The sequence below is a fragment of the Azospirillum sp. P4_B5 genome (assembly GCF_056402275.1).
This window is the reverse complement of record NZ_JBFUHT010000049.1, coordinates 1-44,719: the sequence shown is the minus strand read 5'-3', so window position 1 is coordinate 44,719 and position 44,719 is coordinate 1. Positions and strand designations below refer to the sequence as shown.

Sequence of the window (44,719 nt, the reverse complement as noted above, 5' to 3'; positions counted from 1 at the left end):
CGGTGGAGGCCGCCCGCGCCGACCTCGCCGCCGGCATCCGGCTGGCCGACCTGCTGGCCGCCGCCGGGCTGGCCGAGTCCAAGGGCGCGGCGCGGCGGCTGATCCGCGACGGCGGAGCGCGGGTGAACGGCACCCCGGTCACCGACGAGACCGTCCTTCTGACCCTGGCGGACCTCGATGGTGAGGGGGTTCTCCGCCTGTCCGCCGGGCGCAAGCGCCACGCGCTCGTCCGGGTTCGGTGAGCAAGGCCGGAGCCGGGCGCTCTCAGCGGCCTCCGGCTTCGGCCACCACCTGCTTCAGGTGATGGGACGACACCGGCTTGTGCAGGATGGCGAAGCCGCTGCGCTGGGCCTCGACGATGCGTTCGGGGGCGGTGTCGCCGGTCAGGATGATGCTGGGAATCGACGCCCCGCAATGGGCGTGGATGGCGCGCAGGGCTTCCGGCCCGGTCTTGCCGTTGCGCAGCCGGTAGTCGGCCAGGATCACGTCCGGCCGCCGCCCGGCCTCGTCGAGCAGGCGGATCGCCTCGTCCCCCGCGGTGGCGGCGATGACCTCGTAGCCCCAGCCCTCCAGCATGGCGCGCAGCCCCATCAGGATGATCACCTCGTCGTCGATGATCAGGACGAGCCTGCACCCGCCGCCCTCCGTCCGGCCGACCGCGGGAACCGTCGTCACCGCGGGACGCGGCGGTTCGGCGGCGGGAACGGTGACCAGGAAGGTCGATCCGCTGCCCGGCCGCGATCGCAGGGCCACGGAATGGCCGAGCAGAGCGCACAGCCGCCGCACGATGGCGAGGCCGAGGCCCAGCCCCTTCTCGCGGTCGCGCTCCGGGTTGCCGAGCTGGGTGAACTCCTCGAAGATGTCCTCCTGGCGGTCCGGCGGGATGCCGGCGCCGCTGTCGCACACGGCGATGTGGAAGCGGCGGCGCGACCGCCGCACGCCCAGCAGCACCCCGCCCCGCCCGGTGTAGCGCAGCGCGTTGTCCAGCAGGTTGCGGACGACCCGCTCCAGCAGCATGGGATCGCTGCGCGCGTGGAGCGTGGTCGGAACGACGCGCAGGGTCAGGCCGCGCCGCGCCGCCTCCGGCGCGTATTCGGCGGCGAGGCGCTCGAAGAGGGGCTGGATCGCCACGGTGGAGGTCACCGGCTCGACCACCCCGGCGTCGAGCTTGGAGATGTCCAGCAACCCGTCGAGCAGGCGCTTCAGCGCCTCCAGCGCCTGCTGCATGGTCTTCAGCGTGCCGTGGCCCGGACCACCCGGTGTCTGCTCGCTGAGCGCGGAGGTGAGGAAGAACAGCGACTGCACCGGCTGGCGCAGGTCGTGGCTGGCCGCAGCGAGGAAGCGCGACTTCGCCCGGTTGGCCCGCTCCGCCTGGTCCTTGGCGCGGCGCAGCGCCGATTCGGTGCGCTTGCGCTCGGTGATGTCGCGCAGGATGGCGGTGAAGAAGCGGTCGCCGCCGTCGCTCCAGGCCGACAGCGACAATTCCAGCGGCACCGCCAACCCGTCGCGGCGCCGCCCCTCCACTTCCCGCGCGACGCCGTCGGCCAGCTTGTCCGGGCTGAGGGTTTCCGGAACGAAGCCGCTTGGGATCAACCGGCGCACGTCGGCTCCAACCGCGTCGGCGGGGCAATGGCCGAAGATGCGCTCCGCGCCGCGGTTGTAGGTGTGCACCGTGCCATTGGCATCCACCAGAAGGATCGCGTCGGCGGCGGTTTCCAACAGGGATCGGTGGCGCTCCACGGCCCGCCGGATCGCCCGTTCATCCTCTTTGCGACGGGTCACGTCCTGGGCGTAGACGGCCAGCCGGTCGCCGGTGGCGAACAGGCGCAGGGCGTACCAGTCGCCGCCGCTCCGGTCGTTGCCACCCCGTTCCTTGCCACCGGCCAGCCGGATTTCGAATTCCTCCGGCTCGCGCCGGTCCAGCGCGTCGCGCAGGCGCGCGGCGAAGGGTTCGGCCACGCCGGGCGGCAGCAGGGCGACGAAGACATGCCCCAGGAGATCCCCGCCGTCGCCGAACAGGCGCGCCGCCTTTTCGTTGGCGAAGGTCACCCGCCCCTCATGGTCCAGTTCCACCACCGCGTCGGTGGAGGCCGCGAGGATGGCCGCCATGCGGTGTTCGGCGGCATGGGCGGCGTCGCGGGCCAGTTCCCGCGCCTGAAGCTCCTGCGCCATGGAATCGAAGGCGCGGCCCAAGGCACCGATCTCCGAGCGGTCGCCCGGCCGTCCGATCCGCGCGTCCCGGTCCCCGGCGCTCCAGCGCTCCACCACCCGCTTCAGACGGGCCACGGGGCGCAGCACGAACAGGCGCGCGCCGATCCAGGCCGCGGTCAGGGACAGCGCCGCCGCCAGCGCCAGCAGGAGGGCGCTCCGCTCGGCCGCGGCGGTGACGGGGCGCAACGCCTCCGTCCGGTCCAGCCCGACCGCCAGAAACAGATCGCGGACCTTCTGGTCCACCGGGGCGTAGGCCAATATCCGCGGCTCGCCATCCAGGCCGGCAACCTCCGCCACGCCGTCGGACGGCGCGCGCAGCAGAGCCATCAGCGGTTCCGGGAGCGGCTTGCCCACCCGCTGGTCTTCACTGCCGGGAAAGCGGCCCAGCACGGTGCCGTTGCGGTCGGCGAGCACCAGCATGGCGTTCGGCGGCAGCGGCTTTTCCGCCAGATACTCGCGCAGCCATCCGGCGTCGAGCGCGATGGACACCACCCCCGCCATGCGGCCCGTCCCGTCGGCGTAGGGGGCGGCAAAGGGCAACACGGGGCGCCCGTCCAGCCGCCGCACCGCATAATCCCCGACGACGAAGCCCTGCCCGTACAGCGCCATGCGGATGTGCGGCAGCCCCGCCACCATCAGGCCGTTCAACTTGGCGTCGCTGGCGCAACGGACCGAGCCGTCGAGATCGGTCAGGGCGATGCCCTTCACCCGCGGCAGCCGGCCGCGCAGGCGGTTCAGGGTGGAGGAACATTGCTGCGGGTCGACGGCCAGACGCGGCGCCAACTCGGCCACCGTCACCAGCACGCCGCGCATGCCCTCCACGACCCGCTGCTGCTCGTCCTGGATCAGCGTCAGCAGGCGTCGGGCCTCCGCCTCGGCTTGGCGTTCACCCGCCTCGATGGCAGTCAGGCTGGCGTGGCCAAGGATGCCGATGGCCGGCAGGCTGGCGAGGAGAACGAGCAGGACAAGGCGTGTGAGAATGCTCATCGGCGGCCTGGGAACAGCTCGGCGGAAGGGAACGGCACAATCCTGCACTTCCCAAGGGACGGACGGCACCCCGGGTCCGATGCACGCCGTCATATCCGCGGCAGCGGTGTCCCGCTACCCCGCCGGCCACATCCTTACCTTTGCGTTTACCAAATGGAAGGACCGCGCTCAACCGACTATTTCGCATACGAATTATAATGGGGCCGGATGGAGGCCCTCGCGCCAAAAAGAAACGGGCCGCTTCCCATCTGGGAAACGGCCCGTTCGGCATGGTGCTGCCGGTGTTGCGTTGCTGGTATCAGCCGCGGGTGCTGCCCGAAGCCCGGTCGCCGGTGGCGACCGTATCGCTGGCCGGCTTCTGCGTGCCGGCGCTGGCGCTGTGGCTGGAGGAGCAGTCCGCGCTGGCGACCCCCGCCGTCAGGAGGGCGGCGAGACCGAACAGAACGGCTACCGGCTTGGCTCCATGAGACATTGAATCACCTCCTTTCAAAACTGTTGAACACCGCAACAGCATGTGAGGACGATCCGGCGCGAGTCAACGCCTTATACCGCCCGTACAGGGTGCGGCGCGCAACGGAGACCGCCTCAGTTCGCGGTCTCCAGCGCCTCCCGCATGGTGCGGAACAACTCCGCCTTGTCCTCGAAGCCGATGCCGGGAATCTCCGGCAGGCGGACGCGCCCGTCCTCGACCGCGATGCTGTCGGCGAAGCCGCAGAAGGGCTTGAACACGTCCGGGTAGGACTCGTTGCCGCCCAGATGCAGGCCGGCGGCGATGTTCAGCGACATCTGGTGGCCGCCGTGCGGCACGACGCGGCGGCTCGACCAGCCGTTCTCCGCCAGCATGTCCAGCGTGCGCATGTACTCGACGAGGCCGTAGCTGAGCGCGCAGTCGAATTGCAGCCAGTCGCGGTCCGGGCGCATGCCGCCGTGGCGGATCAGATTGCGGGCGTCCTGGTGGCTGAACAGATTCTCGCCGGTCGCCATGGGACGGTCATAGTGGTTTGCCAGCTCGGCCTGGAGCGCGTAGTCGAGCGGGTCGCCGGCCTCCTCGTACCAGAAGAGATTGTAGGGCTTCAGCGCCTCGGCGTAGGCGATGGCGGTCTTCAGGTCGAAGCGGCCGTTGGCGTCGACGCAGAGGTTCCGGCCGTCGCCGACCACCTCCAGCACCGCCTCGATGCGGCGAAGGTCGTCCTCCAGCGAGGTGGCGCCGATCTTCATCTTCACGACCTTGTAGCCGCGGTCGCGGTAGCTGCGCATCTCGTCCTGCAGCGCCTCCACCCCCTTGCCGGGGTAGTAGTAGCCACCCGCGGCGTAGACCCAGACCGACTCGTCGGCCACGCCGCCGCGGTAGCGGTCGGCGAGCAGGCGGTAGAGCGGCTTGCCGGCGATCTTCGCCACGGCGTCCCACACCGCCATGTCGATGGTGCCCACCGCGACCGAGCGCTCGCCGTGGCCGCCCGGCTTCTCGTTGGTCATCAGCCGAGCCCAGATCTTGAACGGGTCGAGGTTGCCGCTCACCTCGTCGATCAGGCTGTCGGGGGGGGCCGAGGTCAGGCGGGGGATGAAGCGCTCCCGCATCAGGCCGCCGGCGCCGTAGCGTCCGTTGGAGTTGAAGCCGTAGCCGATCACCGGCTTGCCGTCGCGCACCACGTCGGTGATGACCGCCACGGTGGAGCAGGTCATTTGGCTGAAGTCGATGTAGGCGTTGGCGATGTCGGACTTGATGCCGACGGTCTTTTCCCGGATCTCCACGATGCGCATGGCGCTGCTTCCCTTCGGCTTTTCCGATGCCCTGGGCCGCAGGATAGGGATGGACGGGACCGCCGGGCCAATGCCAGTTTCAAATCGCATGATGCGCGTCCGGCATGGGCTGATGAGTCGCCGATGGAACTGAACTGGCTCGAGGATTTCCTCGCCCTGGCGGAGTGCGGCAACTTCTCCCGCGCGGCGGAGGGGCGCAACCTGACCCAGCCGGCCTTCAGCCGCCGCATCCGCGCGCTGGAGGACTGGACCGGCACGCCGCTGTTCGACCGCAGCACCCAGCCGGTCGGGCTGACCGAGGCCGGGCGCCGCTTCCGCCCCTTCGCCGACGAGACGGTGCGCCGCCTCCTGCAAGGGCGGGAGGAGGCGCGGCTGGCCGGCGGGGCGGCGGCCACGGCGCTGCGCTTCGCGGCGACCCACGCGCTGTCGCTGACCTTCTTCCCGACTTGGCTGAGCCGGCTGGAGGGGCAGGCGCGGCTGGGCGCCATCCATCTGCTGTCCGACAGCATGCAGGCCTGCGAGCAGGTGATGACGCAGGGACAGGCGCAGTTCCTGCTGTGCCACGCCCACGCGGCGGCCCCCTCCCGGCTGGAGGCCGGGGCCTTCCGCTCGGCCGCGGTGGGGAGCGACCGTCTGGTCCCGGTCTGCGCGCCGGGCGAGGCGGGCGCGCCACGCTACGCCCTGGCCGGCGGCGGGGCCGCCCTGCCCCATCTCGCCTACAGCCCGGAATCCGGCATGGGACGCATCGTCACGGCGGCGCGCGGCGGCTTTCCAACGCCTCTGGCACTCGATACCGTCTTCACCTCGCACCTTGCCGCGGTGCTGCGCACGCTGGCCCGCGACGGGCGCGGCGTGGCGTGGCTGCCGGACAGCCTGATCGCCGAGGATCTGGCGCAGGGACGGCTGGTGCCGGCCGGTGGGGCGGGCTGGGAGATCCCGGTGGAGGTGCGTCTCTACCGCCCGCGCGCCCGTCAGAGCCCGGCGGCCGAGGCTTTCTGGACGCTGGTGGCGGAACAGGCGACCCAGCATGGGAGGGAACGGGAATGAGCGAAGCGGATTACAGGCTTTACGGGGCGCCCGGCTGGGGGTCCGTCCTGACGGAAGCGATGCTGGTCCAGTGCGGTGTTCCCTTCGTCTTCGAGGACGTTGAGGGCTTCGACGCGCCGGGCGAGGCACGGCAGAGGCTGCTGGCGCTGAACCCGCTGGGGCAGATCCCCACCCTGGTCCTGCCGGACGGGACGGTGATGACGGAGAGCGCGGCCATCGCGCTGCTGTTGGCCGAACGGCACCCGGACGCCGGACTGGCCCCACCGCCGGACGCACCGGAGCGCCCGGCCTTCCTGCGGCTGCTGGTCTGGCTGGTGGCGAACGTCTACCCGACCTTCACCTACGGCGATTATCCGGAGCGCTGGGTGACGGAGGCTCCGGAGACGCTCGGCGCGGCGATGGTGGAGCAGCGCAAGACGCTGTGGCTTTGGCTGGAATCACAGCTGGGCGATGGCCCATGGGTGTTGGGGGAGCGCTTCAGCGCGCTCGACCTCTACGTCGGGGCGATGGTGCATTGGCGGCCCCGCCGCGCCTGGTTCGCGGAACATTGCCCGAAGCTGTCGGGCGTGGCGGGGCGGGTGCAGGCCCTGCCGAACCTGGCACCGGTCTGGAGCCGGAACTTCACGCCGGCGTCCTGAAGCGGGAAGCACCGAGTTCATACAGCACGGGGGCGGCCGCKGGGCCGCCCCCGCTCAACAATCAGCACTCGTGACTTAAGACTCGCAGATCAACGCTCGTTGATGGCGCGATACACGATGTAGGCCGGGGTCGCGCGCAGCCAGGCGGTGAGGAACTCGCGGACGGCCTGGAGGGCGGAGGACGGGGCGCGGTCGCTGCCGATGTGGCTGTAGGTCGAGCTGTTCATGATGGTCTCCAATCGTTGGGAGGCGTTATCGGGGGCGTTGTTCGTTGAGACCAATATGCTCTGGTATACCCAATACCACACGCGCGCTTCTTGCAGGGCAGACCCGAAAAAATGCAACGCTTTCAATGCTTTAACTATCACGCATTCAGCGTATTGAACTGTTCGCGCAGCGGACGTCGAATTCTTGCCGCATCGCGGGAAGCGGTGGTCTAGCCAAAGCCGCCCCACAACCCCACTTCTCGTGTCATGCCGCGCGACGACAGCCAGCCCCGCTTTCCCGCCGTCCCGTCCGACCACTGGGACGGGCGCCGCTTCTTCAACCCGCACGCCGACACGGACAAGGGACCGCGCGAGCTGTGGCGGCTCTACAAGGCGCGCGGTCCGCGGTGGACGCCGCCGGACCCGGAACCTCCCCGCCCTTTCCGCGCCGTCACTCCGGCGCGGGGCGAGGTGGCGGTGACCTTCATCGGGCAGGCGACCTTCCTGATCCAGATTGGCGGGGCGGCTTTCCTGACCGACCCCGTCTATTCCGACCATGCCGGCCCCTTCGGGCGGCTGGGGCCGAAGCGGGTGCGCCCGCCCGCGGTGCGGATGGAGGATTTGCCGGCCATCGACGCGGTGCTGCTCAGCCACAACCACTACGACCACCTCGACGCCCCGACGCTCCGCCATCTGGCGCGGCGGCGCGGCGTGCCGCAGGTGATGACGGGGCTGGGCAACGGCCCGATGATGCGCCGGGCCGGCTTCGACGCGGTGCACGAGCTGGATTGGTGGGACAGCCTGCCCGGCCCGCACGGCACCCGCATCACCTTCGTCCCGGCGCAGCACTGGTCCTCCCGCACCCCCTTCGACCGGCGCCGGACGCTGTGGGGCGGCTTCGTCGTCGAGACGCCGGAGACCGCCATCTATTTCGCGGGCGACAGTGGCTATTCCCCGCACTTCCGGGAGATCGGGCGGCGGTTCGGCGCCATCGATGTCGCCCTGCTGCCGATCGGCGCTTACGAGCCGCGCTGGTTCATGGCCGCCCAGCACATGAACCCGGCCGACGCCGTGCGGGCGCACCGCGACCTGGGGGCGCGGCACAGCGTCGCCATGCATTTCGGCACCTTTCAGCTGACCGCGGAGGGCATCGACGCCCCCATCCGGGCGCTGCACCAAGCGTTGGCCGAGCATGCGGTCGAACCCGCCCATTTCGCCGTCCCCGGCTTCGGCGAACCCCTGCGCTTCCGCCGCCCTTCGGCCTAGGGGCGAAGGGGAGGATTCGCCCGGCGGCCTATGGCGCAAGCGTCATGGACGGGACCGCGCGGATCGGAGTAACGCCTTGAGGGACAGCACCCACCACACAGGCGGAGCCGGGCGTAAATGCAGTTGGAAATCAGTGCCTTCGTCAGTTCCCTCGGCAGCGAATCGGACCACGGCCCCGACGCGCTGGAGCGGGTGCGGGACAGCATGCGGTCCCTGGCCGACACGCTCGCCGCGCTGAACCTGGGCATCGTTCTGGAAGTACGCGACGTACAGCGTCTGCAGACCGTCGCCCGCATCGTCCAGGCCAACGCGCCGAACCGGTAATCGCCCGGTTATCGCCGCAGCGGGCAGGCCCGGCGGGCCAGCCGGGCGTTCAGGTCGCCGGTTTCCACCACCGGCTCGCCCTGGCTGCGCATGACGAAGCCGAAGGTGTCCATCACGCGGTCCAGGACGATCTCCTGGTCGTCCGGGCGGCGGCTGACCATCACCACGGCGTAGGCGGCGGAGCGGGCCACCGCCGGCTCCCCGCGCAGGCCGCGCACGCCCCAGCCGGCCAGCGCGCCCTTGCAGCGGAACAGCTCCACCGACAGGCCGGCGCCCCCGGTCGCCCCGGCCACCACATAGCCGGCGGCCACCGCCAGTGGGGCCAGCAGCCCGTCCCAGTCCAGACAGTCCTCCCGCGACACCCACATGCCGCCGACCGAGCAGGGGGCGGCGCCGATGGCCTCGCCCAGCCCGGCGCGGAAGGCGCGCAGCACCTCGACCGCATCCGCCGCGGGCATCGGCTCCACCCGGTTGCCGTCCGGCATCAGCATCAGGCGCCCCGCCCACTCGGTGGAGGGGGGAAGTTGTTCGGTGAGGCGGGCGAGGAGGGCTTCGCGCGCCTGGGCGAAGGGAACGACCTTGGACATGGGGGACGGGGACCAGCGGCAGAGGACGGGGATAGGGACGGGAACCGGGGCCGGAAGGAAGCGAAAGCCGCTCAGTCGGTAGAGCAGCGGACTGTTAATCCGCGTGTCGCTGGTTCGAGTCCAGCATCCGGAGCCATATTGCGGGTGTAGCTCAGTTGGTTAGAGCGCCGGCCTGTCACGCCGGAGGCCGCGGGTTCAAGTCCCGTCACTCGCGCCACCTTCCCTCCTTGGTGGCCTTCTTCTCCCTTTCCCTCATCGCATCACGGTGACCGTGGCAGCCTCCGTCCGGCTGATCACCACCTCGTCGCCGGGCTTCACCGTTTCCAGCCCCTGCACCTCCGGCGGGACCGGAACCGTGCGCGTCCGTCCCTGCGGCCCGCGCAGCGTGACCGTCCGCCGGCCGAGGTCGATGGCCTCGACGACCTCCGTCACCTGGGTCGTGGTGATCGCCGACGCGCGCGGCATCTCGCCGACCGCGGCGCGGTCCGTGCTGCTCCTTTGGATGGCGCCCGGTCCGCCGCCCGGCGGCTGGGTGACGATGTTGGTCAGGCGGGCATACTCGATCTGCACGGTGTCGCCGACCTTGATGCGGTCGAAGTTCCGCACTTCGCTTCCGGCGGTCACCGCCTCCTCCCGTCCGTCCGGGAATTGCAGGATCACCGTCCGGGCCGCCTTGTCGATACCGCGGACCTTGGCGGCGGAGCGGACGTTCTCGACCATGGACAGCCGGGGCGTGGGCTCGACGCTCGCCGGGGCCGTGGCGGCCGACGGCGGCGCGGTTTCAGACGCCGGCGCGCAGCCCGCCAGGACCGCGCCGGTCAGGAACACCGCGAGGACGGCACGGGTTTGGTGCTTCATGGGATTGCCTCCACCTCTTCTGGGACCGACTCCCGGGCGTATGTCCGGTTCGCTTTGGTCCGGTTCGGGCGCAGGAACGGCACGGTCGCACGGATGTTCCATATCCCGACCCTGGCCGACCCCGGTGGCCGGGGCAACTTACCGTAAGTTCGCCCCTTCGACCCGTCCGATGGATGGGAGCCGTCCCCCGGAGGGATCAGAATTTGAACACCGCCTCCATCCCGACGAAGTGGATCGTCTTCGCGGGGCCGGTGTCCTGAAGGAAGGAGCCGGGACGGAACAGCGAGTAGGACAGCAGCCCCTCGACCGTGCGCCCGGCAGCGTAGGACAGAACGAGTTCCCCCTGCGTGCCGATGGTGCGCGAACGTGATTCGGCGCCGGAGCGGAGCAGGTTCCCGGACAGGTCGTAGACGCCGTCCTCCAGGCTCATCCGCCAATAGGCGATGGCCGAGGCGGACAGGCTGAATTCATCCGACAGCGCCAGATCCACGGAGGGATGCAGGTTCATCAGGTTCAGCGGCCCGACCGGGGTCAGTTCCCCGAAATACTTCGCGCGGGGGAAGAGGGGGTTGAAGGTGCCCAGTCGCCCGTCGCCGGGATCGCGGTCGCCGCTGGCGATGTTCGCCTTCAGCCCGAGCCGCGGGCGCAGCGGGACGCCGTCCCAGCGGTGGCCGGTGTCGCTGGCGACCGACCATGCGGCGATGGTGTCGCCGTCGATTCGGCCCGTCTGGAGCATGCCCTCCCAGTTCCAGTCCCATCCGTCGGCCTTTCCGAACAGGCGGGTGCCGAAGGTATGTCGCTCCTCCCGCCCCTGCCCGCCCTCGAAGGATGCCGCCCGGTTGCCGTAGCCGATGTAGTAGGCGTCCAATCCCGTGCCCCAGCCCGACCCCGCGCCATGCGTGGCGTACAGCCCCCAGGCGGAGCGCCCGCCGTCGCGCCGGTCGTCGAACAAGTCCGGCGCCGCGCGGACTGGGCGGCCGAGGAAGCCATCCACCCGCCAAGGGCCGGATTGCACGATGCCCGTCACCGCGTCGAAGGCGCGCGGCACGTTGGCGCCGTAGCGCAGGCTGATCAGCCGCTCCGACCCGTAGGCGAGCATCTGCCGCCCCGCCCGCAGCGTGCCCTGCGCGCTCCCCAGCGGGACGGACAGGTCGGCGAAACCCTGCAGCAGGTCGGCGCGGTCCACGTCCGGCGCCCCCTCCGGCCCGAGCTTGCCCGCCGTGCCGGCCATGATCAGCTGACCGAAGACGCGCAGGGCCGGGCCGACGCGCAGGTCGGCGTAGGGCAGCAGGCGCCACAGGCCGTAGGCGTCGTTTCTCGGCTCGTCCTGCCCCCAGCCGCTGTTGCGCACCGCCTCGCCGCGCAGCCGCGCCTCCAGCCCGGTGGACAGGGAGACCGTGCCGCCGGGGGTGAGCGGGATCGCCTTGAAGCGCTCCCAGAAAGCGCCGCTGCCCGCCGCGGGGTCGAGGAGGTAGCGGTAATCCTCGTCGTAGCGGCTGTTGGTCAGCGGCGGGGGCGTCTCCACAAGGGTCTCCGCAGAGGCCGGGGCGGACTGGAGCAGCAGAGCCGCGACCAGCGCCCCGCGCCACCGCCTCACGAGGCCGGCCCCGCGCCATGCTCCAGCGCCAGGAAATGCGACACACGCGGCGGCCCGTCGCCCCGGTGGAAGGCCAGCGCCTCCTTCTGCACGTCCGCGTCGGCGTTGGACACCCGGCGGTGCTGGCGCTGGTGCTCCGCCCAGGATTCGACGAAGAACCATTCCAGCACCCGCTCCGGATCGCCGGAATCCTGGCTGACGCCCCAGGCGTAGGCGCCGTCCCGCCGGCGCGCCTCCGACAGGCGGCGCAGCGCGGCGTGGAAGGCATGCTGGTCGGCAGCGGCCACCCGGTACTCGATGGTGATCAGCACCGGACCGCGGTCGTTGCGCACCGGCTCGGCGGTCAGCGGTTCCGGCCAGTGGTTGGACGGGGTGAGGTCGGCCTCGCCCTCCGGCAGCGGCACCGCGCGGGACAGCACCGCGACGGCCAGCAGCCCGGCGGCGCTAACCCACAGGGTGGCCGGCACGCCGATCGCGTCGGCCAGCGCGCCCCAACCGAGGCTTCCCGCCGTCAGGGCGCCGTTGAACACGGTCAGGTAAAGCGCCAGCCCACGCCCGCGCACCCAGTTGGGCAGGATGGCCTGGGTGGTGGCGCTCAGCGTCGTCAGCACGGCGATCCAGGCCGCCCCGGCGCCCAGCAGGACCGGCAGGGCCAGCCAGCGCGGCGGGGCCAGGGCCAGGATGCCCATGACCACGGCGGTGACCAGCGCTGCCGCCAGCATCAGGCCGTCCGCGCCCAGACGCTCGCGGACGCGCGGCAGGACGGTTGCCCCGCCGATGGCCCCCGCCCCCACGGCGCCGAGCAGCAGGCCGTAGAAGCCCGGCCCGCCGCCCAGCATCGGCCCGGCGACGATGGGCAGCAAGGCCCACAGGGCGCTGGCGCAGGCGAAGAACAGGCCGGCGCGCAGGAAGACGCGGTGCAGCTCGTTGCTGGCGCGGGCGTAGCGCAGCCCGGCGCGCAGCGCGCCGCCGAACTGCTCCGACAGATCGTCGCGGGCGTCGGGGGTGCGCCGCCACCACAGCAGGGCGGCGATGACGATGATGTAGGAACTCACATCCACCGCGTAGGTGGCAGAGGCCCCGGCGGCGGCCAGGATCGCGCCGCCCGCCGCCGGACCGATGGCGCGGGCGATGTTGATGCCCAGGCTGTTCAGCGCCACCGCACCCTTCAGCTCGCCGCGCGGCACCAGCTCCGGCACGATGGACTGCCAGACCGGCGCCATCAGCGCCGCCCCGACCCCACCGAGGAAGGTCAGCCCGGCGATGGAGGCCACGCTGGCGACGCCCAGCCACGCCTGAACCATCAGCGCGGCGCTGACGCAGGCGAGCAGGCACTGGATGACGATCAGCATCCGCCGCCGGTCCATGATGTCCGACAGCACCCCCGCCGGAATCGCCAGCAGGAAGATCGGCAGCGAGCCCGCCGCCTGGATCAGCGCGACGGTGGACGGCGATCCTGACAGGTCGAGCACCAGCCACGCGCTCGCCACGTCGCGCATGAAGGTGCCGACGTTGCCCAGCACCGCCGCCACCCACAGCACGGCGAACAGGCGGTTGCTCAGCGGCGCGAAGGCGCCTGCGGGCTTTTGTGCCGGCGGCTTCGTGCCGGGGCTCGGGACGGTCTCGGCGGTCATGCGGACCCTCCCCGGCGGCGGGAGTCGCGGTGGGTGAGCACCGCCGCCGCGGCGAAGCCGCCGACGATCGCCAGATGCTCCAGGAAGGTGGCGGTCTGCCGCGCGCGGTCCGCCCCCTCATAGGTCCAGAAGGCGTGGGCGAGCAGCGTGGCGACCACCGTGAAGCCGGCAAGAATTCCGGCGCCGAGCCAGCACCAGCGCCGCGTCAGAAACAGCGCCGACCCGCCGAGCTGGGTGACGATCACCGCCACCGCGACGAGGACCGGCAGGCCGAGCCCCAGCCCCGCGGCCTCCGCCACGGCGCCGTTGAAATCGGTCAGCTTGACCAGCCCGCTGACCACGAAGGGCGCCGCCAGCGCGAGGCGGGCGAGCCAGGCGGTCCCCGGCCAGTCGAGCAAGGCGGCGACCGGCGCAGCGGCGGCGTCCTTGCGCGTGGAGAGGGTGTCGGCCATCGTTGCGCTCCCCCTCAGACCGCCCAGCAGCCGCAGCCGAACACGCCCCAGAAGCTGCGCGCGTCGGACGAGGGCACGTCGGCGCCCAGCGCCGCCGCGTGGTCGTGGCCGTGCACCGCGCAGCCGGACTGGCAGCCGCACTCCGCCGCCTGCCGCTGCACCGTCTTGGGATCGCGGTAATAGCCGCCGACCGTGGCGACCGGCGACCAGTCGGGCATTGGCTTGGGCAGCGGCGGGGCGAGTTTGTCGTAATCGCCCTCGCCATGCACCACGGCGCCGCCCAGCAGGGTCAGGACCGAGCGGATGTGGGGAATGCGGTCCTCCGGCACGGCCATGTAGTCGTCGCTGAGCAGCGCCGCGTCGGCGAGCTGCCCGGCCTCGATCCGGCCCTTCTTGCCCTGCTCGTTGGAGAACCAGGTGTTGGCCTCCGTCCACAGGCGCAACGCCGTTTCGCGGTCCAGCCGGTTGGCCATCGGGTAGAGCGACAGCCCGCCCACCGTCTTGCCGGTGACCAGCCAGGACAGCGAGACCCAGGGGTTGTAGCTGGCGACGCGGGTGGCGTCCGTCCCGGCGCCCACCGGCACCCCGGCGGCCATCATCTTCGCGATGGGCGGCGTGGCCTCGGCGGCCTTGGCGCCGTAGCGCTCCACGAAATACTCGCCCTGATAGGCCATGCGGTGCTGCACGGCGATGCCGCCGCCAAGCACCGCGATGCGGTCGATGTTGCGCTCGCTGATCGTCTCGGCGTGGTCGAAGAACCAGTTCAGCCCCTGCAACGGGATGTCGCGGTTGACCTTCTCGAAGACGTCGAGCGCCCGGCCGATGGTCTCGTCGTAGGTGGCGTGCAGCCGCCACGGCCAGCGCCGTTCGCCGAGCAGGCGCACCACCGGCTCCAGGTCCGTCTCCATGTTCGGCGGCATCTCGGGCCGGGCGACGCGGAAGTCCTCGAAGTCGGCGGCCGAATAGACCAGCATCTCCCCCGCCCCGTTCAGGCGGTAGCGGTCGTCGCCGTCACCCGGCTTCACCGTGTCGGACCAGGTGGCGAAGTCCTGCAACTCCTCCTTCGGCTTCTGGGTGAACAGATTGTAGGCGATGCGCAGCGTCATCTCGCCGTCGGCGTGCAGCTTCTCGATGATCGCGTAATCGTCGGGATAGTTCTGGAAGCCGCCGCCGGCGTCGATCACACTGGTGACGCCCAGACTGTTCAGCTCGCGCATGAAATGGCGGGTGGAGTTGACCTGATACTCCTCCGGCAGCTTCGGCCCCTTGGCGAGGGTGGAGTAGAGGATCATCGCGTTGGGCAGGGCGAGCAGCAGGCCGGTCGGGTTGCCGGCGGAATCGCGCTGGATCTCGCCGCCCGGCGGGTTGGGCGTGTCCTTGCCGTAGCCTACCGCCCGCAGCGCGGCACCGTTCAGCAGCGCGCGGTCGTAGAGGTGCAGGATGAAGACCGGCGTGTCGGGGGCGGCGGCGTTCAGCTCCTCCACCGTCGGCAGGCGCTTCTCGGCGAACTGGTGCTCGGTGAAGCCGCCGACGACGCGCACCCATTGCGGGGCCGGGGTGCGGGCCACCTGGGCGCGCAGCATCGCCATGGCGTCGGCCAGCGTCGGCACGCCGTCCCAGCGCAGCTCCATGTTGTAGTTCAGGCCGCCGCGGATGACGTGGATGTGGCTGTCGATCAGGCCGGGGATCAGGCGGCGCCCCTTGGCGTCGATCACCGCGGCGTCGGGAGATGCTGCGGCGCGCACCTCGGCCTCCCGCCCCACGGCGAGGAAGCGCCCGTCGCGGATCGCCACGGCGTCGGCCTGCGGGTTGGCGCGGTCGAGCGTCGTGATGCGGGCGTTGACGATCAGAAGGTCGGAAGACGGCATGGCGGCATTCCCAAGGCGGGTGAGCTGGGGCGAGGCGAGCAGGGTGGCGGCGGCGCTTCCGGCGATGGCGCCGCGGCGACCGATCCCGGGGCGGCCGATTCCGGTGCGGCTGGTCATGCCCGGCCCCGCGGGGGTGCGTCCGTGGACGGGGCCGGCGGGGTCGCGGCATCGGGAGCGGCGGCGCTGCCGGCCTGCGGCCCCAGGATGTGGCGGGCGCAGTCGTTCTGGATGAAAGCCAGCACCGGCTGCCCGGCGATCAGCCGCTTGACCACCGGCACCGCCTGCTCGCCGACCAGCATGCCGAGCAGGCCGATCAAGGCGATGGTGGGCGGCGCCGGGGAGCGGACGCCGAGAAACGCGTAGAGGACGCCGACCAGGATGCCGGCGCCGAGGGAAAGCAGATAGGGCATCATGGCGTGCCTGTTCTTCGTCCGGATGGGCGGAAAAAGGCGGACCGGCCCCGGGAAGGGTCGGGACCGGTCCGCCGCGGCGCGGGGCATCAGGCGCCGCAAGCCGAGCGCTGCGGATCAGGCGGCGGCGCTGTGGCCGCCTTCCGACGCGCCGAACATCGTCTTGGCGTAGATGATGCCCAGGCCATAGGCGCCGCCATACTTCTTGGCGATGCCGGTGGTCATCTCGTAGGTCTCGGTGCGCGCCCAGTCGCGCTGCAGTTCCAGCATGTACTGGAGCGAGGTCATCGGGCGGACGCCGGCCTGGACCATGCGGTCCATGGCGCGCTGGTGCGCCTCGACCGAGACGTCGCCGCAGGCGTCGGCGATGACGTAGACCTCGAAGCCCTGGTCCAGCGCCGACAGGGTCGGGCCGACGATGCAGACCGAGGTCCACAGGCCGCAGAAGACCAGCCGGGTCTTGCCCAGGCCGTTCACCCGCTTGATGACGTTGGCGTCCTCCCAGGTGTTCATGGAGGTGCGGTCGGTGACCTCCGCCTCCGGAAAGGCTTCCCTGATCTCGGAGAAGATCGGGCCGGAGAAGCTCTTCTCCGCGACCGTGGTCAGGATGGTCGAGACGCCGAAGCCGGCGGCGGCGTGGGCGACCAGCGCGGTGTTGGTGCGCAGCGTCGTGGCGTCGATCGAATGGGTCGCGAAGGCCATCTGCGACTGATGATCGATCATGATCAGCGCGTGGTCCTTCGGCGATACGAGCAGTTTGCCGGGAGTCGCGGTGGCGGTGATGGTCATGTCTCTATCCCCTTTGTTCTTGGCGCCGGTACCCTGGGCAGGCCCTGCGGCGATGCCCGTGGCCCGGCGGTGCGTCGAAGCATCGGCCAGGGACGGAGGGCGGCGACATTGAACTTGCGTTTGCCGGCCCTATACCTTGGTATATCAGGCCAAGGCGTCTCTCGCCGCCGGTGCCGGTCAGGGTAAAGGGACAGGGCAAAGGGACAGGGGTTGGGGGAAGACGTGACCCGACGGCCGGGCGAGCGACGGTGATGCGCACGAGGGATGTCCCCGGAGACCAGCGGTTTCTTCTGGCGACCCTGCCCCCAAGGGCGGGGCAGACGCGGCTGGCCATCGGCACGGTGGCGGGGCTTCTGGTCGCTCTGGCCATTGCCGCACCCTTCGCCCGCCTGACGCTGGACGGAACGGCGGTTCTGCTGCCCGCCTACGCCACCGCGGTCCTGCTGACCGAGCTGATGACCGCCGTCCTGCTGTTCGCGCTCTACGCCACGCAGCGAACGCCGGCCCTGCTGGCGCTGGCCGTCGGCTATCTGGTCACGGCGCTGCTGATCGTTCCCTGGGCGCTGACCTTCCCCGGTGTCTTCGCGCCGACCGGGCTGCTCGGCGCCGGCTTGCAGAGCACGGCCATCGTGGCCGCCGGGCGCCGCATCGGCCTGCCGCTGTTCATCCTGGCCTACGCGCTGCTGAAGGCCGTGGAGGCCGGCCCGCGCGAGGCGCACCGCCCGGCCCTGCCCGCCATCGCGGGCGGCGCGGCGCTGGCGGCGGCGCTGGCCGGGGGCGTGACGGCCTTCGCGCTGGCCAACGACGCCGTTCTTCCCCGGCTGATGGTCGACACCATGCGGGAAACGCCGCTGTGGCGGGTCGTGCCGGTGACGGCGCTGGCGCTCTGCGCCGCCGCACTGGCTGTCCTGTGGCGGCAGCGGCGCTCCGTCCTGGACCTCTGGCTGATGGTCGTCCTGGCCGCCTGGGCCATCGAGACCTGCCTGCTGAGCTTCATCAGCGGCGGGCGCTTCAGCGCCGGCTGGTGGTCGGGACGGCTGTTCGGGCTGGCCGCCTCCAGCATCGTCCTGCTGGTCCTGCTGGCGGAGATGACGACGCTCTACGGGCGGCTCGTCCGCTCGGTGGCGGCGGAGCGGCGGGTGCGCGACGCGCGTCTGGCCAGCCTGGAGGCCCTCTCCGCCTCCATCGCGCACGAGGTCAACCAGCCGTTGGCGAGCATGGTCACCAACGCGGGCGCCGGACTGCGCTGGCTCGACCGCCCGTCGCCCAATCTGGTGGAGGCGCGGGCGGCGCTGAAACGGATCTCCGACGACGGCCACCGCGCCGCACGGGTGATCGCCTGCATTCGCGATTCCTTCCGCAAGGCGCCGCCCCAGCGCCGCCGGCTGGACATCAACGGCGTGATCCGGAGCGCGCTGGACCGCACGGAGGGCGAACGGCGCCTGAACCGCATCGCCGTGCGCACCGACCTTCAGCAGAGCCTGCCGCCGGTCAACGGCAGCCCGGTGCAGCTCGAACAGGTGCTTCTGAACCTGATCGCCAACGCCGACGACGCGATGGGCGCGGTCACCGACCGTCCGCGCGTGCTGAGCATCCGCTCGCGCCGCCGCGGGCTCGCGGACGTCATCGTGTCGGTGGAGGACACCGGCACCGGTCTGCAACCGGCCCAGGAGGAGCGGTTGTTCGAACCCTTCTTCACCACCAAGGAGCATGGAATCGGAATGGGGCTGACCATCTGCCAGTCGATCGTGGAGGCCCATGGCGGCCGGCTGTGGGTGGCCGCCAACCAGCCCCACGGCGCCGTCTTCCGCTTCACCCTGCCCGCCGACGACGAGCCGGAGCGGCCGGAGGCCGGCGCCGCCCTGGAGCGGACGCGATGACCGACCGCTCCGCCGCCGCTGGTGAAACGCCCTTCGTCGCCATCATCGACGACGATCCGTCGATCCGGGAATCGCTGGTCAGCCTGCTGCGCTCGGTCGGGCTGACCGCCCTGCCCTTCGCCTCGGCGCAGGACTTCCTGCAGCACCGCTGGCCCGACGCGCCGGGCTGCCTGGTGCTGGACGTGCGGTTGCCCGGCCAGAGCGGGCTGGAGTTCCAGCGCGAACTGACCGGGGCGGGCATCCATCTGCCGGTCGTCTTCATCACCGGCCACGGCGACATTCCCATGTCGGTGACGGCGATGAAGGCCGGCGCCGTCGAGTTCCTGGCCAAGCCCTTCCGCGATCAGGACCTGATCGACGCCGTCCACACCGGCATCGAGCGCGACCGCGACCGCCGCCGCGCCGTCGATGCCCTGTCCGATCTTCAGGAACGCTTCCGCAGCCTGACCCCGCGCGAGCGGGAGGTGATGCGGCTCGTCGCCGCCGGACAGCTCAATAAGCAGATCGCCGCCGAGTTGCAGCTCAGCGAGATCACCGTGAAGGTCCACCGTGCCAGCGTGATGCGCAAGATGCAGGCGCGGTCCCTGCCCGATCTGGTGCGCATCGCCGACAAGGTGACCCCTGCCGGCGACGCCTGACCGGTCCTTGCTTACGCCCCCTTGATGAAGGCCAGCACGTCGGCGTTGAATCGGTCCTGGTGGGTGGCGGTCAAGCCGTGCGGCGCCCCCTCGTAGACCGTCAGCGTCGCCTGCGGCGCGATCTCCACGGCGCGGCGGGCCGCCGCGTCGATGGGCACGATCTGGTCGTCGTCGCCGTGGATCAACAGCGTCGGGAGCGCCATCTTCCTCAGATCCTCGGTGAAGTCGGTTTCCGAGAATTGCTGGATGCAGTCGTAGGCGCCCTTGATCCCGGCCATCATGCCCTGCAGCCAGAAGGATTGCCGCATCCCCTCCGACACCTTCGCCCCGTCGCGGTTGAAGCCGTAGAAGGGCATGGTCAGGTCGAGGAAGAACTGCGACCGGTCGTCGTAGGTGCCCTTGCGGATGCCGTCGAAGACCTCCATCGGCAGGCCGCCGGGGTTGGCCGCGGTCTTCAGCATGATCGGCGGCACCGCGCCGACCAGCACGGCCTTGGCGACGCGCCCGGTGCCGTGGCGCCCGATGTAGCGGGCGACCTCGCCGCCGCCCGTCGAATGGCCGATCATCACCGCGTCGCGCACGTCCAGCGCGTCGAGCAGCTCGGCCAGATCGTCGGCGTACTGGTCCATGTGGTTGCCGGTCCAGGTCTGGTCCGACCGGCCGTGGCTGCGCCGATCATGGGCGATGACCCGGTAGCCCTGCTGGCCGAAGAACAGCATCTGCCCGTCCCAGGCGTCGGCGCTGAGCGGCCACCCGTGCGAGAAGACCACCGGCTGTCCGCTGCCCCAGTCCTTGTAGAAGATGCGGGTGCCGTCCTTGGTCGAGATCGTGCTCAAAACCCCCTCCATTCTTTCGGGCGCGCAAAAGATCCGCGGCGCAGGAGGAAGGCGGACACTGGCCTTTCCATGGGCAGCGCGGAACGTCGTCGGCGTCACAACAGTGCCGAAAGCGGCCCGGCCTGGAAACTATACGGAGGTATCGGTGGGCCGCCCGTGCGTATGGGAGGAGGCCGGGAGGTCAGCGCCCCTGAATCGCGGGAAAGGACGGAGAGAACGGAAAGGCACGCGAACCGGCACCGCCGCAGTTCTCTCGAGAGTGGAAATATTTCGTTTTTTCAATCAGTTCCGGTGCTATCAGCGGGCATTTGGCGTCCTTTGCGTCTTCCGAACAGCCGCGTCATCGTTTATCTTCGGCCAGCGGTGGGCACAAAGCCTATCCATCTGGGAAATGAGTGGGCGGTTTCTTGGGGGAGCAGAGCTTGCGAATGCTTGTCGCCGTAGCTGATGAACTGCGCCGGCAAAGCCGCAGCGTCATCATACGTCTTATGCTGTTTGGACTAGTTCTGGTCTTTGTCGGTGCCTGTGCGCGCATCTGGGTCCTATCCTCCTTCTTGGAGGACAAGATCAACAACCTGACCTCGTCCCAACAGCAATCGACCGCGTCCTACGTCGCCCACGACATTGACGAGAAGATCAAGGCCCGGCTCGACCTCCTGCGCCGGGCCGCCGGAAGCCTGCCGTTGGCGAGCCTCGACGATCCCGCAGCCCTGCGGGATTGGCTGAAGACGCATCACGAGATCGCGCCCCTCTTCTCGCGCGGCTTGATGGTCGTCCGGCCGGACGGGCACGGAGTCTTCACCGATTATCCGGAACGGCACCGCCCGCCCGATTTCGACGTTTCGGATCGCGACTGGTTCCGGTCGGCGCTGGACACCCGCGAACCGGTGATCGGGAGGCCCGCCCGCTCCGCCATCGACGACGAGCCGATGATGGTCATGGCGACGGCGGTCACCGACGCCGCCGGAACACCGGTCGCGGTCCTGGCCGGCGCCACCGCCCTGTCATCGCCCGGCTTCCTCAATCTGGTGCAGGGAAACCGCATCGGGCGCAGCGGCGGCTTCCTGCTGGTTTCCCCCCGCGACAAGCTGTTCGTATCGGCCAGCGATCACGACATGATCCTGACCGCGACCCCGCCGGAGGGGGTGAATCCGCTGCACGACCGGGCCATGGCCGGTTTCCGCGGCACCGGCATCACCGTCAACGCGGCGGGGGTGGAGGAATTGTCGGCCATCGCGGCGGTCCCGACGGCGGGTTGGTTCCTGGTCGCCCGGCTGCCCACGGCGGAGGCGTTCGAGGGGGTTCGCGACCTGCAGACCTTCATCGCCACCAACAGCCTGATGATCGCCGCCTTCGCCGTGACCGTGCTGTTCTTCGGCATGCGCCGTTTCTTCCGCCCGCTGACCGAGGCGGCGCGGCGGATGCATCAGATGGCCGACGGACATGTCGAGCTGTCGCCCCTGCCGGTCCACCGCATGGACGAGGTCGGGGAACTGGCGCAGGGCTTCAACTATCTGCTGGGCAAGCTGCGGGAGCAGGAGGCCGCCCTTCGGGCGAGCGAGGCGCGGATGGCGCATATGGCCCATCACGACGCGCTCACCGGCCTGCCCAACCGCGCCATGTTCCTCCAGCGGCTGCAACAGGCCGTCGACCGGGCGGAGCGCGGCGGCATGCTGTTCGCCTTGCTCTACATCGACCTCGACGGCTTCAAGCCGATCAACGACACCCACGGCCACAGCCGGGGCGACGAGGTCCTGCGCGTGGTGGCGCGGCGCCTGTCCGGCCTGCTGCGCCGGTCCGACCTGATCGCCCGCATCGGCGGCGACGAGTTCGCCATCATCCTGGAGGTGGAGGTCACCCGCGCCGGGGCGGAAACGGTTGCCGACAAGTGCCGGGCGGCGCTGGAGGAGCCCATTCTGATCGACGGGCTGCGGCTGCCACTCGCCCTGTCGATCGGCGTCGCGGTCTACCCGCAGGACGGTCGCGATTCCCAGCAGCTCATCGTCCACGCCGATCAGGCCATGTACGCGGTCAAGAGGGGCACCGCCCGAGTCCCGGCCCTGTAGGCACTCCCGCTCAATGGCAGCCTGAACCGCCGCCGGAGGGGCCGCAGCCCGTGCACCCGCCGCCGCAGCCGGGACCCTTCGGCGCGGCGCGGCCCAGCAGGCGGGCACGCAGCCCGGCCGGAAGGATCACGCGCCACACCGTCCACGCCGCGGCCAGCGCCACCACCACCGCGACCAGCAGATTCTGCCACATGGCTATGCCCTCCCCTTACAGCAGCGCCCCTCACAGCAACGCAGACGCGACGCGGTAGGTGACGAAGCTCGCCCCATAGGCCAGCGTGATCATGTAGACGAACATCACCACCGGCCAGAACCAGCCGTTGGTCTCCCGCTTGACCACCGACAGGGTGGCGACGCATTGCGGGGCGAAGACGTACCAGGCGAGCAGCGACAGGGCGGTCGGCAGGCTCCAGGAAGCGGCCAGCGCGCCGGCCAGCGAGGATTGCAGCGCGTCGCCGCTGTCGCTCAGCGCGTAGATGGTGCCCAGCACGCCGACCGCCACCTCGCGCGCCGCGATGCCCGGCACCAGCGCCACGGCGATCTGCCAGGTGAAGCCGATGGGCGCCAGCAGCGGCTCCAGCGCGTGGCCGATCATGCCGGCGATGGAATACTGGATGGCCGGTTCGGTCGCTCCCACCGGCGCGGCGGGGAAGCTCGCCAGGAACCACATGACGATCATCAGCGCGAAGATCGTCGTGCCGGCCCGCGCCAGGAAGACCTTGGCCCGCTCGAACAGGCCCAGCGCGATGTCGCGCGGGTTGGGCAGACGGTAGGCCGGAAGCTCCATCAGCAACGGCTCGCGCGCGCCCTTGAAGACGGTCTTCTTGAGCACGAAGGCGACGGCCAACGCCGACAGGATGCCGGCGGCGTAGAGCGCGAACATCACCAGCCCCGGCAGCCCGACCAGCCCGCCCACCAACTCCCGGTCCGGCACGAAGGCCGCGATCAGCAGCGTGTAGACCGGCAGCCGGGCAGAGCAGGTCATCAGCGGGGCAATCATGATGGTCGCCAGCCGGTCGGCCCGGTTCTCGATGGTGCGCGCCGCCATGACGCCGGGCACCGCGCAGGCGAAGCTGGACAGCAGCGGGATGAAGGCCCGCCCGTGCAGCCCCACCCCGCCCATCAGCCGGTCCAGCAGGAAGGCGGCGCGGGCGAGGTAGCCGGTCGCCTCCAGCACCAGGATGAAGAAGAACAGCACGAGGATCTGCGGCAGGAAGATGACCACGCTGCCCACCCCGGCGATGATCCCGTCGGTCAGCAGGCTGCGCAAAGCGCCGTCCGGCAGGGTGGCGGCCACCCAGTCCTTCAGTCCGCTGACCGCGCCGTCGATCAGGTTCATCGGCGCCTCGGCCCAGGCGAACACTGCCTGGAACATCAGGAACAGCACGAGGAACAGGAAGGCCAGCCCGAACACCGGGTGCAGCAGCACGGCGTCGACCCGCCGTGTCGCCAGCGGCGGCAGGCCGGCGTCGGCCACGCAGCCGGCCAGCAGCCCCTCGACCTCCTGGTGATAGGCCCGCAGGTCGCGCGAAGAGGGCTCGCTCCAACCGCAGGGGGCCGGGTTCTCCGCCGCATCGGACGCCAAGGCCATGGCGCCGTCGATCTGCTCCAGCAGCGGCTGGACGCCGCCGCGGCGGATGGCGACGGTCGGCACCACCGGCACGCCGAGGGCGGCGGACAGGGCCGCCGCGTCGATGCGGCAGCCGCGCTTCTCCGCCGCGTCCATCATGTTCAGCGCCAGGATGATCGGGCGGCCCAGCCGCTTCAGCTCCACCACCAGCCGCAGGTTCAGGCGCAGGTTGGTGGCGTCGGCGACGCAGACCAGCAGGTCGGGGCTGTCCTCGTGCGAGAAGCGGCCCAGCACGACGTCGCGCGTCACCTCCTCGTCGGGGGAGCGGGCGCGCAGGCTGTAGGTGCCCGGCAGGTCGATCACCTGGACGCGGCGGCCGAGCGGGCTGACGAAATGCCCGATCTTCCGTTCCACGGTGACGCCGGGATAGTTCGCCACCTTCTGGCGGGAGCCGGTGAGCGCGTTGAACAGGGCGGTCTTGCCGCAGTTCGGGTTGCCGACCAGCGCGATGCGCGGCGGCAGGGCGGAGTCCAGGACCGACATGGCCGGATGTCCTTGCAGGAAGTCGCTATGAAGAACGGAGATGGCGCCGCGCGTCAGGCGGCGGGCGCCACCAGCACGGCGCGCGCCTCGGCGCGGCGGAGCGCCAGCGTGTGCTCGTTCACGCGGATGGCGATGGGATCGCGGCCCGGAAAGGCTTCGTGCAGGACCTCGACGTGGGAACCCTCGACCAGCCCCATCTCGATCATCCGCCGCTCCAGCTCCCCTTCGGGAAGGGTGGTGACGACCCCCCGCTCATCGACGCCGGTCACGCGGGCGCGCTCGCCCTTCTTCAACTCGCCCAAATGCCGTCCGCCGGGCGACTGGCCCGTTTCGGGGGTGGGATGACCGTTCATGGCTGCACCTGATCGCACCGGGAGGTGGGGGGCGCGTCCGTGTCCGCCCCTCTTCGTCGCGGATGATCCTGCGAAGCGTTCGCATCCGTCCAGCCGGCTAAATGTCGCAGGAGCCTTGTAAAATGAGCGTAACGACCACACCGCGATTAGGGCTTTGCGGGGGCCGCCGCGCCCTTCGCGTCGCCTTTGGCGGCGGGAGCCGGCGCCTTGGCGGAGCGGTCGAGGTTGGCCTGCGCCGTCTTCGCCGCCCCGCTGTTCGGCGTGTTGCGGACGATCTGGCTCCAATCCTCCCGCGCACCCGGCAGATTGCCGGCCTGCGCCTTGATGTTGGCGCGCAGCAACAGGGCGTCGGGATCGCCGGGGCGCAGCTCCAGCGCGCGGTCGATGTCGGCCATGGCCTGCCGGTCGTTGGCCAGCGCCTTGTGGGCGGCGGCGCGGTAGAGATAGGCCTCGGGCCGCCGCGGGTCCTTGGCCAGCGCCGCGTCCAGGTCGGCCACGGCGTCCCAGAAGCGCTCCGTCTCGGCCCGTGCGATGGCGCGGTCGATCAGCAGGTCCACGTCGTCCGGCTGGAGCGCCAGGGCGCGGCTGTAGGCCCGCTCCGCCCGCACATTGTCACCGGCGCGCAGCCACGCCCAGCCCGCCCGCCCGAGGATCGAGGCCCCGGCCTTCGGGTCGTCCTTGCCCAGCACGGGGACCAGCTCCTCCAGCCGCGCCCCGGCGGTGGTGAAGTCACCCTTGTGGAACAGCGCCAGCGCCTGGCACAGCCGGGCATGGTCGCCGCCGCCGCGGTTCAGCCAGGTCTGCGCGCTCTCCAGCGCTTCGGCCGGGCGCTTCTCGGCGAGCGTCAGGCAGGCCTGGAACTCCCGGTTGTGATCGACGGCGGGAGCGGAGAAGGCCGGACCGGCGGAGAAGAGCGCCAGCGCGGCCGTGATGAGGTAAGCGTTGCGTCGGTTCATGGCGGCCTTACACTCCGTCATTGCCGCTTCCGACGCAAGGACCCCGCAAGACATGGCTTCACCCCGTCTGTTCGTCTTCGGCCTGGGCTTCACCGCCCGCGTGTTCGCCGACCGGCTGAAGGCCGAGGGCTGGCGGATCGCCGCCACCTGCCGCGGCGAGGACAAGCGCGCCGCCCTGGAGGCGCAGGGCATCGAGGCGTTCCTGTTCGACCGGGGCCGCCCGCTGGAGGACGCCCGCGCCGCGTTGGCCGGCACCACCCACCTGCTGGTCAGCGTGCCGCCCGACGAGCGGGGCGACCCGGTGCTCGACCAGCACGCCCTGGATCTGGCGGACCTGCGCACGCTCGACTGGGCCGGCTACCTCTCGACCACCGGAGTCTATGGCGACACCAAGGGCGACTGGGTGGGCGAGGCGGCGTGGCTGCGCCCGACCGGCGAGCGGCAGAAGCGCCGCGTCGAGGCGGAGCGCGGCTGGCTGAACCTTTACCGGCAGTACGGCGTGCCGATGCATCTCTTCCGGCTGGCCGGCATCTACGGGCCGGGGCGCAGCGCGCTGGACAACGTGCGCGACGGCACCGCCCGACGGGTGGACAAGCCCGGGCAGGTGTTCAGCCGCATCCATGTCGAGGACATCGCGGCGACGCTGCGCGCCTCGATGGACAAGCCGACGCTGGGCGCGGTCTACAACGTCGCCGACGACCTGCCCTCCCCCTCCCACGAGGTGGTGAGCTACGCCTGCGGCCTGCTGGGGGTGGAGCCGCCGCCGCTGGTGCCCTTCGAGGAGGCCGGACTGTCGCCGATGGCCGCCAGCTTCTACGCCGACTGCCGCCGGGTGAAGAACGACCGCATCAAGCGCCAGCTCGGCGTGGCGCTGGCCTACCCCGACTACCGCGCCGGCCTGGACGCTCAGTTCGCGGCGGAGAGTGGGCGGTAGAGTCGCGGCGGCGCGAATCGCGTGTCCTCCCGCCCCGGCCGCATTCCCCCTACGGCGGCACCCCGCGGGGGCGTCACGGGCCTCCGGATGGGCTGGAATCGTCCTTTCCGGCGACCGTCCGGCCACGCCGAACGAATTTGGTTCGGCAAAACCGACGTTGTGGTATCATGCGCCCCCGTTCCGGCCCGCTGGATTGTGGCCGGACCGGCATGGGTACGCCTGCGAATCGCAAAAAACACGACCTGCCGAGACGACGACCAGCATGAACATCATCATCGAACGCGCCGCCCTTCTCCGGTCCCTTGGTCATGTGCAGAGCGTGGTGGAGCGCAGGAACACCATCCCCATTCTGTCCAACGTGCTGTTGCGGGCGAGCGACGGCGAGCTGTCGCTGGCCGCCACCGACATGGACCTGGAGATCGTGGAAACGGTCCCGGCCACGGTGACCCGCGCGGGCGGGACCACCGCCCCGGCCCACACGCTGTACGACATCGTGCGCAAGCTGCCCGACGGCAGCCAGGTGGAGCTGGACATCGGCGGCGACGGCACGATCCTGACGCTGCGCGCGGGCCGGTCGCAGTTCAAGCTGTCCTGCCTGCCGATCGACGATTTCCCGCAGCTCTCCGGCGGCGACCTGCCGCACCGCTTCGACCTGACGGCCGGCGATCTGCGGGCGCTGGTCGACCGCACCCGCTTCGCCATCTCGACCGAAGAGACCCGCTATTACCTCAACGGCATCTATCTGCACGCCGCCAAGGCCAAGGCCGGCGGGTCCGAGTTGCCGGTGCTGCGCGCCGTGGCGACCGACGGCCACCGTCTGGCGCGGGTCGAGATGCCGCTGCCGGAGGGGGCCGCCGGCATCCCCGGCGTCATCGTTCCGCGCAAGACCGTGAACGAGATCCGCAAGCTGATCGACGAGGCCGCCGACCGCATCGAGCTGTCGCTGTCGGACAACAAGATCCGCTTCGCCTTCGACTCGGTGGTCGTGACCTCCAAGCTGATCGACGGCACCTTCCCGGATTACGAGCGGGTCATCCCGGTCGGCAACGACAAGACGATGGAGGTGGACGCCAAGCTGTTCGCCGCCGCCGTGGACCGCGTCGCCACCATCTCCACCGAGAAGAGCCGGGCGGTGAAGCTGTCGCTGACCCGCGGCACGCTGACCCTGTCCGCTACCAGCCCCGAGGCCGGCAGCGCCACCGAAGAGCTGGAAGTCAATTACCAGGAAGGCCCCCTGGAAATCGGCTTCAACTCTCGCTATCTGCTTGATATCACGCAGCAGATCGAGGGCGAGGGCGCGCGCTTCTCGCTGGCCGACGCCGCGTCGCCGACCATCGTGCGCGACGTTGCCGACCCCACGGCCCTTTACGTGTTGATGCCGATGCGTGTGTGACCGGTCCGGACGGATCGGCGCTTTTCGGACCGGTGCGCTCCGGACCCCGTGTTTGACGGGGTGCGGCGGCCCGGTCCTCGCATCCCGGATTGGACGCTTTGCTCGACGCCAGACAGACTTCGCCCTATCCCGTCCCTGTGATGGACACTCCGGCCGCTTTGGCGGTGACGCGCCTGACCCTGACCCGCTTCCGCGGTTATGACAGCGCGCGCCTGGAACCCGACCACCGACCGGTGGTGCTGACCGGGCCGAACGGCGCCGGCAAGACGAACCTGCTCGAAGCCGTCAGTTTCCTCGCCCCCGGACGTGGCCTGCGCGGCGCCAAGCTGTCGGAGGTCGAGCGGATCGGCGGCAGCGCTGGCAATGGCGCGGGCGCCGGCTGGGCGGTCGCCGCCGTGCTGGACACCCCCACCGGCCCGGTGGAGATCGGCACCGGCCGCGAACTCAGTGCCCAAGCGGCGTCCGGAGCCGAGCGCGACCGCCGCGTCGTCCGGGTGGACGGCCACCCCGCCAAGGGCCAGACCGTGCTGGCCGAGCATGTCGCCGTCGTCTGGCTGACCCCGCAAATGGACCGGCTGTTCCTGGAGGGCTCCAGCGGGCGCCGCCGCTTCCTCGACCGTCTCGTCTTCGGATTCGACCCAGCCCACGCCGGCCGGCTCAGCCGCTACGAGCACGCCCTGCGCGAGCGCGCCCGCCTGCTGCGCGAGGGGCATCGCGGCTGGAACGGCGACGAGGGCTGGCTGAGCGGGCTGGAGGACCAGATGGCGACCACCGGAGTCGCCGTGGCCGCCGCCCGCCGCGACGTTGTGCAGCGGCTGCGCGCCGCCTGCGGGCGGGCCGTCGGCCCCTTCCCCGGCGCCGACCTGACGGTGCAGGGCACGGTGGAACGCTGGCTCGACGACGGTCCGGCGCTGGCCGCCGAGGACGCGCTGCGCCGCTCGCTGCGCGACAGCCGGCGGGCCGATTCGGACGGCGGCGGCGCCACGCTGGGACCGCACAAGAGCGACCTCGCGGTGCGCCACGCCCAGAAGGACATGCCGGCGGCGCTCTGCTCCACCGGGGAGCAGAAGGCGCTGCTGATCGCCATCATGCTGGCCAACGCCCGGCTTCTGGCGGCGGAGCGCGGGGCCGCCCCGCTGCTGCTGCTGGACGAGGTGGCCGCCCATCTCGACCCGCAGCGGCGCGAAGCGCTGTTCGACGAGATCCTGGCGCTGGGCGCCCAGGCCTGGATGACCGGCACCGACGATTCGGTCTTCGGGCCGCTGGGCGGTGCGGCCAAACGCTTCCACATCGAGGATGCGACCGTGACCCCGGCCTAGCGATTGAAAATGGGCGCTCGAAAAAGGGCTCAAAAGCCCAGAAAATCACCCACCGAAGTACGGTATTCCGCCGAAACCCAACGCAGTCTGCTATAGTCGAGCCATGGCACAGGAAGCACTGAAGAACGACCTCCCGCAGCAGGATTACGGCGCGGAATCGATCACCGTCTTGCGCGGGCTGGACGCCGTGCGCAAGCGTCCGGGCATGTACATCGGCGACACCGATGACGGCTCCGGACTGCACCACATGGTCTATGAGGTCGTGGACAACGCGATCGACGAGGCGCTGGCCGGCTACTGCGACGCGGTCGTGGTGCAGCTCAACGCCGACGGGTCGGTCACGGTGCGCGACAACGGCCGCGGCATCCCCACCGACATCCACTCCGAAGAGGGTGTGTCGGCGGCGGAGGTCGTGATGACCCAGCTCCACGCCGGCGGCAAGTTCAACCAGAACTCCTACAAGGTGTCGGGCGGCCTGCACGGCGTGGGCGTGTCGGTGGTGAACGCCCTGTCGGAAACGCTGGAGCTGCGCATCTGGCGCAACGGCCGCGAATGGTTCATGCTCTTCCGCCATGGCGTCGCCGATGCCCGTCTGGCCGACGTCGGCCCGGCTCCGATGGTGGACGACGGCAACGGCGGGCAGAAGCCGCTCTCCGGCACCGAGGTCACCTTCCTGCCGTCCAAGGACACCTTCACCAACACCGAATTCGACTTCGCGACTCTGGAACACCGGCTGCGCGAGCTGGCCTTCCTGAACTCCGGCGTGCGGCTGGTGCTGACCGACGCCCGCGGGGTGGAGCCGAGGGTGCAGGACCTGCATTACGAAGGCGGGCTGGAAGCCTTCGTGAACTGGCTCGACCGCTCCAAGGTGCCGCTGCACAAGCCGGCGATCTCGATCAAGGCGGAGCGTCCGACCGAGCATGGCGGGCTGGTCAGCGTGGAATGCTCGCTCCAGTGGAACGACAGCTACCACGAGACGACTCTCTGCTTCACCAACAACATCCCGCAGAAGGACGGCGGCACCCACCTCGCCGGCTTCCGCGCGGCGCTGACGCGGGCAATCAACAACTACGCCAACGAGTCGGGCATCGCGAAGAAGGAGAAGGTCAACCTCTCCGGCGACGACGCGCGCGAGGGGCTGACCTGCGTGCTGTCGGTGAAGGTGCCCGACCCGAAATTCTCCAGCCAGACCAAGGACAAGCTGGTTTCCTCCGAAGTCCGCCCGGTGGTCGAGGCGGTGGTGGGCGAATGCCTCGCCCAGTATTTCGAGGAGCATCCGGCGGACGCCAAGCGCGTCGTCCAGAAGGTGGTCGAGGCCGCCGCCGCCCGTGAGGCCGCCCGCAAGGCGCGCGAGCTGACCCGGCGCAAGGGTGCGCTCGACATCGCGTCCCTGCCCGGCAAGCTGGCCGACTGCCAGGAGCGCGATCCGGCGCTGTCCGAACTCTTCATCGTGGAGGGCGATTCGGCGGGCGGTTCGGCCAAGCAGGGCCGGTCGCGCCAGTTCCAGGCCATCCTGCCGCTGCGCGGCAAGATCCTGAACGTGGAGCGGGCGCGCTTCGACAAGATGCTGTCCTCGGCGGAGATCGGCACGCTGATCGCGGCGCTGGGCACCGGCATCGGGCGCGACGAGTTCAACCCGGACAAGACGCGCTACCACAAGATCATCATCATGACCGACGCGGATGTGGACGGCAGCCACATCCGCACGCTCCTGCTGACCTTCTTCTTCCGGCAGATGCCGGAGCTGATCGAGCGCGGCTACCTCTACATCGCCCAGCCGCCGCTCTACCGCATCAAGCGCGGCAACGCGAAGGAGCGGTACCTGAAGGACGACCGGGCGCTGGAGGAGTATCTGATCGAGGCGGCGCTGGGCGACCTGTCCGTGCGCCCCGCCGACGGCTCCCTGCTGAACGGCGAGCCGCTACGCGAGATGGTCGAGCAGGCGCGCGGCGCCCGCCTGCACATCGAGACGCTTGCCCGCAAGGCCGGCAACCTGTCGGTGGTGGAATCGGCGGCGGTGAGCGGCGCCCTGTCGGTCGCGCTGTCGCAGGACACCGCCCAGGCGCAGCAGGCGGCCGAGACGGTGGCCGCCCGGCTGAACGCGCTGGACGTGGAAGGCGGTTGGCGCGGCGAGAGCCTGCTCCAGGGCGGCTATGCGCTGGTGCGGACGCGCCGCGGCGTGACCCACCGCCACCATCTGGACGCCGACCTGCTGAAGAGCGCCGAGGCCCGCAAACTGGACGCCATCGCGGCGGACCTGAAGCGCGTCTACGCCGAGCCGGGCCGCGCCTTCGAGAAGCAGAAGGAGAGCCGCAGCCTGACCGGCCCCGTCGCCCTGTTCGACACGGTGATGGAGTTGGGCCGCCGCGGCGTGACGATCCAGCGCTACAAGGGCCTTGGCGAGATGAACCCCGACCAGCTCTGGGAAACCACGCTGGACCCGGCCAAGCGTTCGCTGTTGCAGGTGAAGGTCAACCACGCCGACCAAGCGGAAGAGGTCTTCTCCACCCTGATGGGCGACATCGTGGAGCCGCGCCGCGAGTTCATCCAGGAGAACGCCCTGAAGGTCGCCAACCTGGATGTGTAAGTAATTCCTGTTGGTGGGGGCGTTGGTGCATGGAGGCATTGGCGGACCAATTGGCCGGGGCGGACGTGCCGTGAGGAAGGGCGGCCTCTTCGTTCTGATTGCTGTGCCTGCCATGCCCTTCAAGCACAATGGTGCCCGTCGCCACCGCATCCCCAAGATGACGGGCCGGTGCGTCTGGTCCTCGACAGCACGGGCCGGAAGGTCTACGGCGCGGGCGCGTGGCTGGCCGACAAGCACGGCGCTCGCGGTCCGCGATCATGGCGCAAGCTGCACCTGTGCGTCGATGCGACCTCCTCGACCATCATCGGCGCGGTGTTGACAACCACCGAGGCCGGCGACGCCTCGCCGGTCGGCCCCTTGCTTGAGCAGACCCATGGCCCCGTCACCACGGTGCTGGTGGACGGCGCCGACGACGGCGAACCGATTTACCAAACCATCGCGCCGCGCGATCCCGGAGTGGTGGCGGAATGACCACCACCACTCCGGGATCGAGCGGCACGGAAACGAGCGTCCCCCGCTATCCCAACGACGCGCACTACCCTGAACCGACCCAACCTCCATCGCGCGAAATTTCCTGAGATTTGAAACAGCGTGCGGTTGGGGCCCTATAACTTCTATAGTCATCAGCACGCTCGGACACCGATAGGCGTCGGAACCCCATGCCGAAACACAGGCTGGCAGTTCGCGATCATGCCAAATCCATGGCGCGCTCCTTATTCGGGATAGGTTTCGACGTCCTCCGGCGCCACCTTGTTGAAGAGAATAAATACCAGAGGGTTGCCGGGGTCGGACATTGCATCGCTGCGCTGCCCCGTTACCTCTCCGGTCACACCGCTTCTATACTCCGCAACCACTTCGCCGAAGCTGTTGCGCTGGATGGCCACCGGCTGTCCAGGTTCGACCTTGTCGTTGAGCTTGACCAGATGCTGGATGATCCCTCCCGCAGTGGCCAGGATCGGGAACGCACTGTTGCCGATGAAGACAGCCACGTCCTTGCCTGTACGCCCCATTGGTCCGGCAACGATGCCGTGATGCTTGAGGACATTCATCGTGCCCTCCACGAACAGGGGGATCATCGTGAGGTCCAGCACGCGCGCGGCGCCGATCTCCGGCGTGAAGGACGGGATACCCAAGTCCATGAACGCGTTGTGCAGGACACCAGGATAGACATGGTTGTCGAAGATCTGGCCGACGGGATAGAGTTCCACCATCGCCTTGACCTCGGGCACATCCATGCCGGCAATATTGAATGCGGCAACCTCGAATCCGGTTGTTCCGGTGTGAAAGTCGATCGCGAAGTCGGCATTCGGCAGCAGCAAGCGGTTGAACAGAAGGCCGGCGTGTCGGCTGGGTGCGGTGGCGCCATCTTCGTTTCCGGGCCATTCCCGGTTCATATCAATCAGGTCGATGCCTCTGCCCTGATTGGGCCATCTGCGCTGCATGCTTTCCAGGGCCGGGCGGGACACATCCGCAACCGCCATCACCGTGCCCGACATTTGCGCCGGATCGAGTTGGTCCATTACGGTCTGCACCGTGTGTATGGAGCTCATTTCGTCACCATGCACACCGCTGACCAGGACACCGCGCTTGCCCGGCTTTGCTCCCCTGGCGACCGTCACGGAGACATACCAATGCTGTCCGGTGGGCATCTCGACACCTTGGAAATACAGAAGGTGCTTCTGCCCGGGCGCCAGATCGTTGACGTCGAGCTTGCTGACGACTTTCCTCCCGTCGATGACATCACCGACATAGACCGTCCCTTGTGATGCCGGAACGGCAGAAGAGGCAAAGTTATCCTGCGCATTGACAATACTGGCATTTGTGGCGAGAGCAGCCGACATGCCGGCCGTGGCTATGGGCGCGAGCATGAAGTCTCGACGGTTGAGGACTTCCTTGGGCGTGTTCGGCATGGTCGGAAATCCTTGCTTGGAAAGCTATTTCCTGATCGAAGGCACGATCCGTCTTGCACACGAAAATAAGAGTTATGTGAATGTAGAAAAGCGGGAAATGTCCGCCTCAGCTCCAAAATGACTCACTGATGAAATTCCCCACTAAGATCCGCAAATGGCGCTCCGCAAAATGGCCGACGTGGATCGACCGATACAGTTCCACTTCTCTCCTTGTCACGCGATACACGATCCAAGTGATCGGCATGCTACCGACAAAATTCAGCCTATACACCGTCACCGACGCATTCTGCATCATCGGCGGCGGGAATTTCATTGTACGTTCTCTTTCTTGTTTTTACGACGGGTGGAACTGGTCGGTTGCAGCACACAACGCACCTGACCGGGACAGTCCGCAAAGCGCGACGGCCCGGTTGGTGGCCTTCTTTCCTGTAGTGGCCCCAAATGGCGCGCTGGAAAGGTGTCCTTGGCGACACGCTGCGCTTCCACTCCGATCAGGCGCAGGCCACCGAGGTCGCCGTTGGCGTCGCGGCCCTCAACCGTATGCTCGACCTCGGACGCCCTGAATCCGTTCGCGTTGCCTGAGCGCCAACGGGGGTGGGGCGATCTCTTGCTCCGCTCACCTCGCTGCAACACACCGTTGGTAGCGCCAAAGCCGGTCATTTCAGGAGGAGGAGACCAATCCCGGTGCCGATCAAAGCGCCCGCCCACACCAGATCGAAATTCACCCAGCCACGGCGCAGGATACCGAGCCCGACGGTCTCGAAGACCACCAGCCCCACGATCGCGATTACCACCAGCATGGCCGCCATATGCACCAGGACGACAGCCAGCCCGGCAGCCGCCGACCCGAGTGCGGCAATCATGCCCGTCATCTCGGCTCCCGGTCCACACAGCGACAGCGCCATCAGTTGGGCCGGCGCGAGCATGCCCAGCAGCAGGGGCAGGATCATCAGCCCGGCCCCGTGCACCGATGCCATCAGGAACGACCACAGCGCCAGCCCGGCAAAACCTGTGCGCATGCCGACCCGCACCCGATGCCGGTAGCCACGCACCAGCCGATAGCCACCAAGGCCGATCAGCACCGTCACCGTGGCCGGCTTCAGGAGATCTGGCGCGATGACCAGTTGGACCATGGTAAAGCTGATCACCACCATCAGCACTGACAGCGCGTGGCCCAGCGCGATGGGTGGCAGCGCCTTGACCACCGCCCCGCGGCGGCCTTCCTGAAGTCCGAGAGCTACGGCGAAGAGCCACCCCATGGCCGGGTTGACTCCGTGGAAGGCGCCGAGGCCGATCAGCGCCAGCCACTGCCACGCATCGCTCATGGATAGCAATACGAGTCCGAGGACGCGTCGCCGCCTTCCAGCCGGATCTGGTGTCCGCGGAAACCGTCGTCGAACCGCAGGAAGAACCGCTCGTCGATGCTCAGGCCACCCTCCGGGGAGGCGTCGAGCTTGATCATCCAACTCTTGATGCCCTCGGGATAGAACTGCTCATCCCAGCTCCGGTACAGCGAGTTGGTGAAGTAGACCCGTTTGCCGTCACGGCTGACCTCGACCATCTGCGGGCCGCCGTTCAGGTCTCCTTCAGCACTTGGATGTCGGCTGCGCCCGACGATCCCGCCCAACCGGACCGAGCCGGTCAGTTTGGGTCGGAAGGGGTCAGAGACGTCGTAGCGTTGCATCTCTCCGGTGCCCCAGCACGACACGTACAGCCAACGGTCGTCCAGCGACAGGTCGATGTCGGTGACCAGCGGCGGCACCGCCTTGAAGCCTTTGAGAATGGGCGGCAGTTGATCCGGATCGGCCGGTTCAGCCGGGATGTCGATGACCTTCCGCATTGCCCACTGTCCGCCGTCGCGATGCCACAGCCAGATCGACGAGGAGAGATCCTTCAGATTGACCACAGCGTTCATGAAGCCATGCGCCTTGGTCGGATCGTGCGCCGGGCGCAACTCCAGTGCCAGCTGATACTCCGGACCCAAATCGATGGTCTGCCGGTGCCGGCGGCGGTGCAGGTCCCAGAAGTGGACTCGTCGACCATACTTCGCACCCAACAGAAGGTCCGGGTCGAGGCCGTCCTCGATCATGTCGGGCGTACCCCATTCGCTGGTGATCATCGTATCCTGGCCGAGATGCCACCAGACGTCGTAAGAGAGGAACTGCGGGCCGCGGTCGATCTCCCATTGGCCGAGCACGTCGAACGTCTCATGGTCGATAAGGAACACACCGCCCGGCCCACCGCCATTGCCCCCGCCGTTGCCGAGCGCGCTGACATAGATGCCCTCGGGACCGCAGTGCAGCGTGTGGGGGCGGGAATAGTTGGCGCGGGAGGCCAGTTGTTCCGGCTCGATCACCTTGACGATCTTTGGATGGGCTGGGTCCGCCTTGGTGTCCACGATGTGAATGCGCGAGGACCGCAGCCCCGGTACGATGAGGTAGCGGCGCTCGACGTGCGGATGAGGCGCGTAAGGGCACAAAGCGGAACTGCAGGCGTTCCAGCCGAAATGATGCAACTCATCACCGACATTTGGCATGTCGAGGCGGCTGATGATCCGGCCGTACCCCGAAGAGCCGGGATCGACGTCGACGACACCGAGGGCATCCGGGCGGGCGGCGGTGTCCGTGTTCAACATCGCCACATAGGCCAGCCGCTCCGGGGGAGCTTGCATCGCCATACGTGGAGACGGATAGAAGCTGGGATCGGGGGTCCAGGTGGCCATGGAGGAACCTCTCAAGTCGCCACGCGCCTAACAAGGAGGGTATCGCGACACAGAGGTTCGTGATGCGAAGGAAAGGGGCTTGTCGGTTCTTCCATAAGTGAGTTTAGTCATCCCTATTTTGGTTCAGAATAATTGGGATAAACGCATGGTGATCAGGTGGTGCTGGAACCCCGGCGCGCCTTATGCGCCATCCACATCCATTGGTCCCATGCCGATGGCCTGATTTGCGGCCTCCGTGAACGTGAGGACGGCCTTTCTATACCCATCCGCGCTACGGACTTGCCGCATCCAGAGGCGTATTTTGGCACCTTCGCACCTTAACTTTCCCATGGAGGGGTGCCATGACCACGTCGGCAGCGAAAATCATCGATTTCAGTGACCTGAAACGAGCCATCGAATGCAGCGATGCCGACACACTGGTCCAGTTTTATACCGATGATGCCGAGATGATCATCGTCGATCGCAACCGTCCGCCCAGCGCGCCGATGACGCTGTTGGGCAAAGAAGAAATCACGGCATTCTGGCGCGATGTCTGCTCCAGGAACATGACGCATCGTGTCGGTCGAGAGGTGATTGGGGTGGACCGCGCCGCCTTCGTTGAGGAGTGCGCCTACCCTGACGGGTGCCACGTGATGTCGGCGATGACCCTCGAACTGCGCGACGGTCGGATCGCCCGGCATCTTACTGTTCAAGCATGGGATGAGGTCAGCTGCGCGCCTGGTCGAACTTCCTGAAGCCTCCCTCCTATCCCATCGAGGGTTCCGTCAGCTCTCACGCCAGGACTGGCGAGTGGGCGCAGGGCGGCCGGCCACCGGCGCGGTTGGTTAGGCGACGGCGAGCATGTCGCACAGAGCCGCGACTCTCTGGACATGGACGGCCCGTCGCCGGGCGGCCGGGACGTGCTGCTTGCGCTTGGTCGCCGGCCGCAGGACGTTGCGCACCTCATCATGAGCGCGCCAGAAGCGGTGAGCGCTGTTCGGCTGGTGGAAGCCGCGCATCGGCCGTGTGCGCCCTTTCAGCCCGCGGTGATGTTGCTCCAAATGGTTGTTTTGTACTTGGGGGCGGTTGAGCGGTCGGCGACGCCGGGCGATGACCGCCAGGTCGTCGGGGCCGAGGGTGTCATGGCGGCTGAGGCTGCCGCTGAAGTCAGGGCGCGCGGCGGACTCCTCCCGGCGGCCCAGGCGGCATGGTCACAAACGCTCGGCGTGTAGGCTGAGCCGTCCACCAGTGTCAGCAGGCATGTCATTGCCCATCCTCCCTCAATGGGCCGGCAGGCGCTCCATGGCACCCGTTTTGTCGTGAATCGCCAGCTTGTCCACGATGGTTTCGCTGGCATGGTTCAGGCCGACGATTTCGACCTCGGCCCCTTCCCGGCGGAACTTCAGCACCACCATGTCGAGCGCGGAGACGCTGGAGATGTCCCAGATGTGGGCGCGGCTGACGTCGATGGTGACCGTCTCCAGCGCCTCGCGGAAGTCGAAGGCGGCGGTGAAGCTCTCGGCCGAGGCGAAGAACAGCTGTCCCTCGACGGTGTAGGTGCGTGCGGTGCAGTCATCCGACAGGACGGAGCTGACGCGGAACAGTTGGGCCACCTTGTCGGCGAAGAACAGGCCGGACAGCAGAACGCCGATCAGGACGCCGATGGCGAGATTGTGCGTCGCCACCACCCCGACGACGGTCGCCACCATGACGATGCTGGAACTGCGCGGGTGCGTCCGCAGGTTCTTCAGCGAAACCCAGCGGAAGGTGCCGATCGACACCATGATCATGATGGCCACCAGCGCCGGCATGGGGATGAGGCGCACCCAGTCGCCCAGCACGACGATCAGGAACAGCAGGAAGACGCCGGCGCAGAAGGTGGAGAGCCGCCCCCGGCCACCCGACTTCACATTGATCACCGACTGGCCGATCATCGCGCAGCCGGCCATGCCGCCGATGAAGCCGGTGGCGACGTTGGCGATGCCCTGTCCGATGCATTCGCGGTTCTTGTCGCTGCCGGTATCGGTCAGATCATCGACGATGGCCGCCGTCATCAGGGATTCAAGCAGCCCGACCACCGCGATCCCGGCGGAATAGGGCAGGACGATCCACAGCGTCTCGAAGGTCAGCGGCACCTGGGGCAGCAGGAAGACCGGCAGCGTGGAGGGCAGCTCGCCCATGTCACCCACGGTGCGCACATCGAGGCCGAACGCGACCGACAGCGCGGTCAACACCAGGATGCACACCAGCGGCGATGGGACCGCGCGCGTCACCCGCGGCACCAGATAGATGATGGCGAGACCGCCGGCGACCATGGCGTAGGTAAGCCAGGTGACACCGATGAGTTCCGGCAACTGAGCCAGGAAGATGAGGATGGCCAGGGCGTTGACGAAGCCGGTCATCACCGATTTCGACACGAAGCGCATGAGGACGCCCAGCCGCAGCAGGCCGCAGCCGACCTGCAGCACGCCGGCCAGCACGGTCGCGGCCAACAGGTATTGCAGACCATGGTCCTTCACCAGGGTGACCATCAGGACCGCGGTGGCCGCGGTTGCGGCGGAGATCATTCCCGGCCGGCCACCGACGATCGCGATGATCACGGCGATGGAGAAGGAGGCGTAGAGCCCGACTTTGGGATCGACTCCCGCGATGATGGAAAAAGCGATGGCCTCCGGGATGAGGGCCAGGGCGACGACCAGCCCGGCAAGCACGTCACCGCGCACGTTGCCGAACCACTCCGTACGGAGTCGTTGCAAATTGAATGTCATGAAGCTCGTGGAAAAGGAGGGGCGCGGCGGCTCCAAAGAAGCCGGCCGGCATCACGAAAGGATGTGTGAAGGCGCAACGCCCGCCACATGACGATCATCCCCAAGCGACCCAGCGGGGTCGGAGGACACTAAAGCGGATCGGTCAAGGCGGCGTATTGCGGTGCAGCATGCACCTTCCCTACCAGATCACGCTGATCGGGGCAACCAGGGACATGAAAGGCTTACTGTGTTTCGACACTCCGTAGGAGCCCGATCCCGCTTGGGATGTCATCGGACAAAACCTTCCGTTGCAGTTCGGCACAGCTTGGAGGACGGAGGCTCTTGGTTTGTCCCCTTAACGTATAATCACGCCTGTCCTATGGCGCGTCCCCATCACGGACCATACACAGTATAAAATTATCAAGACTATAAGAATGAAATAATCTGACTATGTTTAGGGTGCGTTCATCCCAAAATTGTCATTCTGCAACATGCAATCTTCTGATCAATGCTTCGTCCGATTGGAGGGGGCATGTCACTAACGAAGATCGCTGTCTTCACGGCCACGATGCAAAACACGGGCGCTGAACTTTGGGTCACCGACGGCACGCCGTTGGGAACGCGCCTTATTGCCGACATCAGACCCGGCGAGGAGGGAAGCGCTCCCCAGGACGCTGTCGTTGCCGGCGGCAAGGTATTCTTCACCGCCGACGACGGCCTGCACGGACGCGAACTCTGGGTCACGGATGGCACCAGCAGCGGGACCCGGATGTTCGACGCTGCGGCCGGCGCCGCATCAGGCACCCCGGACGACCTGACTGTGGTCGGCAACCGGCTGTTCTTCACTGCGGACGATGGGATCCACGGCCGTGAACTGTGGGTGAGCGACGGAACCGCGGCGGGGACGCGGATGGTCGCTGACCTCATGCCAGGGACACAAGGGTCCTCCCCATCGGCGTTGACAGCTGCACACGGCCGGATCTACCTGCACGCAGACGGTGACACTCAGGATGGGATCTGGAGTTCCGATGGCACCGCCGCCGGAACTCTCCTCCTCCATGAGATGGCGCCGCTGCCCTCCTGGTCCTACGGCATAACGCTGGTCAGCATGAATGACGGAGGGGTGGCCTTTCACGAGGGGACGGCGTCCTGGCCTTCCAAGCTCACCTTCGTCAATGCCAACGGCACCGCGACGGCATTTGCGAACCTCATCCCCGACAGCGGGGCCGTCCGCTATTCCTCCTCGCCCGAGGGGATCGTGGTGTCAGTCACGAATGTGATCGACTGGACCGGGAGCATGGAGTGGCCTACCGCCGTCCGTCATTCAACCTTCTGGGTCACCGATGGCACGTCCGAGGGCACGCGCTACCTTGGCGACCTGACCATGCAGGGCTGGGACCTTGAGCGGATCGCCGGCGTGCGTAACGGCCATGTGGTGTTCACAACCGACATGGATACCTACCGTGTGGAACAAGGTTCTGCCTCGCTGATCGGAATTTTGGAGGAGGCTACTGGCAAGGTAAGCTTTCTGCCGAGCCAGGAACTCGCCAACCCGCTCGGATGGCTCGATACGGGACTGCCCGGCGATGATGGAGATCGCCTTCTCTTCTTAGACGAAAGCTATTGGTCGGGCTCGCAACGCCTGCTGGCGAGCGATGGCACACCTGGGGGCACCGCCGAACTTCATCAGAACGATTGGATGTACCAGGACATTGAGATTGCCGGCGGCCGGGCCTTCTTTCTGACGGACCAGAGCGGAGCCAATCCCGCTGCTCTGTGGGTGACCGATGGCACGCCCGAAGGCACACACAAGGTGCAGAACACATCGGGGGGAGGCTTCGGCGACAAGCTCCTCGGGGATCTTGATGGCCACATGCTGGGGTTCGATCGTGATTACGTCGCCAAAACCGATCGGTTCTTCCTGTCCGACGGCACGACGGACGGCACCATCGTACTCGCGGAGCTTCCCCCTGGAATAGGGAACGACTATTGGGATCACACGGCCAAGCTGCTCGGTGTCATCGCAGCACCGGACGGTATCTACCGAGGATCTGAAGGCAACGACACGTTGCTGGGCGGAGATGGTGCGGACCGGATTCATGGATTGGGTGGTGACGACCATATCTTGGCCGGTGCCGGGGACGATCGGTTGAACGGCGGCGCCGGCGCAGACTTCATCGACGGGGCGGAAGGTGCCGATCGCCTTTATGGCATGTCCGGGCGGGATGTCCTCGTGCCGGGGGCTGGGCGCGACATCGTGGATGGTGGTGTCGGCGATGATGTGCTGCTTGCCGAGCGGGACGGCGAGAGCGACCAATTCTTCTTCGCCCCAGGCAGCGGCGCTGATGTGCTGACCGCCCTCGACCCGCTGCTGGACGTCATCATTCTGAAGGGATTCGAGCAGGACATCGGTACGGCGCTATGGCGGGCAGAGCACGTCATCGAATTGGGGGGAAGCGTGCATGTCGATCTCGGAGGCGGAGACAGCATCCTCGTCCTGGACGCGATCGCACAGGACCTCCGCTTTACGGTCATCGACCCAAGCCTCGAACTGTAGTGGCCCGAGATCCTTGGCGGTCGGACCCGAGATTCCGGCCTGTTCTGGGACCGGATTTCCTGAGACGGGAAAGGGGCTCCGGCTCACATTTGGTGAGACGGAGTGTTGGTGCACGGAGGCGAGCCGGACCTGTTGGCGGGGTCGAACGCGCCGTGGAGAAGGACGGCCCCGTTGTCCTGACCACCACCGCGGCCGGAGGCGCTTCGCAGGTCGGCCCGTTAATCGAGCAGCCCCATGTCGGCGAACGCTGAGGCGCCCTGACCACATGGTGCGGACGACGCGCGAACAAACGGCTCCAGTCGGCAACGCTTGTTGAACAAATCCATCGCGGCCGGTCCGTTGTTTCCTGTTCAGGGCGTGGATCCACACAGTCAACCATCAGGAGCAGCCATGGCCATTGCCGAAGGGTGGACGACGACGGTCCGGCGTTGCGGATTTCTGGCGGCCGTTGCCGTCCTGACGGGGTCTTGCGCCAACCCGCAGGCGGAGCTGGCGTTGCGCGCACCAACGGCCATGGTCGGCATGAGCAAGGGGGATCTCATGGCGTGCGCCGGTGTACCGGAACGCATGACCGCCACCGACGACGCCGAGTTCATGGTCTACACCCGGCAACAGACCCTCATCGACCGCGATGTCGATTGGGAGCCCAATCCATGGCTGGGACCGCGGGGACCGCTCCTCTGGGAGCCCGATGTGACGACCTATGTCCGGACCTACCGGTGCGAGGCCACGGTCGTGCTTCGTGAGGACCGCATCGTTGAGGTCCGCTACAACCAGAACCGCGACGCCACCCTCTGTTACCAGATCGTCGGCAACTGCGTGCGGTAAACGCGCAAGATCAGCGGTGTCGGATTGGGCCGCGTTTCATCCGACCAAGCCAGAGGTCGTCTCGGTCCGCATGCGCACGTTACTCAACATTCAGTATGCTAAGACGCCCGGCCGCAATTAGGTTTTCAGCATTTCCCCGTGACGATGCCGCTTGGACCGTGTTCTGGCGTGAGGAGAGGAGGCACCATGAAGTCTCACCGGCCCGCACCCCGGACCTTGTCACCATTCGCCCGCCCTGATGGAACCTGCCTTGGCCGCCCTCCGGAGGAGGACGATGAGGAGCCCGTACCCGCCGCGCCAGCGGAACCCGAGGACGCAGCCGTCCAGCCTGCCGAGCCAATGAATCCGGCTTGACCCAAAGCGGGTCTTCTCCGCAATGGGTTGGAGGTGCGCCTCATGCTGCCCGGGCAGCGTGGGCTTTTTGAACCAGGCCAAGGGGAACGCGGATGAGTCCATGACCGATTTGGTGTCATTGGGTAAGCGGGACGAGCGTTCCATCCATTCGGCCGACCGGCACACCAGCATTCAAAGAGACGATCCCCGGCAGCATCCGTTTACAGGGCATCCGTTTACAGGGCATCCGTTTACAGGGCGTAGGTCGCCGGCTTCGGGCTCGGCCATGAGCTGGGGAATGAACCATGCTGTTTCGCGATGTCGGCAAAGATGTGATCGCCATCCCGCAGCCGAGCCATGCCTGGTTGTCGGGCCAACTGCTCCGCGCCTGGGGCAATGGGGTCTTCGCTCCGCCCGTACCCTACGAGGAGGTCTGCCTCGGGGCGGAACTGCACGACATCGGCTGGCTGTCCTGGGAAGCCGAACCGACGCTGAACCCCCGGACCGCCCGCCCGCACAGCTTCCAGGAACTCGGCGCGGCCATTCATACCAGCCTTTGGACGGACGGTGTGCGCCGCGCGCTCGCGTTCGGGCTCTATCCGGCCCTCCTCGTCTCGCTGCACGCCGACACGATCTACGGCAGCTTTTTCGATTTCGCCAAGGCGCCGCCGGAGGATGCCGCGCTGGTTTGCCGCTTCCTGGACGGCCAGCACCGCTTCCAACGCGCCTGCATCGAGGCGCTGTCGGGCAACCCGCGCTACACGCCAGCTCTCTCCCCGCCAGCGATCGAGCGCAACCGATTGCTTGTCGCCGCTGTGGACCGCATATCCTTGCAGATCGGATGGGGTCACACCAGCGAAGCGTGCATTCCCAATGTTCCGACCATCGGCGAGGCCAGGACGGAGATCCACCTCCGTTCACCGTCTGGTGACCCGACGGAACTGGCCGTTGATCCCTGGCCCTTCGCTGCCGACCATGTCGAGGTGGTCTGCGAGGGGCGGCTCCTGCGCGGCCGTTTCACCGACGAGCGGACGATGCGTCAGGCGCTGAACGATGCGGAGCCCGTCACCATCTCAACTGTGTTGAGGCATCCGTAACGTCGGTTTATCCGCTCGGGCTGGAGCCATATAGAGTATTTGGCGTGATGGGTGCGCCGACCCGCAGCAAATTGCCATCCGGATCGATGTAGCGTTGGTGCACGGAGGCGGTCGGTCTGTTCGTCCTTTCTGCTACCAGTTACGCCTTGCGAACCGAAACCGGGCGTCCTGCCTCGAGCATGCGGTTCAGGGCGGCGACGCCGATCATGGCCTCGGCTTGCTGGGCGGGGAGAGTCCGGGCGTGCAAGCGGTCACCGAGGATGCCCTTGTCGCGCGCCATAGCCGTTTCGCCCTTGGACCGACGGCCGCATTTGACCTTCCTCTGCCAGCCCATGCGTCCGGTTTCGGCGATCCGCTGGATGTGACGATCGCGCTGTGTCGGGCTGTTGGCAGCGGTGTCGCTGGGCACCGCGATGGCGCGTGGCGGAATGACCACCACCACTCCGGGATCGCGCGGCGCGATGGTTTGGTAGATCGGTTCGCCGTCGTCGGCGCCGTCCGCCAGCACCGTGGTGACGGGGCCATGGGTCTGCTCAAGCAAGGGGCCGACCGGCGAGGCGTCGCCGGCCTCGGTGGTCGTCAACACCGCGCCGATGATGGTCGAGGAGGTCGCATCGACGCACAGGTGCAGCTTGCGCCATGATCGCGGACCGCGAGCGCCGTGCTTGTCGGCCAGCCACGCGCCCGCGCCGTAGACCTTCAGGCCCGTGCTGTCGAGGACCAGACGCACCGGCCCGTCATCTTGGGGATGCGGTGGCGACGGGCACCATTGTGCTTGAAGGGCATGGCAGGCACAGCAATCAGAACGAAGAGGCCGCCCTTCCTCACGGCACGTC

Annotated in this window: 40 protein-coding genes, 1 tRNA gene and 1 pseudogene; 19 read left to right on the top strand and 23 right to left on the bottom strand. The window is 68.4% G+C overall.

Translation table 11 applies throughout. From position 1 onward, the window contains the following. On the top strand, positions 1–242 hold a 242-nt coding region (locus AC1DVI_RS27135), incomplete at its 5' end, for a S4 domain-containing protein (protein WP_476960624.1). 22 nt (positions 243–264) lie between these two features. Here the strand turns inward: AC1DVI_RS27135 and AC1DVI_RS27130 are convergent. The 3 genes from AC1DVI_RS27130 to AC1DVI_RS27120 form a co-directional block, all read right to left on the bottom strand. Continuing rightward, the gene (locus AC1DVI_RS27130) at positions 265–3,198 is read right to left on the bottom strand and encodes a PAS domain S-box protein (RefSeq protein WP_476960623.1); all 2,934 of its coding nucleotides are present in this window, start codon (positions 3,196–3,198) and stop codon (positions 265–267) included. 298 nt (positions 3,199–3,496) lie between these two features. Next, entirely contained in the window at positions 3,497–3,670 is a 174-nt protein-coding gene (locus AC1DVI_RS27125) for a hypothetical protein (protein WP_155903579.1), read from the bottom strand. A 113-nt stretch (positions 3,671–3,783) separates the two neighbouring features. Beyond that, on the bottom strand, positions 3,784–4,959 hold the full coding sequence (locus tag AC1DVI_RS27120; protein WP_476960622.1) for a mandelate racemase/muconate lactonizing enzyme family protein: 1,176 nt from the start codon (positions 4,957–4,959) through the stop codon (positions 3,784–3,786). Positions 4,960–5,082: 123 nt separating this feature from the next. On the opposite strand from AC1DVI_RS27120, the gene AC1DVI_RS27115 reads away from it, so the two are divergent. Beyond that, complete coding sequence (locus AC1DVI_RS27115; RefSeq protein ID WP_476960621.1) at positions 5,083–6,006, top strand: LysR substrate-binding domain-containing protein; 924 nt, start codon at positions 5,083–5,085, stop codon at positions 6,004–6,006. After that, complete coding sequence (locus AC1DVI_RS27110; protein ID WP_476960620.1) at positions 6,003–6,644, top strand: glutathione S-transferase family protein; 642 nt, start codon at positions 6,003–6,005, stop codon at positions 6,642–6,644. The genes AC1DVI_RS27115 and AC1DVI_RS27110 overlap by 4 nt, the downstream gene beginning before the upstream one ends. 89 nt (positions 6,645–6,733) lie before the next feature. Here the strand turns inward: AC1DVI_RS27110 and AC1DVI_RS27105 are convergent, their stop codons facing one another. Next, complete coding sequence (locus tag AC1DVI_RS27105) at positions 6,734–6,871, bottom strand: hypothetical protein (RefSeq protein WP_476960619.1); 138 nt, start codon at positions 6,869–6,871, stop codon at positions 6,734–6,736. 246 nt (positions 6,872–7,117) lie between these two features. Here AC1DVI_RS27105 and AC1DVI_RS27100 point away from each other — a divergent pair, with 246 nt between their 5' ends. Then, positions 7,118–8,116 (top strand): MBL fold metallo-hydrolase, encoded by a 999-nt coding sequence (locus AC1DVI_RS27100; RefSeq protein WP_476960618.1) that lies wholly within the window; start codon positions 7,118–7,120, stop codon positions 8,114–8,116. A gap of 117 nt (positions 8,117–8,233) precedes the next feature. Beyond that, complete coding sequence (locus AC1DVI_RS27095) at positions 8,234–8,440, top strand: hypothetical protein (RefSeq protein WP_109070395.1); 207 nt, start codon at positions 8,234–8,236, stop codon at positions 8,438–8,440. A gap of 8 nt (positions 8,441–8,448) precedes the next feature. Here the strand turns inward: AC1DVI_RS27095 and AC1DVI_RS27090 are convergent, their stop codons facing one another. Continuing rightward, positions 8,449–9,027, bottom strand: coding sequence for a hypothetical protein (locus tag AC1DVI_RS27090; protein WP_476960617.1), 579 nt, complete (start codon positions 9,025–9,027; stop codon positions 8,449–8,451). 140 nt (positions 9,028–9,167) lie between these two features. On the opposite strand from AC1DVI_RS27090, the gene AC1DVI_RS27085 reads away from it, so the two are divergent. Continuing rightward, a tRNA-Asp gene (locus AC1DVI_RS27085) sits at positions 9,168–9,244 on the top strand. Between the two features lie 35 nt (positions 9,245–9,279). Here the strand turns inward: AC1DVI_RS27085 and AC1DVI_RS27080 are convergent. The 7 genes from AC1DVI_RS27080 to AC1DVI_RS27050 form a co-directional block, all read right to left on the bottom strand. Continuing rightward, positions 9,280–9,885, bottom strand: a complete 606-nt coding sequence (locus AC1DVI_RS27080; RefSeq protein ID WP_476960616.1) for a hypothetical protein — start codon at positions 9,883–9,885, stop codon at positions 9,280–9,282. A gap of 196 nt (positions 9,886–10,081) precedes the next feature. Further along, the gene (locus AC1DVI_RS27075) at positions 10,082–11,482 is read right to left on the bottom strand and encodes an alginate export family protein (RefSeq protein ID WP_476960615.1); all 1,401 of its coding nucleotides are present in this window, start codon (positions 11,480–11,482) and stop codon (positions 10,082–10,084) included. Further along, positions 11,479–13,116, bottom strand: a complete 1,638-nt coding sequence (locus AC1DVI_RS27070) for an MFS transporter (protein ID WP_476960614.1) — start codon at positions 13,114–13,116, stop codon at positions 11,479–11,481. The genes AC1DVI_RS27075 and AC1DVI_RS27070 overlap by 4 nt, the downstream gene beginning before the upstream one ends. Then, positions 13,113–13,568: a DoxX family protein gene (locus AC1DVI_RS27065; RefSeq protein WP_476960613.1), complete on the bottom strand. Its 456-nt coding sequence runs from the start codon at positions 13,566–13,568 to the stop codon at positions 13,113–13,115. Before AC1DVI_RS27065 ends, AC1DVI_RS27070 begins: the two co-directional genes overlap by 4 nt. 14 nt (positions 13,569–13,582) lie before the next feature. Further along, positions 13,583–15,553, bottom strand: coding sequence for an amidohydrolase (locus AC1DVI_RS27060; RefSeq protein WP_476960612.1), 1,971 nt, complete (start codon positions 15,551–15,553; stop codon positions 13,583–13,585). Continuing rightward, a complete protein-coding gene (locus AC1DVI_RS27055) occupies positions 15,550–15,849 on the bottom strand; it encodes a XapX domain-containing protein (protein WP_476960611.1) in 300 nt (99 codons plus the stop codon). The genes AC1DVI_RS27060 and AC1DVI_RS27055 overlap by 4 nt, the downstream gene beginning before the upstream one ends. Before the next feature lie 114 nt (positions 15,850–15,963). Beyond that, on the bottom strand, positions 15,964–16,635 hold the full coding sequence (locus AC1DVI_RS27050; RefSeq protein WP_145627073.1) for a hydrolase: 672 nt from the start codon (positions 16,633–16,635) through the stop codon (positions 15,964–15,966). A 251-nt stretch (positions 16,636–16,886) separates the two neighbouring features. Here AC1DVI_RS27050 and AC1DVI_RS27045 point away from each other — a divergent pair, with 251 nt between their 5' ends. Both AC1DVI_RS27045 and AC1DVI_RS27040 read left to right on the top strand, forming a co-directional pair. Beyond that, entirely contained in the window at positions 16,887–18,515 is a 1,629-nt protein-coding gene (locus tag AC1DVI_RS27045; protein WP_476960610.1) for an MASE4 domain-containing protein, read from the top strand. Then, entirely contained in the window at positions 18,512–19,153 is a 642-nt protein-coding gene (locus AC1DVI_RS27040) for a response regulator transcription factor (RefSeq protein ID WP_476960609.1), read from the top strand. The genes AC1DVI_RS27045 and AC1DVI_RS27040 overlap by 4 nt, the downstream gene beginning before the upstream one ends. Positions 19,154–19,164: 11 nt before the next feature. Here AC1DVI_RS27040 and AC1DVI_RS27035 read toward each other — a convergent pair whose 3' ends face one another. Next, on the bottom strand, positions 19,165–19,989 hold the full coding sequence (locus tag AC1DVI_RS27035) for an alpha/beta fold hydrolase (RefSeq protein ID WP_476960608.1): 825 nt from the start codon (positions 19,987–19,989) through the stop codon (positions 19,165–19,167). Positions 19,990–20,543: 554 nt separating this feature from the next. Here AC1DVI_RS27035 and AC1DVI_RS27030 point away from each other — a divergent pair. Further along, positions 20,544–22,055: a bifunctional diguanylate cyclase/phosphodiesterase gene (locus AC1DVI_RS27030; RefSeq protein WP_476960607.1), complete on the top strand. Its 1,512-nt coding sequence runs from the start codon at positions 20,544–20,546 to the stop codon at positions 22,053–22,055. A gap of 10 nt (positions 22,056–22,065) precedes the next feature. Here the strand turns inward: AC1DVI_RS27030 and AC1DVI_RS27025 are convergent, their stop codons facing one another. The 4 genes from AC1DVI_RS27025 to AC1DVI_RS27010 form a co-directional block, all read right to left on the bottom strand. Then, on the bottom strand, positions 22,066–22,248 hold the full coding sequence (locus AC1DVI_RS27025) for a hypothetical protein (protein ID WP_476960606.1): 183 nt from the start codon (positions 22,246–22,248) through the stop codon (positions 22,066–22,068). Between the two features lie 30 nt (positions 22,249–22,278). Next, positions 22,279–24,168, bottom strand: coding sequence for a ferrous iron transporter B (feoB, locus tag AC1DVI_RS27020; RefSeq protein WP_476960605.1), 1,890 nt, complete (start codon positions 24,166–24,168; stop codon positions 22,279–22,281). Between the two features lie 53 nt (positions 24,169–24,221). Further along, a complete protein-coding gene (locus AC1DVI_RS27015; RefSeq protein WP_145627063.1) occupies positions 24,222–24,521 on the bottom strand; it encodes a FeoA family protein in 300 nt (99 codons plus the stop codon). A 146-nt stretch (positions 24,522–24,667) separates the two neighbouring features. After that, positions 24,668–25,477: a tetratricopeptide repeat protein gene (locus tag AC1DVI_RS27010; protein WP_476960604.1), complete on the bottom strand. Its 810-nt coding sequence runs from the start codon at positions 25,475–25,477 to the stop codon at positions 24,668–24,670. A gap of 52 nt (positions 25,478–25,529) precedes the next feature. Here AC1DVI_RS27010 and AC1DVI_RS27005 point away from each other — a divergent pair, with 52 nt between their 5' ends. From AC1DVI_RS27005 to AC1DVI_RS26985, 5 genes and pseudogenes are all read left to right on the top strand, one after another. After that, a complete protein-coding gene (locus AC1DVI_RS27005) occupies positions 25,530–26,411 on the top strand; it encodes an SDR family oxidoreductase (RefSeq protein ID WP_476960603.1) in 882 nt (293 codons plus the stop codon). A 262-nt stretch (positions 26,412–26,673) separates the two neighbouring features. Beyond that, positions 26,674–27,804: a DNA polymerase III subunit beta gene (gene dnaN / locus AC1DVI_RS27000; protein WP_145627058.1), complete on the top strand. Its 1,131-nt coding sequence runs from the start codon at positions 26,674–26,676 to the stop codon at positions 27,802–27,804. A 140-nt stretch (positions 27,805–27,944) separates the two neighbouring features. After that, positions 27,945–29,123 (top strand): DNA replication/repair protein RecF, encoded by a 1,179-nt coding sequence (recF, locus tag AC1DVI_RS26995; protein WP_476960602.1) that lies wholly within the window; start codon positions 27,945–27,947, stop codon positions 29,121–29,123. A 103-nt stretch (positions 29,124–29,226) separates the two neighbouring features. Then, positions 29,227–31,710 (top strand): DNA topoisomerase (ATP-hydrolyzing) subunit B, encoded by a 2,484-nt coding sequence (gene gyrB, locus AC1DVI_RS26990; RefSeq protein ID WP_476960601.1) that lies wholly within the window; start codon positions 29,227–29,229, stop codon positions 31,708–31,710. Between the two features lie 162 nt (positions 31,711–31,872). After that, a pseudogene (locus AC1DVI_RS26985) lies at positions 31,873–32,157 on the top strand (transposase); the annotation flags it as partial. Between the two features lie 266 nt (positions 32,158–32,423). On the opposite strand, the gene AC1DVI_RS26980 reads toward AC1DVI_RS26985, so the two are convergent. Continuing rightward, the gene (locus AC1DVI_RS26980; RefSeq protein ID WP_476960600.1) at positions 32,424–33,620 is read right to left on the bottom strand and encodes a M14 family metallopeptidase; all 1,197 of its coding nucleotides are present in this window, start codon (positions 33,618–33,620) and stop codon (positions 32,424–32,426) included. A gap of 441 nt (positions 33,621–34,061) precedes the next feature. Between AC1DVI_RS26980 and AC1DVI_RS26975 the strand changes: the two genes are divergently transcribed. Next, positions 34,062–34,202 (top strand): hypothetical protein, encoded by a 141-nt coding sequence (locus AC1DVI_RS26975; RefSeq protein WP_476960599.1) that lies wholly within the window; start codon positions 34,062–34,064, stop codon positions 34,200–34,202. 74 nt (positions 34,203–34,276) lie between these two features. On the opposite strand, the gene AC1DVI_RS26970 is transcribed toward AC1DVI_RS26975, so the two are convergent. Together AC1DVI_RS26970 and AC1DVI_RS26965 are read right to left on the bottom strand one after the other, a co-directional pair. Further along, complete coding sequence (locus AC1DVI_RS26970) at positions 34,277–34,945, bottom strand: hypothetical protein (RefSeq protein ID WP_476960598.1); 669 nt, start codon at positions 34,943–34,945, stop codon at positions 34,277–34,279. Continuing rightward, positions 34,942–36,342: a selenium-binding protein SBP56-related protein gene (locus AC1DVI_RS26965; protein WP_476960597.1), complete on the bottom strand. Its 1,401-nt coding sequence runs from the start codon at positions 36,340–36,342 to the stop codon at positions 34,942–34,944. The genes AC1DVI_RS26970 and AC1DVI_RS26965 overlap by 4 nt, the downstream gene beginning before the upstream one ends. 341 nt (positions 36,343–36,683) lie before the next feature. On the opposite strand from AC1DVI_RS26965, the gene AC1DVI_RS26960 reads away from it, so the two are divergent. Further along, the gene (locus AC1DVI_RS26960; protein ID WP_476960596.1) at positions 36,684–37,076 is read left to right on the top strand and encodes a nuclear transport factor 2 family protein; all 393 of its coding nucleotides are present in this window, start codon (positions 36,684–36,686) and stop codon (positions 37,074–37,076) included. A gap of 90 nt (positions 37,077–37,166) precedes the next feature. Here AC1DVI_RS26960 and AC1DVI_RS26955 read toward each other — a convergent pair whose 3' ends face one another. Then, positions 37,167–37,340, bottom strand: a complete 174-nt coding sequence (locus tag AC1DVI_RS26955; RefSeq protein ID WP_476960595.1) for a hypothetical protein — start codon at positions 37,338–37,340, stop codon at positions 37,167–37,169. A gap of 261 nt (positions 37,341–37,601) precedes the next feature. After that, on the bottom strand, positions 37,602–39,089 hold the full coding sequence (locus AC1DVI_RS26950) for a SulP family inorganic anion transporter (protein ID WP_476960594.1): 1,488 nt from the start codon (positions 39,087–39,089) through the stop codon (positions 37,602–37,604). Between the two features lie 511 nt (positions 39,090–39,600). On the opposite strand from AC1DVI_RS26950, the gene AC1DVI_RS26945 reads away from it, so the two are divergent. From AC1DVI_RS26945 to AC1DVI_RS26935, 3 genes are all read left to right on the top strand, one after another. Further along, on the top strand, positions 39,601–41,625 hold the full coding sequence (locus AC1DVI_RS26945; RefSeq protein ID WP_476960593.1) for an ELWxxDGT repeat protein: 2,025 nt from the start codon (positions 39,601–39,603) through the stop codon (positions 41,623–41,625). 390 nt (positions 41,626–42,015) lie between these two features. Then, positions 42,016–42,453 carry a hypothetical protein gene (locus tag AC1DVI_RS26940; protein ID WP_476960592.1) on the top strand — a complete coding sequence of 146 codons (438 nt, stop codon included), beginning with the start codon at positions 42,016–42,018 and terminating at the stop codon, positions 42,451–42,453. 638 nt (positions 42,454–43,091) lie between these two features. After that, positions 43,092–43,883, top strand: a complete 792-nt coding sequence (locus tag AC1DVI_RS26935; protein WP_476960591.1) for a DUF3891 family protein — start codon at positions 43,092–43,094, stop codon at positions 43,881–43,883. Between the two features lie 139 nt (positions 43,884–44,022). Here the strand turns inward: AC1DVI_RS26935 and AC1DVI_RS26930 are convergent. Continuing rightward, on the bottom strand, positions 44,023–44,719 hold a 697-nt coding region (locus AC1DVI_RS26930), incomplete at its 5' end, for an IS5 family transposase (RefSeq protein ID WP_476960590.1).

Excerpts from the sequence above, each read along its gene's own strand:
- AC1DVI_RS27130 (WP_476960623.1), bottom strand. The coding sequence starts at position 3,198 with ATGAGCATTCTCACACGCCTTGTCCTGCTCGTTCTCCTCGCCAGCCTG.
- AC1DVI_RS27125 (WP_155903579.1), bottom strand. The coding sequence starts at position 3,670 with ATGTCTCATGGAGCCAAGCCGGTAGCCGTTCTGTTCGGTCTCGCCGCC.
- AC1DVI_RS27120 (WP_476960622.1), bottom strand. The coding sequence starts at position 4,959 with ATGCGCATCGTGGAGATCCGGGAAAAGACCGTCGGCATCAAGTCCGAC.
- AC1DVI_RS27115 (WP_476960621.1), top strand. The coding sequence starts at position 5,083 with ATGGAACTGAACTGGCTCGAGGATTTCCTCGCCCTGGCGGAGTGCGGC.
- AC1DVI_RS27110 (WP_476960620.1), top strand. The coding sequence starts at position 6,003 with ATGAGCGAAGCGGATTACAGGCTTTACGGGGCGCCCGGCTGGGGGTCC.
- AC1DVI_RS27105 (WP_476960619.1), bottom strand. The coding sequence starts at position 6,871 with ATGAACAGCTCGACCTACAGCCACATCGGCAGCGACCGCGCCCCGTCC.
- AC1DVI_RS27100 (WP_476960618.1), top strand. The coding sequence starts at position 7,118 with ATGCCGCGCGACGACAGCCAGCCCCGCTTTCCCGCCGTCCCGTCCGAC.
- AC1DVI_RS27095 (WP_109070395.1), top strand. The coding sequence starts at position 8,234 with ATGCAGTTGGAAATCAGTGCCTTCGTCAGTTCCCTCGGCAGCGAATCG.
- AC1DVI_RS27090 (WP_476960617.1), bottom strand. The coding sequence starts at position 9,027 with ATGTCCAAGGTCGTTCCCTTCGCCCAGGCGCGCGAAGCCCTCCTCGCC.
- AC1DVI_RS27080 (WP_476960616.1), bottom strand. The coding sequence starts at position 9,885 with ATGAAGCACCAAACCCGTGCCGTCCTCGCGGTGTTCCTGACCGGCGCG.
- AC1DVI_RS27070 (WP_476960614.1), bottom strand. The coding sequence starts at position 13,116 with ATGACCGCCGAGACCGTCCCGAGCCCCGGCACGAAGCCGCCGGCACAA.
- AC1DVI_RS27065 (WP_476960613.1), bottom strand. The coding sequence starts at position 13,568 with ATGGCCGACACCCTCTCCACGCGCAAGGACGCCGCCGCTGCGCCGGTC.
- AC1DVI_RS27060 (WP_476960612.1), bottom strand. The coding sequence starts at position 15,553 with ATGACCAGCCGCACCGGAATCGGCCGCCCCGGGATCGGTCGCCGCGGC.
- AC1DVI_RS27055 (WP_476960611.1), bottom strand. The coding sequence starts at position 15,849 with ATGATGCCCTATCTGCTTTCCCTCGGCGCCGGCATCCTGGTCGGCGTC.
- AC1DVI_RS27050 (WP_145627073.1), bottom strand. The coding sequence starts at position 16,635 with ATGACCATCACCGCCACCGCGACTCCCGGCAAACTGCTCGTATCGCCG.
- AC1DVI_RS27045 (WP_476960610.1), top strand. The coding sequence starts at position 16,887 with ATGCGCACGAGGGATGTCCCCGGAGACCAGCGGTTTCTTCTGGCGACC.
- AC1DVI_RS27040 (WP_476960609.1), top strand. The coding sequence starts at position 18,512 with ATGACCGACCGCTCCGCCGCCGCTGGTGAAACGCCCTTCGTCGCCATC.
- AC1DVI_RS27025 (WP_476960606.1), bottom strand. The coding sequence starts at position 22,248 with ATGTGGCAGAATCTGCTGGTCGCGGTGGTGGTGGCGCTGGCCGCGGCG.
- feoB (WP_476960605.1), bottom strand. The coding sequence starts at position 24,168 with ATGTCGGTCCTGGACTCCGCCCTGCCGCCGCGCATCGCGCTGGTCGGC.
- AC1DVI_RS27015 (WP_145627063.1), bottom strand. The coding sequence starts at position 24,521 with ATGAACGGTCATCCCACCCCCGAAACGGGCCAGTCGCCCGGCGGACGG.
- AC1DVI_RS27010 (WP_476960604.1), bottom strand. The coding sequence starts at position 25,477 with ATGAACCGACGCAACGCTTACCTCATCACGGCCGCGCTGGCGCTCTTC.
- AC1DVI_RS27005 (WP_476960603.1), top strand. The coding sequence starts at position 25,530 with ATGGCTTCACCCCGTCTGTTCGTCTTCGGCCTGGGCTTCACCGCCCGC.
- dnaN (WP_145627058.1), top strand. The coding sequence starts at position 26,674 with ATGAACATCATCATCGAACGCGCCGCCCTTCTCCGGTCCCTTGGTCAT.
- recF (WP_476960602.1), top strand. The coding sequence starts at position 27,945 with ATGGACACTCCGGCCGCTTTGGCGGTGACGCGCCTGACCCTGACCCGC.
- gyrB (WP_476960601.1), top strand. The coding sequence starts at position 29,227 with ATGGCACAGGAAGCACTGAAGAACGACCTCCCGCAGCAGGATTACGGC.
- AC1DVI_RS26980 (WP_476960600.1), bottom strand. The coding sequence starts at position 33,620 with ATGCCGAACACGCCCAAGGAAGTCCTCAACCGTCGAGACTTCATGCTC.
- AC1DVI_RS26975 (WP_476960599.1), top strand. The coding sequence starts at position 34,062 with ATGGCGCGCTGGAAAGGTGTCCTTGGCGACACGCTGCGCTTCCACTCC.
- AC1DVI_RS26970 (WP_476960598.1), bottom strand. The coding sequence starts at position 34,945 with ATGAGCGATGCGTGGCAGTGGCTGGCGCTGATCGGCCTCGGCGCCTTC.
- AC1DVI_RS26965 (WP_476960597.1), bottom strand. The coding sequence starts at position 36,342 with ATGGCCACCTGGACCCCCGATCCCAGCTTCTATCCGTCTCCACGTATG.
- AC1DVI_RS26960 (WP_476960596.1), top strand. The coding sequence starts at position 36,684 with ATGACCACGTCGGCAGCGAAAATCATCGATTTCAGTGACCTGAAACGA.
- AC1DVI_RS26955 (WP_476960595.1), bottom strand. The coding sequence starts at position 37,340 with ATGCGCGGCTTCCACCAGCCGAACAGCGCTCACCGCTTCTGGCGCGCT.
- AC1DVI_RS26950 (WP_476960594.1), bottom strand. The coding sequence starts at position 39,089 with ATGACATTCAATTTGCAACGACTCCGTACGGAGTGGTTCGGCAACGTG.
- AC1DVI_RS26945 (WP_476960593.1), top strand. The coding sequence starts at position 39,601 with ATGTCACTAACGAAGATCGCTGTCTTCACGGCCACGATGCAAAACACG.
- AC1DVI_RS26940 (WP_476960592.1), top strand. The coding sequence starts at position 42,016 with ATGGCCATTGCCGAAGGGTGGACGACGACGGTCCGGCGTTGCGGATTT.
- AC1DVI_RS26935 (WP_476960591.1), top strand. The coding sequence starts at position 43,092 with ATGCTGTTTCGCGATGTCGGCAAAGATGTGATCGCCATCCCGCAGCCG.